At 65.6% G+C, this 42,233-nt stretch carries 37 protein-coding genes and 1 pseudogene; 27 read left to right on the top strand and 11 right to left on the bottom strand.

All coding sequences use genetic code 11. The features are described 5' to 3' along the window. The first annotated feature begins 87 nt into the window (after positions 1-87). The 16 genes and pseudogenes from RBR29_RS01450 (at position 88) to serB (ending at position 16,112) form a co-directional block, all read left to right on the top strand. Entirely contained in the window at positions 88-447 is a 360-nt protein-coding gene (locus RBR29_RS01450; RefSeq protein WP_320346498.1) for an NADH-quinone oxidoreductase subunit A, read from the top strand. A 12-nt stretch (positions 448-459) separates the two neighbouring features. Continuing rightward, a complete protein-coding gene (locus tag RBR29_RS01445) occupies positions 460-936 on the top strand; it encodes an NADH-quinone oxidoreductase subunit B family protein (protein WP_043680684.1) in 477 nt (158 codons plus the stop codon). Between the two features lie 28 nt (positions 937-964). Then, complete coding sequence (locus tag RBR29_RS01440) at positions 965-1,576, top strand: NADH-quinone oxidoreductase subunit C (RefSeq protein ID WP_320346494.1); 612 nt, start codon at positions 965-967, stop codon at positions 1,574-1,576. Position 1,577: 1 nt separating this feature from the next. Further along, on the top strand, positions 1,578-2,831 hold the full coding sequence (locus RBR29_RS01435) for an NADH-quinone oxidoreductase subunit D (protein ID WP_320346492.1): 1,254 nt from the start codon (positions 1,578-1,580) through the stop codon (positions 2,829-2,831). A 28-nt stretch (positions 2,832-2,859) separates the two neighbouring features. Further along, complete coding sequence (gene nuoE, locus RBR29_RS01430) at positions 2,860-3,345, top strand: NADH-quinone oxidoreductase subunit NuoE (RefSeq protein WP_320346490.1); 486 nt, start codon at positions 2,860-2,862, stop codon at positions 3,343-3,345. After that, positions 3,342-4,709, top strand: coding sequence for an NADH-quinone oxidoreductase subunit NuoF (gene nuoF / locus RBR29_RS01425; protein WP_320346488.1), 1,368 nt, complete (start codon positions 3,342-3,344; stop codon positions 4,707-4,709). Before nuoE ends, nuoF begins: the two co-directional genes overlap by 4 nt. 14 nt (positions 4,710-4,723) lie before the next feature. After that, positions 4,724-7,054, top strand: a complete 2,331-nt coding sequence (gene nuoG / locus RBR29_RS01420) for an NADH-quinone oxidoreductase subunit NuoG (protein WP_320346486.1) — start codon at positions 4,724-4,726, stop codon at positions 7,052-7,054. Beyond that, positions 7,054-8,127, top strand: coding sequence for an NADH-quinone oxidoreductase subunit NuoH (nuoH, locus tag RBR29_RS01415; RefSeq protein WP_320346484.1), 1,074 nt, complete (start codon positions 7,054-7,056; stop codon positions 8,125-8,127). Before nuoG ends, nuoH begins: the two co-directional genes overlap by 1 nt. Before the next feature lie 10 nt (positions 8,128-8,137). Continuing rightward, the gene (nuoI, locus tag RBR29_RS01410; protein WP_320346482.1) at positions 8,138-8,626 is read left to right on the top strand and encodes an NADH-quinone oxidoreductase subunit NuoI; all 489 of its coding nucleotides are present in this window, start codon (positions 8,138-8,140) and stop codon (positions 8,624-8,626) included. Between the two features lie 16 nt (positions 8,627-8,642). Beyond that, positions 8,643-9,269, top strand: coding sequence for an NADH-quinone oxidoreductase subunit J (locus RBR29_RS01405; RefSeq protein ID WP_320346480.1), 627 nt, complete (start codon positions 8,643-8,645; stop codon positions 9,267-9,269). After that, entirely contained in the window at positions 9,266-9,574 is a 309-nt protein-coding gene (gene nuoK / locus RBR29_RS01400) for an NADH-quinone oxidoreductase subunit NuoK (RefSeq protein WP_320346478.1), read from the top strand. The genes RBR29_RS01405 and nuoK overlap by 4 nt, the downstream gene beginning before the upstream one ends. 7 nt (positions 9,575-9,581) lie before the next feature. Continuing rightward, positions 9,582-11,639 carry an NADH-quinone oxidoreductase subunit L gene (gene nuoL, locus RBR29_RS01395; RefSeq protein WP_320346476.1) on the top strand — a complete coding sequence of 686 codons (2,058 nt, stop codon included), beginning with the start codon at positions 9,582-9,584 and terminating at the stop codon, positions 11,637-11,639. Beyond that, entirely contained in the window at positions 11,636-13,138 is a 1,503-nt protein-coding gene (locus tag RBR29_RS01390; RefSeq protein ID WP_320346502.1) for an NADH-quinone oxidoreductase subunit M, read from the top strand. Before nuoL ends, RBR29_RS01390 begins: the two co-directional genes overlap by 4 nt. Positions 13,139-13,150: 12 nt before the next feature. Then, positions 13,151-14,635, top strand: a complete 1,485-nt coding sequence (nuoN, locus tag RBR29_RS01385) for an NADH-quinone oxidoreductase subunit NuoN (RefSeq protein WP_320346474.1) — start codon at positions 13,151-13,153, stop codon at positions 14,633-14,635. A 409-nt stretch (positions 14,636-15,044) separates the two neighbouring features. Beyond that, positions 15,045-15,242 (top strand): annotated as a pseudogene (locus RBR29_RS01380) (DUF2818 family protein); the annotation flags it as partial. An 18-nt stretch (positions 15,243-15,260) separates the two neighbouring features. Further along, positions 15,261-16,112 (top strand): phosphoserine phosphatase SerB, encoded by an 852-nt coding sequence (gene serB, locus RBR29_RS01375; protein ID WP_320346472.1) that lies wholly within the window; start codon positions 15,261-15,263, stop codon positions 16,110-16,112. On the opposite strand, the gene RBR29_RS01370 is transcribed toward serB, so the two are convergent. From RBR29_RS01370 to mfd, 3 genes are all read right to left on the bottom strand, one after another. Next, complete coding sequence (locus tag RBR29_RS01370) at positions 16,109-16,297, bottom strand: XRE family transcriptional regulator (protein WP_336623765.1); 189 nt, start codon at positions 16,295-16,297, stop codon at positions 16,109-16,111. The genes serB and RBR29_RS01370 overlap by 4 nt on opposite strands. Positions 16,298-16,372: 75 nt before the next feature. Beyond that, positions 16,373-16,711, bottom strand: a complete 339-nt coding sequence (locus RBR29_RS01365; RefSeq protein WP_320346470.1) for a DUF2442 domain-containing protein — start codon at positions 16,709-16,711, stop codon at positions 16,373-16,375. 32 nt (positions 16,712-16,743) lie between these two features. Beyond that, positions 16,744-20,223: a transcription-repair coupling factor gene (gene mfd, locus RBR29_RS01360; protein WP_320346468.1), complete on the bottom strand. Its 3,480-nt coding sequence runs from the start codon at positions 20,221-20,223 to the stop codon at positions 16,744-16,746. A 53-nt stretch (positions 20,224-20,276) separates the two neighbouring features. On the opposite strand from mfd, the gene RBR29_RS01355 reads away from it, so the two are divergent. Both RBR29_RS01355 and ispF read left to right on the top strand, forming a co-directional pair. Continuing rightward, a complete protein-coding gene (locus RBR29_RS01355) occupies positions 20,277-21,005 on the top strand; it encodes a 2-C-methyl-D-erythritol 4-phosphate cytidylyltransferase (protein WP_320346466.1) in 729 nt (242 codons plus the stop codon). Between the two features lie 27 nt (positions 21,006-21,032). Further along, entirely contained in the window at positions 21,033-21,524 is a 492-nt protein-coding gene (gene ispF / locus RBR29_RS01350; protein ID WP_320346464.1) for a 2-C-methyl-D-erythritol 2,4-cyclodiphosphate synthase, read from the top strand. A gap of 67 nt (positions 21,525-21,591) precedes the next feature. On the opposite strand, the gene RBR29_RS01345 is transcribed toward ispF, so the two are convergent. The 3 genes from RBR29_RS01345 to ompR all read right to left on the bottom strand — a co-directional run bounded on the left by RBR29_RS01345 (position 21,592) and on the right by ompR (position 24,384). Further along, positions 21,592-22,140: a peroxiredoxin gene (locus RBR29_RS01345; RefSeq protein WP_320346462.1), complete on the bottom strand. Its 549-nt coding sequence runs from the start codon at positions 22,138-22,140 to the stop codon at positions 21,592-21,594. An 87-nt stretch (positions 22,141-22,227) separates the two neighbouring features. Next, entirely contained in the window at positions 22,228-23,607 is a 1,380-nt protein-coding gene (locus RBR29_RS01340; RefSeq protein ID WP_320346460.1) for an ATP-binding protein, read from the bottom strand. Positions 23,608-23,649: 42 nt separating this feature from the next. Beyond that, entirely contained in the window at positions 23,650-24,384 is a 735-nt protein-coding gene (ompR, locus tag RBR29_RS01335) for a two-component system response regulator OmpR (RefSeq protein WP_320346458.1), read from the bottom strand. Between the two features lie 132 nt (positions 24,385-24,516). Between ompR and tsaB the strand changes: the two genes are divergently transcribed. Continuing rightward, positions 24,517-25,833 carry a tRNA (adenosine(37)-N6)-threonylcarbamoyltransferase complex dimerization subunit type 1 TsaB gene (gene tsaB, locus RBR29_RS01330; RefSeq protein WP_320346456.1) on the top strand — a complete coding sequence of 439 codons (1,317 nt, stop codon included), beginning with the start codon at positions 24,517-24,519 and terminating at the stop codon, positions 25,831-25,833. Continuing rightward, positions 25,830-26,672 carry a uracil-DNA glycosylase gene (locus RBR29_RS01325; protein ID WP_320346454.1) on the top strand — a complete coding sequence of 281 codons (843 nt, stop codon included), beginning with the start codon at positions 25,830-25,832 and terminating at the stop codon, positions 26,670-26,672. The genes tsaB and RBR29_RS01325 overlap by 4 nt, the downstream gene beginning before the upstream one ends. 26 nt (positions 26,673-26,698) lie before the next feature. On the opposite strand, the gene lplT is transcribed toward RBR29_RS01325, so the two are convergent. Further along, positions 26,699-28,003: a lysophospholipid transporter LplT gene (gene lplT, locus RBR29_RS01320; RefSeq protein WP_320346452.1), complete on the bottom strand. Its 1,305-nt coding sequence runs from the start codon at positions 28,001-28,003 to the stop codon at positions 26,699-26,701. 180 nt (positions 28,004-28,183) lie between these two features. On the opposite strand from lplT, the gene smc reads away from it, so the two are divergent. Genes smc through ligA form a run of 3 tightly spaced genes read left to right on the top strand, consistent with a single transcriptional unit; the run spans position 28,184 to position 34,827 of the window. Then, positions 28,184-31,717 carry a chromosome segregation protein SMC gene (smc, locus tag RBR29_RS01315; RefSeq protein WP_320346450.1) on the top strand — a complete coding sequence of 1,178 codons (3,534 nt, stop codon included), beginning with the start codon at positions 28,184-28,186 and terminating at the stop codon, positions 31,715-31,717. A gap of 9 nt (positions 31,718-31,726) precedes the next feature. After that, on the top strand, positions 31,727-32,716 hold the full coding sequence (locus tag RBR29_RS01310) for a cell division protein ZipA C-terminal FtsZ-binding domain-containing protein (RefSeq protein ID WP_320346448.1): 990 nt from the start codon (positions 31,727-31,729) through the stop codon (positions 32,714-32,716). A 14-nt stretch (positions 32,717-32,730) separates the two neighbouring features. Next, a complete protein-coding gene (gene ligA / locus RBR29_RS01305; protein WP_320346500.1) occupies positions 32,731-34,827 on the top strand; it encodes an NAD-dependent DNA ligase LigA in 2,097 nt (698 codons plus the stop codon). 80 nt (positions 34,828-34,907) lie between these two features. Here ligA and RBR29_RS01300 read toward each other — a convergent pair whose 3' ends face one another. From RBR29_RS01300 to msrB, 4 genes are read right to left on the bottom strand one after another with little or no spacing between them, the layout of a single operon-like run. After that, positions 34,908-35,696: a peptidylprolyl isomerase gene (locus tag RBR29_RS01300; RefSeq protein WP_320346446.1), complete on the bottom strand. Its 789-nt coding sequence runs from the start codon at positions 35,694-35,696 to the stop codon at positions 34,908-34,910. Continuing rightward, positions 35,693-35,980, bottom strand: a complete 288-nt coding sequence (locus RBR29_RS01295; RefSeq protein ID WP_320346445.1) for a BolA family protein — start codon at positions 35,978-35,980, stop codon at positions 35,693-35,695. Before RBR29_RS01295 ends, RBR29_RS01300 begins: the two co-directional genes overlap by 4 nt. 37 nt (positions 35,981-36,017) lie before the next feature. After that, positions 36,018-36,602, bottom strand: coding sequence for a septation protein A (locus tag RBR29_RS01290; RefSeq protein WP_320346444.1), 585 nt, complete (start codon positions 36,600-36,602; stop codon positions 36,018-36,020). Between the two features lie 16 nt (positions 36,603-36,618). Next, a complete protein-coding gene (msrB, locus tag RBR29_RS01285) occupies positions 36,619-37,014 on the bottom strand; it encodes a peptide-methionine (R)-S-oxide reductase MsrB (protein ID WP_320346442.1) in 396 nt (131 codons plus the stop codon). A gap of 232 nt (positions 37,015-37,246) precedes the next feature. Here msrB and RBR29_RS01280 point away from each other — a divergent pair, with 232 nt between their 5' ends. From RBR29_RS01280 to RBR29_RS01265, 4 genes are all read left to right on the top strand, one after another. Continuing rightward, entirely contained in the window at positions 37,247-38,416 is a 1,170-nt protein-coding gene (locus tag RBR29_RS01280) for an ABC transporter substrate-binding protein (protein WP_320346440.1), read from the top strand. A gap of 73 nt (positions 38,417-38,489) precedes the next feature. Next, positions 38,490-39,527, top strand: a complete 1,038-nt coding sequence (locus RBR29_RS01275; RefSeq protein WP_320346438.1) for a branched-chain amino acid ABC transporter permease — start codon at positions 38,490-38,492, stop codon at positions 39,525-39,527. A 42-nt stretch (positions 39,528-39,569) separates the two neighbouring features. Continuing rightward, positions 39,570-41,381 (top strand): branched-chain amino acid ABC transporter ATP-binding protein/permease, encoded by a 1,812-nt coding sequence (locus RBR29_RS01270; protein ID WP_320346437.1) that lies wholly within the window; start codon positions 39,570-39,572, stop codon positions 41,379-41,381. Then, positions 41,378-42,145 (top strand): ABC transporter ATP-binding protein, encoded by a 768-nt coding sequence (locus tag RBR29_RS01265; protein WP_320346435.1) that lies wholly within the window; start codon positions 41,378-41,380, stop codon positions 42,143-42,145. Before RBR29_RS01270 ends, RBR29_RS01265 begins: the two co-directional genes overlap by 4 nt. The last annotated feature ends 88 nt before the right edge of the window (positions 42,146-42,233 follow it).

The raw sequence follows: 42,233 nt of genomic DNA, 5'->3' as shown, positions 1-42,233 counted from the left end.
TATGTTTCCACCCCGGGTTTTCCCGGCAATCGGGCTTGTCGAAATGCTACAATCCCATAGTTTGATCTTCTTTGACAGGGGCCACTCATGAATCTGGCACAGTATTTTCCCGTGCTGCTTTTCATCATCGTCGCCACGCTGATCGGCGCGGCCCTGCTGGGCGCGGGCCGCCTGCTGGGCCGCAACGTGCCGGATCCCGAAAAGCTCTCACCCTACGAATGCGGGTTCGAGGCCTTCGGTGATTCGCGCATGCAGTTCGACGTGCGCTACTACCTGGTGGCCATCCTGTTCATCATGTTCGACCTGGAAATCGCCTTCCTGTTCCCCTGGGCCATGGCCAATGGCGTGGTGGGCATGGTCGGTTTCTGGACGGTCGCCATCTTCCTGGGCGTGCTGACGGTCGGCTTCATCTACGAATGGCGGCGCGGCGCGCTGGACTGGGAATAAAGGGGGTTCATCATGGCTATCGAAGGTGTCATGGACAAAGGCTTCATCACCACCAGCGCGGACAAGTTCCTCAACTGGGCCAAGACGGGTTCGCTGTGGCCCATGACGTTTGGCCTGGCCTGTTGTGCGGTCGAAATGATGCACGCCGGCGCGGCGCGCTACGACCTGGACCAGTTCGGCATCATTTTCCGTCCCAGCCCGCGCCAGTCCGACCTGATGATCGTGGCCGGCACGCTGTGCAACAAGATGGCCCCGGCCCTGCGCAAGGTCTACGACCAGATGCCCGAACCCCGCTGGGTGGTGTCCATGGGGTCCTGTGCCAACGGCGGCGGCTATTACCACTATTCCTATTCCGTGGTGCGTGGCTGTGACCGCATCGTGCCGGTGGACGTCTACGTGCCGGGCTGCCCGCCCACGGCCGAAGCCCTGGTCTACGGCCTGCTGCAGATGCAGAACAAGATCCGCCTGACCAACACCATCGCCCGCTAGGCGCCGTCCAACCGCTGAAACACACGCTATGACACGGCTACAGACTTTAGACACGAACCTGCGCGCGGTCCTGGGGGCCTCGGCCGACCTGACCGAAGATCGCGGCGAACTCACCCTGCGGGTGCCTGCCGACGCCTGGGTGGAAACCTGCCGCGTGCTGCGCGACCACGCCAGCCTGCGTTTCGAGACCTGCATCGATCTGTGCGGGGTCGATTATTCCGCCTGGAAAGCCCCCACCTACGACGCCGGCGATGCGCATCCCCAGCGCTTTGCCGTGGTGATCCACCTGCTGTCGGTGACGCACAACTGGCGCCTGCGGGTCCGGGCCTACACGCCGGATGACGCGTTCCCGATGATCGCCTCGCTGGTGGACATCTGGCCGGTGGTCAACTGGTACGAACGCGAGGCCTTCGACCTGTACGGCATCGTCTTCGAAGGCCACCCCGACCTGCGCCGCATCCTGACGGACTATGGCTTCATCGGCCACCCCTTCCGCAAGGACTTCCCGATTTCCGGGCACGTGGAAATGCGCTACGACCCCGAACAAAAGCGCGTCGTCTACCAGCCCGTCTCGATCGAGCCGCGCGAAATCACGCCGCGCGTCGTGCGCCAAGACCACTACGGCATTGAACGGTACTGACATGGCAGAAATCCAGAACTACAACCTGAACTTCGGCCCCCAGCACCCGGCCGCGCACGGGGTGTTGCGCCTGGTGCTCGAACTGGACGGCGAAGTCGTCCAGCGCGCCGACCCGCATATCGGCCTGCTGCATCGCGCCACCGAAAAACTGGCGGAAAACCGCACGTTCCTGCAGACGCTGCCCTACATGGACCGCCTGGACTACGTGTCCATGATGTCCAATGAGCATGCCTACTGCATGGCCGTCGAAAAGCTGCTGGGCATCGAAATCCCGCTGCGCGCGCAGTACATCCGCGTCATGTTCGATGAAATCACGCGCATCCTGAACCACCTGATGTCGCTGGGTTCGCACGCGCTGGACGTGGGCGCCATGGCGGTGTTCCTGTACGCCTTCCGCGAACGCGAAGACCTGATGGACTGCTACGAGGCGGTCTCGGGCGCGCGCATGCATGCGGCCTACTACCGCCCGGGCGGGGTGTACCGCGACCTGCCCGACACCATGCCGCAGTACCAGGGCTCCAAATACCGGTCCGCCAAAGAACTGCGCGCCATGAACGAAGCGCGTTCGGGTTCGCTGCTGGACTTCATCGAGGACTTCACCAACCGTTTTCCGACCTGTGTGGACGAATACGAGGTCCTGCTGACCGATAACCGCATCTGGAAACAGCGCCTGGTGGACGTCGGCGTGGTGTCGCCCGAACGCGCGCTAGCGCTGGGGTTCACCGGCCCCATGCTGCGCGGTTCCGGCATCGAATGGGACCTGCGCAAGCACCAGCCCTACGAAGTCTACGACCGCCTGGAATTCGACATCCCCGTGGGCAAGAACGGCGACTGCTACGACCGCTACCTGTGCCGCATCGCGGAATTGCGCGAATCCAATCGCATCATCCGCCAGTGCGTCGAATGGCTGCGCAACAACCCCGGCCCAGTCATCACCGGCAACCACAAGGTCGCCCCGCCCAAGCGCGAACGCATGAAGACCGGCATGGAAGACCTGATCCACCACTTCAAGCTGTTCACCGAGGGCATGCACGTCCCCGAAGGCGAGACCTACGCGGCGGTCGAACACCCCAAGGGCGAATTCGGCATCTATCTGGTCTCCGATGGGGCCAACAAGCCCTATCGCATGAAAATCCGCGCGCCGGGCTTCGCCCACCTGCACTCACTGGAAGAAATGTCCAAGGGCCACATGATTTCCGATGTGGTCACCATCATCGGGACCCAGGACATCGTCTTCGGCGAGATCGATCGCTAGCCGTGCGGACATCACAGGGAATCTGATTATGCTGCTTTCCGAACAAGCCTACCGGGAAATCGACCGGGAAATCGCCAAATACCCGGCGGACCAGAAACAGTCCGCCGTGATGGCGGCGCTGACGATCGCCCAGGGCGAACAGGGCTGGGTGTCGCCGGACGTGATCCGCGACGTGGCCGCCTACCTGGGCATGCCGCCGGTCGCCGTCCAGGAAGTCGCCACTTTCTACAACATGTACAACACCAAGCCGGTGGGCCGCTACACGCTGTCCATCTGCACCAACCTGCCCTGTGCGCTCCAGGGCGGCACCCAGGCGGCCGAACACCTCAAGCGCACGCTGGGCATCGATTTTCACGAAACCACCCCGGACGGCCTGTTCACCCTGGTCGAGGGCGAATGCATGGGGGCCTGTGGCGATGCGCCCGTGATGCTGGCCAACGGCACGTACATGTGCTGCCGCATGCAGCCGGAAAAAATCGACGCCCTGATCGGTGAACTGAAGGAATCCGCATGAGCGCTCTGGACGTATTGCAGAAATTTGCCACGGACGCACTCGCGCCCGACCTGGGCGGCGATCCCGCCCGCAGCATGATTTTCCATGGCCGCCACATCCAGCCGCAGATCCTGGCCGATCTGGACGGGCACAACTGGGGCATTCGCGACTACATGGCGCGCGGCGGCTACGAGGCCCTGAAAAAAGTCCTGTCGGGCATGACGCCCGACGACGTGATCGCCGAACTCAAGGCATCGAACCTGCGTGGCCGGGGCGGCGCCGGTTTCCCGACGGGCCTGAAATGGTCCTTCATGCCGCGCAACATGCCCGGCCAGAAATACGTCGTCTGCAATTCCGACGAAGGCGAACCGGGCACCTTCAAGGACCGCGACATCCTGCGCTACAACCCGCACGCCGTGATCGAAGGCATGATCATCGGCGGTTTCGCGATGGGCGCGTCGGTGGGCTACAACTACATCCACGGCGAAATCTTCCAGGTCCACCAGCGTTTCGAACAGGCCCTTGCCGAAGCCCGCGAGGCCGGTTTCCTGGGCGACAATATCCTGGGTTCGGGGTTCAGCTTCCAGCTGCATTCGCACCACGGCTTTGGCGCCTATATCTGCGGCGAAGAAACCGCGCTGCTGGAATCCCTGGAAGGCAAAAAGGGCCAGCCGCGCTTCAAGCCGCCGTTCCCGGCCAGTTTCGGCCTGTACGGTAAGCCGACCACGATCAACAACACGGAAACCTTTGCCGCCGTGCCCTGGGTGATCCGCGCAGGCGCCCAGGCCTACGCGGACCTGGGGGTCGAAAAAGCCGGCGGCACCAAGATCTTCTCGGTTTCCGGCGACGTCGAACGACCCGGCAACTACGAAATCCCCCTGGGCACGCCGTTTGCCACGCTGCTCGAACTGGCGGGCGGGGTGCGCGGCGGGCGCAAGCTCAAAGCCGTGATTCCCGGGGGTTCTTCGGCCCCGGTGCTGCCGGCCGACATCATGATGCAGACCAATATGGACTATGACTCCATCGCCAAGGCCGGCTCCATGCTGGGTTCGGGCGCGGTCATCGTCATGGACGAGACCCGCTGCATGGTGAAATCGCTCATGCGCCTGTCGTATTTCTACTTCGAGGAATCCTGCGGCCAGTGCACGCCCTGCCGCGAGGGCACCGGCTGGCTGTATCGCATGATGTACCGCCTGGAAAACGGCCAGGGCACGATGGAAGACATCGAAACCCTGGATTCCGTGGCGCACAACATGATGGGGCGCACGATCTGTGCCCTGGCCGACGCGGCCGCCATGCCCGTGCGCAGCTTCATCAAGCATTTCCGCGACGAATTCGTGCACCACGTGGACCACAAGGCCTGCGTGGTCGCCAAGTATCTGTAGGGTCAGGACACGCCATGGTAGAACTCACCATCGACGGGCTGAAGGTCGAAGCCGCAGAAGGCAGCATGGTCATCCAGGCTGCCCACGAGGCGGGCCTGTACATCCCCCATTTCTGCTATCACAAAAAACTCAGCATCGCAGCCAATTGCCGCATGTGCCTGGTCGAGGTCGAAAAGGCGCCCAAGGCGTTGCCGGCCTGTGCCACGCCGGTCACCAACGGCATGGTGGTGCACACCCGTTCGCCCAAGGCCATCGAGGCCCAGCGCGCGGTCATGGAATTCCTGCTGATCAATCACCCGCTGGACTGCCCGGTCTGCGACCAGGGCGGCGAATGCCAGTTGCAGGACCTGGCCGTGGGCTATGGTGAATCGGCTTCGCGCTACAAAGAACCCAAGCGGGTCGTGTTCCACAAATCCATGGGGCCGCTGATCTCGGCCGAACAGATGCAGCGCTGCATCCACTGCACCCGCTGCGTGCGCGTGGGCCAGGAAATCAGCGGCTACATGGAAATCGGCATGCTCAACCGGGGCGAATTCTCCGAAATCACCACGTTTGTGGGCGAGGCCGTGGAATCCGAACTGTCCGGCAACATGATCGACGTCTGCCCGGTGGGCGCGCTGCTGTCCAAACCGTTCAGCATGAATGCCCGCACCTGGGAACTGGCCCGGCGCCGGTCGGTCAGCCCGCACGACAGCGTGGGCGCCAACCTGGTGGTGCAGACCAAGATGGACCGCGTCCTGCGCGTGGTGCCATTCGAAAACGAGCCGGTCAACGAATGCTGGATCAGCGACCGCGACCGGTTTTCCTACGCCGGCCTGTATACCGAAGACCGCCTGCAGCACCCGATGGTGCGCGGTTGCGACGGCCAGTGGCACGAATCTTCCTGGTCCGATGCCCTGCAGTCGGTGGTCACCGGCCTGAAACAGGTGCGCGAAGACGGCGGCGGCGCCCAGATCGGCGCGCTGGCCACCGAGACCGCCACTCTCGAAGAACTCGCCCTGCTGGCGCGCCTGACCCGCGCCCTGGGCTCGGACAACATCGACTTCCGCCTGCGCGGCGATGGCGCAGCCTTGGATGCGGTGCGTGCGGGCGTGCCCTGGCTGGGCATGCCGATTGCCGACCTGGACACGCTGGATCGCGCGCTGGTGGTGGGCTCGATCCTGCGCAAGGATCATCCGCTGATGGCGCAGCGCCTGCGCCAGGCGGCCAAGCGCGGCCTGCAGCTGTCCCTGGTGGACAGCGTGGCCGCCGATCCCCTGGTGCCGGTCACCGGCCGCCTGACGGTCAAGCCGTCGGCCCTGGTCCAGGCCCTGGCCGAAATCGCCGTGGCCCTGGCCGAACTCAAATCCCAGCCGGTCCCCGAAGGACTGGCCGGCGTGCAGGCGGGCGAACCGGCCCGCGCCATTGCCGCCAGCCTGGCCTCGGGCGAACAGGTGGCGGTGCTGATGGGCAATCTGGCCCTGGCCGATGACCAGGCGGCGCAACTGGCCGCCAACGCCCAGTGCATCGCCCAACTGGCGGGCGGGCGCTTTGGCTTCCTGACCCCGGGCGGCAATACCGTGGGCGGCTATCTGGCGGGCGCCGTGCCAGCCGATGGCGGCCTGGATGCCCGCCGCATGCTGGGCGGCGAACCGCTCAAGGCCTACCTGGTGCTGCATGCCGAACCGCGCCTGGACAGCGAACTGGGCGAACGCGCCGTGCGCGCGCTGCAGGGTTCGGCCATGGCGGTGGCGTTCACGGCCTTCCGCTCGGCAGCCGAGGACTGGGCCGACGTGATGCTGCCGATCGCGCCCTTCACTGAAACGTCCGGCACCTTCGTCAACGCCGAAGGCCGGGTACAGAGCTTCAAGGGCGTGGCCGCCCCGGTGGGCGATACCCGCCCGGCCTGGAAAGTCCTGCGCGTGCTGGGCAATCTGATGGATCTGCAAGGCTTCGACGACGAGACCTCCGAATCGGTGCGCGATACGGTGATGGTCGGCGGGCTGGATGGCCGCCTGTCCAACGAGATCCGCCTGGCGCCGGCGGCGACCGCGCCGGGCGCCGGCCTGGAACGCGTGGCCGAACTGCCCATCTATCGCACCGATGCGCTGGTGCGCCGTTCGCAGCCGCTGCAGGAACACATCAGTTCTGCGCCGCCGCGTGCGGCGATGAACGCCGCCACCCTGCAAGCGCAAGGGCTGTCGGACGGGGACGCAGTGCGCGTGTCCACGGCCCATGGTTCGGTCGAACTGCAAGCCGCCCTGGACGACACGGTGGCCGACGGGGCCGTGCGCATTGCCGGGGCCTTTGAACAGACTGCCGCCTTGGGCATGGGCTCGGGCGCAATCCAGGTGGAGCGTTGCTAATGGACTGGTTGAACACTCTCAACGCCTTTGGTGCCGGCCTGATCGGCGAGACCCCCTGGCTGGTGGTCTGGACGCTGGTGAAAATCGTCGTCATCGCCGTGCCCATCATCCTGTGCGTGGCCTACCTGACGTACTGGGAACGTAAGATGATCGGCGCCATGCACGTGCGCCTGGGCCCCACCCGGGTGGGTTATCGCGGTCTGCTGCAACCGTTTGCCGACGTGTTCAAGCTGCTGACCAAAGAACTCATCGTGCCGTCCAAGGCCAACCGCGTGCTCTACATCCTGGCCCCGGTGGTCACGTTGATGCCGGCGCTGGCGGCCTGGGCGGTGATCCCGTTCCAGCCCGAAGTCGTCCTGGCCGACATCAACGCCGGGCTGCTGTTCATCCTGGCCATCACGTCGGTCGAAGTCTACGGCGTGATCATGGCCGGCTGGGCCTCGAATTCCAAATATGCCTTGCTGGGCGCGCTGCGCGCTTCGGCGCAGATGCTGTCCTACGAACTGGGCATCGGCTTCGTGATGGTCACGGTGCTGCTGGTCTCGGGCACGCTGAACCTGTCGGGCATCGTCGAAGGCCAGGGCGTCGGCTATTTCGCCGGCATGGGCCTGAATTTCCTGTCCTGGAACTGGCTGCCGCTGCTGCCGCTGTTCGTGATCTACGTCGTGTCCTCGGTGGCCGAAACCAACCGCCACCCCTTCGACGTGGTCGAAGGCGAATCGGAAATCGTCGCCGGCCACATGGTGGAATATTCCGGCATGGGTTTCGCGCTGTTCTTCCTGGGCGAATACGCCAACATGATTCTGCTGTCGGCGATGGCCTCGATCATGTTCCTGGGCGGCTGGGCCGCGCCGCTGGATTTCGCGCCCTTCACCTGGGTGCCGGGCTGGCTGTGGCTGGGGATCAAGACCTTCGTCGTGGTGTCCATGTTCATCTGGTTTCGCGCGACGTTCCCGCGCTACCGCTATGACCAGATCATGCGCCTGGGCTGGAAGGTCTTCATTCCCCTGACGGGGATCTGGCTGGTGGTGGTGGCGATCTGGATGCAGACGCCCTGGAACATCTGGCAGTAAGGGGTACGAGATGGAAGCGATCAAGGATTTCTTTGGCAGCCTGATGCTGAAGGAAATGCTCGAAGGCATGCGCCTGACGGGCAAATATTTCTTCAGGCGCAAGATCACGCTGCACTATCCGCAGGAAAAGACGCCGGCTTCGCCACGGTTTCGCGGCCTGCATGCGCAGCGCCGCTACGCCAACGGCGAAGAACGCTGCATCGCCTGCAAACTGTGCGAAGCCGTGTGCCCGGCCCTGGCCATCAGCATCGAATCGCACCAGCGCGAAGACGGCACGCGCCGCACTACGCGCTATGACATCGATCTGGCCAAGTGCATTTTCTGCGGCTTCTGCGAAGAAGCCTGTCCCACGGACGCCATCGTGGAAACGCACCTGCACGAATACCACGGCGAAAAACGCGGCGACCTGTACTACACCAAGGACATGCTGCTGGCCGTGGGTGATCGCTACGAATCGGAAATCGCAGCCCGTCGCGCCGCCGACGCGCCCTACCGTTGATGCCGGGAACCCGACCATGAGTTTCGATACCGTTCTGTTCTATCTGCTGGCCATCGTGCTGGTCGTGGCGGCGTTTCGCGTCATCACGGCCACCAGTCCCGTGACCGGGGTGCTGCACCTGATCCTGACCTTCTTCACGGCATCCATGATGTGGATGCTGATCCAGGCAGAATTCCTGTCCCTGGTGCTGCTGATCGTCTACGTCGGTGCCGTGATGGTGCTGTTCCTGTTCGTCGTCATGATGCTCGACATGCGCACCGAGGGCCTGAAACAGGGCCTCAAGGTCTACCTGCCGCTGGGCCTGACGATCGGCGGGATCATGGTGCTGGAAATGGCCTTCGTGGTGTGGCGCGCCTGGGGTGACGCCCCCGCGCTGCCGGTGCCCGCCGACGATTTCGACAATACCCTGGCCCTGGGCACGGCGATGTACACCCAGTATGCCTATGCCGTCGAGATCGGTGGGGTGGTGCTGCTGGTGGGCATGATCTGCGCCATCGCCCTGACCATGCGCAAGCGTGCCGACTTCAAGCGCACCCATCCCAGCAAGCAGGTGCGCGTGCGCGCCGCCGACCGGGTGCGCCTGGTGAGCATGCCCGCGCAGGTCGAAACGCCGGCCGCGCAATCCGAAGGAGCCGAAAAATGACCCTGGGCCTGAGCCATTACCTGATCGTCGGAGCGATCCTGTTCGCCATGGGCGTGTTCGGTTTTTTCCTGAACCGCCGCAACCTGATCGTGCTGCTGATGTCGATCGAACTGATCCTGCTCGCAGCCAACATGAATTTCGTCGCCTTTTCCATCGGCTCGGGCAATCCGGCCGGGCAGATCTTCGTGTTCTTCGTGCTGACCGTGGCTGCAGCCGAAGCCGCGATCGGGCTGGCGATCCTGGTGCTGCTGTTCCGCAATCTCAGCACCATCAACGTCGACAAACTCGACCAGCTGAAGGGGTAGTCACGCCATGTCTGCACAGAATCTGTATCTCCTGATTGCCCTGGCGCCGCTGGCCACGGCCGTGGTGGCCGGTTTCTTCGGCACGGGTTTTCTCGGCTCGTGGCTGGGCCGCCGCGGTTCGCACCTGCTGACCATCCTGGGGGTGGCGGTGTCCTTTGTCGGTTCGCTGCTGGTGCTGCAGCAGGTGCTGGACGGCCAGACCTTCGAAGGCACGGTCTACACCTGGTCCATGATCGGTTCGGTCAAATTCGAGATCGGCTTCCTGATCGACTCGTTGACGGCGCTGATGATGGTGGTGGTGACTTCGGTGTCGCTGATGGTGCACATCTACACCATCGGCTACATGTCCGACGATCCGGGCTACCAGCGTTTCTTTTCGTACATTTCGCTGTTCACCTTCTCCATGCTGATGCTGGTGATGTCGAACAACATGCTGCAGCTGTTCTTCGGCTGGGAAGCCGTCGGCCTGGTGTCCTACCTGCTGATCGGTTTCTACTACGGCCGGCCGTCGGCGGTGTTCGCCAACCTGAAGGCATTCATGGTGAACCGCGTGGGGGATTTCGGCTTCGTGTTGGGCATCGGCCTGCTGTATGCCTACACCGGCAGCCTGAACTACGCCGAAGTCTTCGCCCAGGTCGATCGCCTGTCCGACCTGTTGTTCCCGGGCACCGAATGGCACCTGCTGACCGTGGCCTGCCTGGCGCTGTTCGTCGGCGCCATGGGCAAATCCGCCCAGGCCCCGCTGCACGTCTGGCTGCCCGACTCCATGGAAGGCCCGACGCCGATTTCCGCCCTGATCCACGCCGCCACCATGGTGACGGCCGGGATCTTCATGGTGGCCCGTTTTTCGCCCATCTTCGAAATGTCGCCCACGGCGCTGTCGTTCATCATCGTGATCGGCGCCTTCGGTGCGCTGTTCCTGGGCATCCTCGGGGTGGTGCAGAACGACATCAAGCGCGTGGTGGCGTATTCCACGCTGTCGCAGCTGGGCTACATGACCGTGGCGCTGGGCGCGTCGGCCTACCCGGTGGCGATCTTCCACCTGATGACGCACGCCTTCTTCAAGGCGCTGCTGTTCCTGGGCGCGGGCTCGGTGATCCTGGGCATGCACCACGACCAGGACATGCGCCATATGGGCGGCCTGCGCAAATACATGCCGATCACCTGGATCACCATGCTGATCGGCACGCTGGCCCTGGTGGGCACGCCGTTCTTCTCGGGCTTCTATTCCAAGGAACACATCATCGAGGCCGCTGGCGCGGCCAATGTCTGGGGCGCGAATTTTGCCTACTACGCAACGCTGTGCGGCGTGTTCGTGACCTCGCTGTATTCCTTCCGCCTGTATTTCCTGGTCTTCCACGGCAAGGAACGCTTCGATACCGTGCATGGTCCGGCCCACGTCCATCATGACGAAGGCCACACCCTGGCGGTGCAGGGCCACGACGCCCAGGGCGCGCATGACCACGAAGATCACCATGGCGGCGGCCTGCCCAAGGAATCGCCCTGGGTGGTGACGCTGCCGCTGGTGCTGCTGGCGGTGATGTCGGTGGTGGCCGGGGTCTGGTTCATCGACCCGCTGCTGTTCGACGGCTATTTCGGCCAGGCCATCACGATTGCCTCGTACCATCCGGCCATGGCCGAACTGGCCCATGAATGGCACGGCTGGGTGGCCTTTGCGCTGCACGGCTTCACCTCGGTGCCGTTCCTGCTGCTGCTGGCCGGTTTCGTGGTCGCCTGGTACTGCTGGCTGATCAATCCGTCGGTGCCGGCCGCCATCGCGCGCAGCCTGGCGCCGGTCTATCGCTTGCTGAACAACAATTACTACTTTGACTGGTTCAACGAGCACGTCATCGCCCGCTTCGTCCGTGCCCTGGGGCGCGGCCTGTGGCAGGGCGGCGACCGTGGCCTGATCGATGGCCTGATCATCAACGGCAGCGCGCGCCTGGTGGGGGCGGCCGCCGCCGCAGGCCGCCTGCTGCAGTCCGGCTACATCTATCACTACGCCTTCGCCATGATCATCGGCATCATGGTGTTTCTCACTTTCTTCGTCTTGATGGTTCACTGATGGCTAGCGAAATGGCGTCCACTACACTCCCCTGGCTGACCCTCTCGATCTTCGTCCCGATCTTCTTCGGGCTGCTGGTGCTGCTGATCGGCCGGGACGACAATCCGGGACCGGCCCGGGTGCTGTCGCTGGTCGGCTCCATCGCCGGGCTGCTGGTGACCATTCCCCTGTACACCGGCTTCAACCCCGATACAGCCGACATGCAGTTCGTCGAAAAAACGCCCTGGATCGAGGCCTTCAACCTCAATTACCACCTGGGGATCGACGGCATCTCGGTATGGTTCGTGCTGCTGACGGCCTTCATCACCATCATCGTGGTGCTGGCCGGCTGGGAAATCATCAAGTCGCGCGTGGCCCAGTACATGGCCGCGTTCCTGATCCTGTCGGGCCTGATGATCGGGGTGTTCTGCGCCCTGGACGGCATGCTGTTCTACGTGTTCTTCGAGGCCACCCTGATCCCGATGTACATCATCATCGGCGCCTGGGGCGGCCCGAACCGCGTGTATGCCGCTTTCAAGTTCTTCCTCTACACGCTGCTGGGTTCGCTGCTGACCCTGATCGCCTTCATCTATCTGTGGCATGCGGCAGGCGGTTCGTTCGATATCGCCACCTGGCACGCGCTGCCCCTGGGCTACACCGAGCAGATCTTCATCTTCGTGGCGCTGCTGGCGGCCTTTGCGGTCAAGGTGCCGATGTGGCCGGTGCATACCTGGCTGCCGGATGCCCACGTCGAGGCGCCCACGGGCGGTTCCATCGTGCTGGCGGCCATCATGCTCAAGCTGGGGGCCTATGGGTTCCTGCGGTTCTCGCTGCCGATCGCGCCGGATGCCTCGCACAGCCTGGCCGGCCTGATGATCGCGCTGTCGCTGATCGCGGTGATCTACATCGGCCTGGTGGCCATCGTCCAGGACGACATGAAAAAACTCGTGGCGTATTCCTCGGTGGCGCACATGGGCTTCGTGACCCTGGGTTTTTTCCTGTTCAACGTCACCGGCCTGGAAGGCGCCATCGTGCAGATGATCTCGCACGGCTTTGTGTCGGGCGCCATGTTCATGTGCATCGGCGTCATGTACGATCGCCTGCACACGCGCCGCATCGACGCCTATGGCGGGGTGGTGCACCGCATGCCGCGCTTCGTCACTTTCTTCGTGCTGTTTTCCATGGCCAACGCGGGCCTGCCGGGTACCAGCGGCTTCATCGGCGAATTCACGGTGATCCTGGGCGCGGTGCAGTACGATTTCTGGATCGGTCTGCTGACCGCTTCGGCGCTGATCTGGGGCGCGGGCTATTCGCTGTGGATGGTCAAGCGCGTGGCCTTCGGGCCCGTGGCCAATGAACAGGTGGACGGCATGTCCGACCTGTGCAGCCGCGAATTCCTGATCCTGGGCCTGCTGGCCATCCTGACGCTGTTCATGGGCATCTATCCCAAGCCCTTCACGGACCTGATGCATCCTTCGGTGCAAGCCCTGCTGCAGCACGTGTCCATCTCGAAACTGTAGGCCTGAACCACTATGCAAAATCTTTTCGACTTCGCGCTGGCGACTCCCGAGATCGTTCTGCTGGTGCTGACCGGGGCCGTGCTGCTGATCGACGCGTTCGGCAACGAACCCACACGGCGCATGACCTTCATGCTGACCATGGGCACGCTGCTGGTCGCCGTCCTGGTGTCCTGGGGGCAGTGGGGCGAGGCCACGCAGGGCCGGACCTTCAGCGGCCTGTACGTGGCGGATTCCCTGGGGCATTTCCTGAAGATCCTGTCGGTCATCGCCGTCGGCGTGACGCTGATCTACGGCCGTGCCTATGCCGAAAAACGCGACATGGTGGCGCGTGGCGGTGAACTGTATTCCCTGGCGCTGCTGACCCTGCTGGGCGTGTTCGTGATGATCTCGGCCGGCAGCATGCTGACGGTGTACCTGGGCGTGGAACTGATGTCCTTTGCCCTGTACGGCCTGGTGGCGCTGCGCCGCGATCACCTGGCCGCCACCGAGGCCGCGATGAAATACTACGTGCTGGGCTGCCTGGCCTCGGGCGTCCTGCTGTACGGCATGTCCATGATCTACGGCGCCACGGGCCAACTGGGCTTGGCCGAGATCGCCCAGGTCATCCGCGAAGGCGGCGCCGATCGCCTGCCGCTGGTGTTTGGCGTGGTGTTCATCGTCTCGGGCCTGGCCTTCAAGATGACCGCAGCGCCGTTTCACATGTGGACGCCCGACGTCTACCAGGGCGCGCCGACCACGGTCACGCTGCTGGTGGGTTCTGCCCCGAAATTCGCCGCTTTCGTGATCACGCTGCGCTTGCTGATCGAGGCCCTGCACGGTGTCGCGGTGGACTGGCAGCCGATGCTGCTGATCCTGGCCGTGCTGTCGCTGGCCATCGGCAATATCGTCGCCATCGCCCAGACCAACTTCAAGCGTATGCTGGCCTACTCGACCATCGGCCAGATGGGGTTTGTGTTCCTGGGTCTGATGTCCGGCGTCTACGAGGGCCAGGTGGGCGCCAGCGCCGCCGCCTATGGGTCGTCGCTATTCTATGTGGTCATCTATGTGCTGACCACGCTGTCCACCTTCGGCCTGATCCTGCTGCTGTCGCGCCAGGGCTTCGAGTGCGAGGAAATCTCTGACCTCAAGGGCCTGAACCGCCGCAACCCGCTGCTGGCCGGCGTGCTGCTGCTGTCCATGTTCTCGCTGGCGGGCATTCCGCCGCTGTCGGGCTTCTATGCCAAACTGGTCGTGTTGCAGGCCGTGGTCGGCGCTGGCCACATCTGGCTGGCCGTGTTCGCGGTGCTGTGCTCGCTGATTGGCGCTTTCTACTACCTGCGGGTGGTCAAGGTGGCGTATTTCGACGAACCCGAGGACCACATCACGTTGGGTGCCGGCACGCTGGCCACGCGCGGCGTGATGTCCATCAACGGTCTGTTGGTGATCGGCCTGGGGATCCTGCCCGGTGGGCTGATGTCCTTGTGCGTGGACGTCATCCGCCAGTCGCTGACGTTCTGACCGGACGGCCATCTCCATGTCTCTGACGGCAGCGGTCTGGATCGTCATCCTCGGTGCGCTGGTCATGGCCAACCTGCCGTTCCTGCTGGAACGGCGGCTGGCCCCCTGGCCCTGGGGGACGGCCGGCGCATCGTCCATTTGGATGCGCTGGGGTCTGGGTCTGGTCTTTCTGGCAGCGCTGGCCCTGTGGTCCTGGGGCACGCTGAATCTGGTGGGCGGGTCGTTTGCCGGGGGCGGCGCCGCGACGGTGCTGTTGCTGCTGAAACTGCTGGGCAGCCTGCTGATCGCCGGCGTGCTGCTGGCCTTGCCGGGCTGGCGCCGGGCGGCATCGGGTACGGTCGCTGCGGATGCGGTGGTGACCGGCGCTGCGGCTTCAGGGGCCACTGCACCGCGTGCGGTCGGGCGTGCCAAATCCTTTTTTGATCGCTTGCTGGAAGTCCTGGTCGGCTATGTGCTGGTCGGCACCCTGGGCTTTGCCCTGGAACGGACCCTGGGCAATGCGTTTGCCCAGCGTTGGGAATTCTATGCCGTGACCCTATCCCTGTTCCTGGTGCTGGGGTATCCGGGATTCGTCTGGCGCTATATGCTGCGCCGCCACCCGCGCTGAATCCCGAGGACTTTCCACATGGCACATATCATCCTGCAGGCCCCGCGCCTGTTGGCGGCGGACATCGAACGGCTGGCGGCCGTGGCCTGCGCGGGCGGCGTTCAGGAACTGGGGCCCACTGCCGTGCGCCTGCTGGACGTGGACCCGGATTGCCGGGGCGAGGCCCTGGCGCAGGCGGCGGCCGTGCGCATGGACGCGGCCTGGCTGGATACCGTGCATCGCCTGGGCGATTGCCGGGTCCTGGCCATGGACATGGATTCCACCCTGATCAATATCGAGTGCATCGACGAGATCGCCGACGCGGTAGGCCGCAAGGCCGAAGTCGCCGCAATCACCGAGGCATCCATGCGCGGCGAGATCCAGGATTTTTCCGAAAGCCTGCGCCGCCGCGTGGCCCTGCTGCGCGGTGTGCCGGAAACCGCGTTGGATCGGGTGTTCACCGAACGCCTGCGGCTGAATCCCGGCGCCGAGCGCCTGATCGAGACCGCCCGGGCCCATGGCCTGAAGACGATGCTGGTGTCCGGGGGGTTCACCTTTTTCACCGAGCGCCTGCGCCGGGGACTGGCGCTGGACCAGGCCCATGCCAATGTCCTGGAAGTCGTGGACGGCGTGTTGACGGGCCGGGTGCTGGGCGACATCGTCGATGGCGCGGCCAAGGCACGCCATGTGCGCGCGCTGGCCGACTCCGTGGGGGCGACGCCCGAGCAGATCATCGTGCTGGGGGATGGTTCCAACGACCTGCCGATGATGGCCCAGGCGTTCTATTCAGTGGCCTACCGGGCCAAGCCCGTGGTGCGCGCCCAGGCGCGCTTCGCCCTGGACCACAGCCCGCTGGATGCGGTGCTGAACTGGTTTCGGTTGCGCCATTAGACAGACAGCCGCAGTTCCGGGCGCAGGCCGGCACGGGCCGCCAGCGTCAGCAACATGTCCAGGCTGAAGTCCTCGACCTTCCCCTTGATCAACCGGGAGACACGAGGCTGCGTGATGCCGAGCTTGCGGGCTGCTTCTGCTTGCGTCCAGCCTTGTTCTTTCAGCCGCTGGGCCGTGCGGATCATGATGGGTGTTTCTATCCCGTCAGATCGACAGGCCTGGTGGCGATGTGCTTGTGTTCGAGAGGGCGGTGCGTGATCTCAGCCGCCATCCGGCCGCTTGCGTGGTCGCCCGCCTTTGCGGCCATTGAGGCGCGCCGCCCGGGTCTTGGCCTCGGAGCGAGCTCGCCCGCCCGCCTGTCCGAGCAGGCTCGCCATCCAGCGGCGCGTACCGAACAGCCCCTGGATCAGGGCGGGCACATATAAATCCGCGTCCAGATCCGGCCAGTGCAGCCCAGTGCCTTCCGGGCTGATTTCGATCCTGTCCAGGGAGGCCGGCGGCGCGTCCGCCAGCCCTTGCAGCAGATGAACCGGGATGGCCAGCTCGAGGCCGTGGCGCAGCGTGATGACGATCCGCCGTAAGGCGGCATCGTAACGCACAGCCTCGGCGTAGCCGGTGTCCGGGACGCGCCCTAAGCCGCCGCGCCTTCTAGCTTCTGCAGCAAACCCCTTAGCTTCTGCACCCGGCCCGGCACGTCCACCGCGCCGCTGAAGGCGATCTTCAGGCGGTCGGGGCCGTTCAGGCGAATCTGGCGATCCTGCTGCACCAGTTCGATGATGCGGATCGGGTCCACGTTGGGCTGGGCGGCAAACTGGATTGCGGCCTGGGTGTCGCCGGCGTCGATCTTGATCACGCCCAGCGGTTCGGCCAGCAGCCGCAGGCGGTGCAGCGCCAGCAGGGTCTGGCCGGCTTCGGGCAGCTTGCCGTAGCGGTCGATCAGTTCTTCCTGCAGCAGGGTGAGCGCGTCGGCGTCAGCGGCATGCGCCAGGCGCTTGTACAGGCCCAGGCGTGCCTGCACATCGGGGCAGTAGTCCGAGGGCAGCAGCGCGGGGGCGTGCAGATTGACCTCGCATTGGTTGCCGAAAGGCGATTCCAGGTCGGGTTCTTCGCCGGATTTCAGGGCGCGCACGGCAGAGGCCAGCATCTCGTTGTACAGGCTGTAGCCGATTTCCTGGATATTGCCCGATTGCGATTCGCCCAGGATTTCGCCGCTGCCGCGGATTTCCAGATCGTGCATGGCCAGGTAGAATCCGGCGCCCAGTTCTTCCATCGACTGGATGGCCTCCAGGCGTTTCTTGGCATTGGCCGTCATGGCGTCTTCGCCCGGGGTCAGCAGGTAGGCGTAGGCCTGGTGATGGGACCGGCCGACCCGGCCGCGCAACTGGTGCAGCTGGGCCAGGCCGAGCTTGTCGGCGCGGTGGATGATGATGGTGTTGGCCGAGGGCACGTCGATGCCGGTCTCGATGATGGTGGTGCACAGCAACACGTTGCTGCGCTGCTGGTAGAAGCCTTTCATGACTTCTTCCAGTTCGCGTTCGGCCATCTGCCCGTGGGCGACGGCGATGCGGGCTTCGGGGACGAGTTCTTCCAGGCGGGCGCGACGGTTGTGGATGGTCTCGACCTCGTTGTGCAGGAAATAGACCTGGCCGCCGCGCTTGAGTTCGCGCAGGATGGCCTCGCGGATGGTGCTGCCGTCCTCGCGGCGCACGAAGGTCTTGATCGCCAGGCGCTTTTGCGGCGCAGTGGCGATCACGGAAAAATCGCGGATGCCTTCCAGGGACATGCCCAGGGTGCGTGGGATCGGTGTGGCGGTCAGGGTCAGCACATCGACCTCGGCGCGCAGCGCCTTCAGGGCTTCTTTCTGGCGCACGCCGAAACGGTGTTCTTCGTCGATGATGACCAGGCCCAGCTGTTTGTAGCGCACGTCCTTGGACAGCAGCTTGTGTGTGCCGATGACGATGTCCACGGAACCATCCGCCAGGCCCTCGATGGTCCGGGCCGTTTCCTTGCCGGTGCGAAAGCGCGAGAGTTCGGCGATGCGCACCGGCCAGTCGGCGAAACGGGTGGCGAAGTTCTGGGCGTGCTGTTCGGCCAGCAGGGTGGTGGGGCACAGCAGCGCCACCTGGCGTGCGTTCATGACGGCCAGGAAAGCAGCACGCAAGGCGACCTCGGTCTTGCCGAAGCCGACGTCGCCGCAGACCAGGCGGTCCATGGGGCGGCCAGAGGTCATGTCCTGGATCACCGCCGTGATGGCGGCGGCCTGGTCCGGGGTTTCCTCGAAACCGAAGCCTTCGGCAAAGGCCTGGTAGTCGCGTGCGGGGAATTTGAACCGCAGTCCTTCGCGCGCGGCGCGCCGGGCGTACAGGGCCAGCAGTTCGGCAGCCGTGTCGCGTGCCTGGCGCGCGGCCTTGCGGCGGGCTTTTTCCCACTGGCCCGATCCCAGCGGGTGCAGCGGCGCCTGGTCCGGGTCGGCGCCGCTGTAGCGGGCGATCAGGTGCAGTTGCGAGACCGGCACGTACAGGGTGGCGTCGCGGGCGTATTCCAGGTGCAGCAGTTCGATGGGGCCTTCGCCCAGGTCCATGTTGACCAGGCCGCGGTAGCGGCCAATGCCGTGCTGGACGTGGACGACCGGATCGCCCACATGCAGTTCGGCCAGGTCGCGCACCATGGCGTCGATGTTGCTGCTTTGTTCGTGGCGGCGGCGCGCGCGCGGGGGGCGGCCGGCCTGGGCGGGGTAGAGATCGTTTTCCGTCAGCACCGCCAGCCCGGCGGGCGGTGCCTGGAAGCCGCCCGTCAGCGGGGTGACGGTCAGTGCGAATCGCGCTTCGCCTTGCACGCAGTCCTGCCAGGAATCGAACACGGCGTCGGGCGTCAGGCCGTAGTCGGCCAGCAGTTCGGCGATGGTTTCACGCCGACCGGCGGAATCCACGCACAGCACCGTGCGCAGCGGTGTCGTGTCCAGGTGGCGGCGCAGGTCGGCCAGCGGATCATCGGCGCGGCGGTTGACGGCAGCGGGCGGGCAGGCGACGAAGTCCGGGTGCGTGCCCTCGTCGGCCAGCGCCAGGCGGGGCAGGCCGCGCAGCCGTGCGTGGAAGGCTTCGTCGTCCAGGAACAGCGCATCGGGCGGCAGCACCGGGCGTTCCGGGTCGGACTTCAGGAATTGCCAGCGGTTGCGCGCGTCCTGAAAGAATCGTTCGATGGCGGCCGGCACATCGCCCAGGGTCACGGCGAGGGTGTCAGACGGCAGGTAGTCGAACAGGGTGGCGGTCTGTTCAAAGAACAGCGGCAGATAGTATTCGATCCCGGCAAAGGCGATGCCATTGCCGATGTCCTTGTAGGGCAGGGCGCGTGACGGATCGCCTTCGAAGACCTCGCGAAAGCGTGCGCGGAAATGGTTGCGCGCGGCTTCGTCCATGGGGAATTCACGGCCCGGCAACAGTTCGATTTCGCGCACCGGATACAGGCTGCGCTGGGTGTCGCTGTCGAAACTGCGGATGGATTCGATCTCGCGGTCGAACAGGTCGAGGCGATAGGGCAGGGCCGAGCCCATGGGGTACAGGTCGATCAGGCCGCCGCGGATGCAGAATTCGCCCGGCGCGCTGACCTGGGTGACGTGGCTGTAGTTGGCCAGGGTCAGCTGGGTGCGCAGGCGGTCTTCGTCCAGGGCGTCGCCCTGGCGGAACTGGAAGGTGTAGGCGGCCAGGAAGGACGGGGGCGCCAGGCGGACCAGCGCGGTGGTGACCGGCACCACCAGGATGTCTACAGTCCCCTGGCCCAGCGCGTGCAGGGTGCGCAGGCGTTCGGAAATCAGGTCCTGGTGCGGGGAAAAACTGTCGTAGGGCAGGGTTTCCCAGTCGGGCAGGAAGCGCACCCGCAGATCCGGGTCGAACAGGGCGATCTCGTCGGCCAGGCGTCGGGCGGCCAGCGGATCGGCGCAGAAAGCAGCCAGGGGCTGCCGGGCCTGGCGGGCCAGGGCGGTCAGCAGCAGGGCGTCTCCGGAACCAGGGGGGCGAGGCTGGGCGTAGCGTTGGCCAGGTTGCAGGGCGGCCAGGGTGGGGCCGATCGAGGGCAGGGGCAAAAGCAGGGACAAGGGGGGCAGTGAGGCATCCATGAGGGCTCCAGTATAAAGGCGTGCAGGACCCGGAACGGCTAAAATCGCCGCTCATGAACACCGAATCCCTGATCGCCCTGGTGCCGGCTGCGGGCGTTGGCGCGCGCGCCGGCATCCCCGATGGCCGGCCCAAGCAGTACCGCGATCTGGGCGGAGAACCCATGCTGCGCCGTACGGTACGGGCCTTGCTGGCGGATCCGCGCATCCTGCAGGTCCGGGTGGCGGTGGCGGCCGGCGACCCCTGGGTAGAATCGGCCCTGGCCGGTTTGCCGCGCACGGTCTGGCGCCCCTGCGGGGGCCCCACGCGGGCCGAGACGGTACGCGCCGCCTTGCAGGATGCCGGTCTGGCGGACGACGCCTGGGTGCTGGTGCACGATGCAGCCCGGCCCGGCTTGCCGGCCGATGCCCTGGGACGCCTGATCGATGCCTGCCATGCGCATGACCAGGGCGGGCTGCTGGCCTTGCCGGTGGCCGATACGGTCAAGCAGGCGGGCGGCGCGGTTGATGTGCCCTGGGTGGCGCGGACCCTGCCGCGCGATGGCCTGTGGCTGGCGCAGACGCCGCAGATGTTCCGTGCCGGGGAATTGCGGGCGGCGCTGGCTGCTTGCGCCGGCGACCCCCGGGTCACCGACGAGGCTTCGGCGGTGGAATTGGCCGGTGTTTCGGGTCGCGCCCCGCTGCTGGTGCGCGGAGCGCGGGCCAATGACAAGCTGACCTGGCCGGAAGATTTCGCCTGGTTCGAGGGCCGGCTTGCGGCGCGGTGCGAACCGCCCAGGCCCTGAATGGCATTTGACTGGAGCCATCCCATCATGACGTCCTCCTTTCCTTTTCGCATCGGCCAGGGCCACGATCTGCACGTGCTGGCCAAGGGCCGGCCGCTGATCCTTGGCGGCGTGTCGATCCCCCATGATCGAGGGCTGGTCGGCCATTCGGATGCGGATGCCTTGCTGCATGCGATCACCGATGCGGTGCTGGGGGCGGCCGGGCTGGGGGATATTGGCCGCCATTTTTCCGATCGCGATCCGCGTTGGGCCGGGGCCGACAGCCGCCTGTTCCTGCGCGAGGCCGTGCGCCTGGCGCGCGCGGCGGGCTGGGCCGTGGTCAACGTGGATGCCACGGTGCACGCGCAGGCGCCGAAGATCGCGCCGCATGCGCCGGCCATGGCGGCCTGCATCGCCGGTGACCTGGGGATCGATCCGGCGCAGGTCAACATCAAGGCCAAGACCAACGAAGGCCTGGGCTATCTGGGGCGGGGCGAGGGGATCGCGACCAGCGCCGTGGCGCTGCTGGCGCGTATCTGACGCATCCGGATCGCTGGCGGCGAGATGGATGCGACCGGGCCGCAGGCGCGGCCCGGCGTGGAAGGCATTACAGGGTGCTGCCTCCGACTGGGCGGTTGCAGGCGCACAGGCAGTCGGTCAGCAGCGCGTCCAGGACGCGCAGGGTTTCTTCGGGGCTGCGGCCAACATTGAAATTGTTGACCGCCACGTGCTGGATGATGTTGTCCGGATCGACGATGAACGTGGCTCGCAGTGCGACGCCTTCGGATTTTTCGCGAATGCCCAGCGGATCGACCAGCGCGCCTGCGGTGTCGCTGAACTGGTAGTGGTTGAGCTTGCCCAGTTCGGGGCTGGCGCGCCGCCAGGCGAGCTTGACGTATTCGTTGTCGGTCGAACCACCCATGAGGACGGCGCCGCGTGCTTCGAATTCGTCGGCCAGGGCGTTGAAACCGACGATTTCAGTGGGGCAGACCTGGGTGAAGTCCTTGGGGTAGAAGTAGATCACCTTCCATTTGCCGGGGAAGGATGATTCGGTGATGTCCTCGAATGCCGAGACGCCGTTTTCCTCGTGCTGATTGAATCCGGGTTTGACGCCGGTGACGCGGAAGGCCTCGAGCTTGTCGCCTATGGTTTTCATCGGGGCTCCTGAGATGATGGACGACCGTCAGGGTCGTCGTCCCAATTCTACGCCATGGCCGGCCTATGGCATTGCTGCGATGCGGCGTCAGGTTTTTCCCTGGGGCCTGGCCTTGGGGATCTCGATGCGCGCCAGCAGACCGCAGGGCGTATTGGGCGCCAGGGTGAATTTGCCGCCGACCTGTCCCAGCAGGCGCTCGACGATGGACAGGCCCAGGCCCGCGCCGCTGACGCCGGTGCGGGCGGACTCGCCGCGTGCGAAAGGCCGCAGCAGCCGCTGGATGTCGGTCTGGGGGATGCCGGTGCCCCGGTCGCGGACTTCGATGGTCAGCTGATTGCCGCTCTGGTGGGCGGCCAGGTTGATGTGGGCGCGCCCGTCGTCGGCGCTGCGGCCGTAGCGTCGGGCATTTTCGATCAGATTGCTGACGATGCGCTTGAGGTCATTGGCGCTGATCCGCGCCTGCAGGCCGGGCTGGATGGAAGCGGTCAGGTCGCCCCCCTGGGATTCGGTGTGGCTGCGTTCGCGTTCGAACAGATCCTGCAGCACCCGGGACACATCGATGCCGGCCTCGGGCACCTGGCCGGCCGGCCGCGCGTATTCCATCAGCTGACCGATGCTGTGGTTGATCTGGGCCAGATCGTCGTCGATGGCCTGGCGGGCTTCATCGGTCATGTGGCCCATTTCGATTTCCAGGCGGATCCGCGCCAGAGGCGTGCGCAGGTCGTGGGAAATCCCCGCCAGCATGATTTCCCGGTCGGCCTCGTTCTGCCGCAGGTCGCGCGCCATGCGGTTGAAGGCGATATTCATGTCGCGGATTTCACCCGGCCCTTTTTCGGGCAGGGGTGTCGGCGTTTCGCCGCGGGCCAGTTGCTGGGCGACCTTGGCCAGCTGGGCCAGCGGCTGGTTGATGAAGCGCACGCTGATGGCGGCGCCCAGCAGCGCCAGCAGCAGGGACGCAGTGACCCATCCCAGCCATTCACGGCCTGTGGTCAGGCGCAGCTGGTCGCGGTCGAAGACCAGCCAGTACATCTCGTCGTTGATCTGGAAACTGATCCAGATGCCGGGCACCTGGTTCACGGACCACATGATGGCCGTCTGGCTGCCCAGGCGATCGCGGATCTTGCCGGACACATTGGTCCAGTAGGTAGTGTGGGGCAGAGGTTCGAGCACGTCGGTGTGCTCGCGCGGTTGGACGCGCAGGCTTTCCTGGGTGGCCAGGTCCAGCAGCAGGGCGGGACGCATGGCGGGTGGTGCGTACACCAGGGCCGAGCGGGTGATGCTGACCGTGGTGGCGATCCGCTGTGCCAGCTGGGAAGCGCGAGGGCCTTCTTCGATGTTGAAGACGATCTGCAGCCATGCGCCCAGGCTGACCAGCATCAGGAAGGCGATCAGCAGGAATGAACGGCTGAACAGCCCCAGCCGCAGCCGGGGCCGGACATCGTGCCGGATCCGCCTCAGGAAAGTCATTGGATGGCCGTTGCGCGCGGCCTGTGGGCCGCAGCAAGAGAATTACTGGCCGCCGTCGGGCACGAAGACGTAGCCCAGCCCCCAGACGGTCTGGATGAAGACCGGCTTGGAAGGATTGGGTTCGATCAGCTTGCGCAGCCGGGAAATCTGGACGTCCAGGCTGCGGTCGAAGGCCTCGTATTCCCGCCCTCGGGCCAGTTCCATGAGCTTGTCGCGCGACAGGGGGACCTTGGGGTGGCGGGCGAAGACCTTGAGGACGGAGAATTCACCGGTCGTGATGGGCACGGCTTCGCCGTTGCGAGTCAGGGTGCGGGTGGACAGATTCAGCACATAGGGGCCGAATTCGACCGATTCGTTTTCCTGGCTGGGCGCGCCGGGGTGTTCTTCGGTGCCGCGGCGGCGCAGGATGGCGTTGACCCGGGCCAGCAGTTCGCGCGGATTGAAGGGTTTGGTGAGATAGTCGTCCGCGCCCATTTCCAGGCCGACGATGCGGTCGATTTCCTCGGCCTTGGCGGTCAGCATGATGATGGGCGTATTGTCGTGGCTGCCCCGCAGCCGGCGGCAGATGGACAGGCCGTCTTCTCCGGGCAGCATCAGGTCCAGGACCAGGAGGTCGAAATGTTCGCGTTGCCAGAGCTTGGCCATTTCCTTGGCGTCTTCGGCGACGTAGACATTGAAGCCCTGTTCGGACAGATACCGGCGCAGCAGATCGCGCAGCCTGGGATCATCGTCGACGATGAGGATCTTGCGGGTGAGAGTCTGATTTTGCGTGTTCATGCGGAAAATGTAACAGGGTCGAGAAAGGGGTGCCAGCGCTTATCACAACAAATTACACAATAAGCGTTTGGTTGTCGTGATTGAAACGAAATAAGCAGTGTTCTTTGGCCGCTCCTTTAAAATGTCCTGGTTATGGACGATTTTCACATTCTCGCGTTTGAAACATCAAGCACTTTGTGCGGCGTTGCGCTGCTGTCCCGGACGGCGGGCGTGACGCGGCTCAGTGCGGCGGCGCATGCAGGCCGTGGCGAACATGCCGAACGCATCCTGCCCATGGCGCAGGGGCTGTTGGATCAGGCTGGCCTGGCCCGCCGCGATCTGTCTGCGGTGGCCTTCGGCCAGGGGCCGGGCGGGTTCACGGGGCTGCGCGTGGCCTGTGGGGTCGCTCAGGGCCTGGCGGTGGCGCTGGGGATTCCGGTGCTGCCGGTGGATTCCCTGTGCGCGGTGGCGCTGCAGGGGGCTGGCGAGGATCCGGACGGGGTCCACGTGGTGCTGCAGGACGCGCGCATGAACGAAGTCTATGCCGCCGTCTATCGGGCGGCCGGGGCGGATTGGACTGCGTTGCAGGCGCCCGCCTTGCTGGCGCGTGCCGATGTGGCAGATTGGGCCGCCTGTGGCATGGCCGACTGGGGCCTGCAGGCAGGGGGCGGCTGGACGGTGCATGGGGATGCGCTCCAGGTTTTTCCCGGTCTGGGCGATGAACTTGCGGCCCTGGGTGCGCGGTGCGCGTCCACGGCGCCGGACGGCGCGCATGCCCAGGCGGGCACGATTGCCCGGCTGGCGGCACAGGCCTGGCGCCAGGGGCGGGCCGTGGATGCCGCCCTGGCATCGCCTGCCTATGTGCGCGACAAGGTCGCCTACACCACGGCTGAACGTGCCGACGGGTTCGGGGGCAATCCCCAGGTCGGCGCGGCCACCCTGACCCTGCACGACATGATGCCCGCCGACATCGACGAAGTCGCCGCCATCGAGGGGCGGGTGCAGTCCTTTCCCTGGACCCGCAAAAATTTCATCGACGGCCTGGCCGCTGGCTACCACGGCTGGGTCGTGCGCCGCATGGGCGCGATGCTCGGTTTCGCCCTGGTGATGGACGCGCCGGACATGGCGCACCTGCTGGTCATCGGCGTGCGTCCGGATGCTCAGCGTCAGGGGGTGGGCACCCGGTTGTTGCGTCGTTGCGTCGAACATTGCCGGGGCTCGGGCCTGCCGGCGCTCACCCTGGAAGTCCGCCCCAGCAACCAGGGCGCCATCGCTTTTTATCATCGGCACGGTTTCGTCCAGGCCGGGCTGCGCCGGGGCTATTACCCTGCGGCCCAGGGGCGCGAGGACGCCTGGATCATGACGCTGTCCCTGGCGGATGCGGCCCAGGCCAACGCCGGGCAATCCCAGGTTGCCGTGGCGCCCGCAGGGACTGGACCGGGAATGGCGCATTCCAGGGGGCGGTCATGACGGCGCGCGTGCTGTTGCGTCCCGGACAGGCGGCCTGGCTGGCCGAGATCGGGCTGGACACGCATTGGCTGGCCACGCGCCCGGACCCGGCGCCGGCATCGTCTGCCCTGGCGCCGGTGGCCGAGCCACCAGCGCCGGGTTCCGATGCGGTGGCCGCCAGCGCCGGGCTGGTGCGTGTCCGCGCCCCGGCCGGGCTTGTTGCACCGCCCGTTCCAGCGTCTTCTGATCCGGCGGCCGCTGTGGCTGCGCCTGCTGACTGCCTGGACCTGTCAGTGCTGGATGCCGCAGTGGCTGCCTGCGCCCGATGCGGGCGCCAGGCCCAGCGCGTCCGGGCCGTGCCTGGAACCGGCCAGGTGGTCCGGCCACACTACCTGATCGTCGGCGAGCAACCCGGCATCGAGGACGATGCCGATGGCCAGCCGTTCCAGGGCGATCAGGGCCGCCTGCTGGCGGCCATGCTGGCGGCCGCGCGCCTGCCACAGGGCGATTCGACTTATCTGACCTATGTGGTCAAATGCCGCGCCGTGGGTGGACGGGAACCCTCGCCCGAGGACGTTGCGGCCTGCCTGCCCTGGTTGCGCCAGCAGATCGCCTTGCTGCAGCCGCACTGGATCCTGGCGCTGGGCCGGGTGGCGGCGCAGGCGGTGACCGGGGCGAATGGGGATCTGGACGCATTGCGCGGCGGTCCGCACCAGTACGTGCCCGACCAAGGCGAGCCGATCCCGGTCTGGGTCACGCATCAGCCTTCGTCGCTGCTGGTGCGTTCTGCCTGGAAGGCGGAAGCCTGGCGTGATCTGGCGGGCCTGGCGCAGGCCGCCAGGGACAGACAGGGCGCTTAGGAAAGCGCCTCTGAACTTGTGCAGGCTTAGTGCAGCGCCGTGCCGTGGCCGGTCTGCCCGATCATCTGGCTCAGTTCTGGATGGGCGCGGTGATTGAGCCGGTTCCAGTGGATGACGACCAGCATCAGGCAGGCGACCAGGATGCCGAACAGGGCGATGATCAGGTTGATGGACAGGCCCAGCCACAGCATCAGGCTGTACATCGCCAGCATCAGCAGGATGTTCAGCTGTTCATTGAAGTTCTGCACGGCGATCGAATGGCCGGCTGACAGCAGCACGTGGCCGCGGTGCTGCAGCAGCGCGTTCATGGGGACCACGAAAAATCCCGACAGGCCGCCGATCAGCAGCAGCAGGCAGTACACCGTCCAGGTCGTGTAGACGGCCGGCATCAGCAGGACCACCAGGCCCATGGCCACCCCCACCGGCAGGACGGCCAGTGCGCGGCGCAGCGGCACCCGGCCGGCGCAGATCGCCCCGATCACGGTGCCAAAGGCCGCTACACCCATCAGCACGGAGGCCTGATCCAGGCGGTAGCCCAGGTGCTGGGCACCCCATTCGATGACGATGAACTGCAGGGTCGCGCCGGCGCCCCAGAACAGGGTGGTGACGGCCAGCGAGATCTGGCCGAGCTTGTCAGACCACAGAATGCGGACATAGCGGGCAAAATTGCGGATCAGGGCGATCGGATGAGCCTGCTGGCGGGGATAGAAGGCGTGGGTGTCGGGGATCAGCAGATTGCACAGGGCGGCTGCGACGTAGACCAGCCCAATGATCAGGATGGCGCATTGCGCGGCATTGTCGGCCAGGCTGTCCATCCAGCTGAAGGACATCAGCCAGGCCGAGACGGCCGGACTGATGAGCAGGCCACCCAGGACGGTGCCGATGATGACCGACAGCACGGTCAGGCCCTCGATCCAGCTGTTGCCCTTGACCAGCAGGTCGGGGGGCAGCATTTCGGTGACGATGCCGTATTTTGCGGGGGAATAGGCAGCTGCGCCAATGCCGACGACCGTGTAGGCGATGAAGATCAGGATCAGCTGATGTTCGTGGCCCAGCCCGAATGCGCCGTAGCTGAACATCAGCAGGCAGCCGCAGGTCTTGAGCGCATTGGTGGCGAACATGACCCGGCCTTTGGGGAAGGCATCGGCAAAGGCGCCGACAAAGGCGGCCAGCACCACGTAGGCCAGGGCGAACCACCATTTCATCATGGGGGCCATCCATTCCGGGCCGCTGAGGTCGGCGATCAGCCCGATGGCGGCGATGAGCAGGGCATTGTCCGCGACGGACGACAGCGCCTGCGCGGCCATGACCATGTAAAAGCCCTTGTTCACTCGCGGACCCCAGGTGGTTGATGAAGGGGGCGGCTGCCGCAAGGCGCGCCCGTAAAAAAGAGTTGCAGTATAGCGGGTTGCCGCTGGGGTGACGGCGCCGGTGGCGGCGGATTGCCTGCACCCGGTGCGTTATCATACGCTGTCACTCACGCGACTCGAATTTTCGACCGTCCCTGTACCGTGCGCCTCACGCAGATCAAACTTGCCGGATTCAAATCCTTCGTGGATCCGACCGTGATTCCCACGCCCAGCGAGCTGGTCGGCGTGGTGGGCCCCAACGGCTGCGGCAAATCCAACATCATCGATGCCGTGCGTTGGGTGCTGGGCGAAACTAAGGCGTCCGAACTGCGCGGGGCTTCGATGCAGGACGTGATCTTCAATGGGTCTGGCCAGCGCAAGCCGGCTGCGCGCGCTTCGGTCGAACTGGTGTTCGACAACAGCCAGGGTCGGGCGGCGGGGCAGTGGTCCGCTTTTACAGAGATCGCGGTGCGCCGGGTGCTGACCCGCGACGGCACCAGCAGTTATTTCATCAACAACCAGCCGGTGCGCCGCCGCGACATCCACGACATTTTTCTTGGGACCGGCCTGGGTGCGCGTGGATACGCCATCATCGGGCAGGGCATGATCAATCGCCTGATCGAGGCCCGTCCCGAAGAACTGCGCGTCTACCTGGAAGAAGCCGCCGGGGTGTCGCGCTACAAAGAACGCCGTCGAGAAACCGAAAACCGCCTGGGCGACACGCGCGACAACCTGACCCGTCTGGAAGACATCCTGCGCGAACTCGACGGCCAGCTCGAAAAGCTCGAATCCCAGGCCCAGGTGGCGGCAGATTACCGGGCGCTGCAGGCCGAAGGCGAACTCAAGCAGCACGCCCTGTGGCTGCTGCGCGAACGGGCCGCGCGCGAAAGCCGCCAGTCCCTGGCGGTGGAAACCGAGCGGGCCCAGGCCGAACTGGAATCGGCCGTGGCCGGGTTGCGCGCCCTGGAAACTGACCTGGAAACCCGTCGCGCCGCGCACTTCGAGGCCAGCGAGCGCGTCCACCAGGCCCAGGGTCGCCTGTTCGAGGCCGGTGCGCAGGTCAGCCGCCTGGAAGCCGAGATTCGCCATGTGGTCGATTCACGCAACCGCCTGCAGGTCCGGCGCACGCAGTTGCAGGCCCAGCAGCAGGAATGGGGCGATCAGCGCGCCCACAGCCAGTCGGCCATCGAGGACACCCAGGCGCAGATCGAAGAAGCCAGCGCCCGTGCGGAACAACTGGCCGATCAAGCGCAGAGCGCTCAGGACGGCCTGCCCGAACTCGATGCCCGGCTGCGCGATCTGGCGGCCCAGCGCGATGAATGGCGCCGCACGCTGGCGCGCACCGAACAGGATCTGGCGCTGGCCGCGCAGTCCCAGCGGGATGCGGATGGCCAGTGGCGGGCCCTGGAGGACCGCCGCGCACGGCTCGAACAGGAACGCAGCGCCCTGGGCGCGCCCGATCCCGCCGAATTGCAGCGCTGGGCGGGTGAATGCACGGTCGCCCAGGAACGCCTGGAAGAAGCCCAGGCGCGGTTGCTCGAACTCGAATCCCGTCTGCCGGACCTGGAAACCGCCCGGACCGAGGCGCTGCAAGCCAGCCAGGCCGCCCGGCTGGACCTCGAAAAGCTCGATGCGCGGCGCCAGGCCCTGATCGCGCTGCAGGAAAAAATCCAGTCCGAAGATGCGCTGGAACCCTGGCTGCAGCGCCAGGAATTGGGCGGCATGACACGTCTGTGGCAGCGGCTGCAGGTGGATGCGGGCTGGGAAACCGCCCTGGAATCTGTCCTGCATGAACGCATGAATGCCCTGGGGCTGCGCACGCTGGATCTCGTGCGTGCGTTTGCCCAGGATGCGCCGCCTGCGCGCCTGGCCTTCTACCAGGTGCCGGGTGCTGCCAGGCCGCCTGCGGCGGCGGGGCCGGATGCGCCCCGCCTGCTGGATTTCGTGCATGCGCGCGATGCCGCCCTGCAGCCCCTGCTGGCCGAATGGCTGCGCGATGTGTATGTGGCCGACGATCTGGGCGCTGCCATCGCCCGGCGCAGCGAATTGCCTCCGGGCAGTATCTGGGTGCTGCGTGATGGTCATCGGGTCGATGCCTGCAGTGTCCGCTTCTACGCGGCTGACTCCGAACAGGCCGGTTTGCTGGCGCGCAGCCAGCAGATCGATAATCTGGCGCTGGAAATCCGCGCCGCGCAATTGATTGCAGACCAGGCGCTGGATGCCCACGCCCAGGCCGATGCGGCCTGTCGCAATCTGGCCCAGGCATTGCAGCCTGCACGCCAGCAGATCGCCGAACGCATGCGGGCGCAGCACGATGCCCAGATTCGCCACCAGCAGCTCAGCCAGCAGGCGGCGCAGTCCGACGAACAGCTGCGCCGCCTGGACCGCGACCTGCATGAACTGGCCGAACAGCAGGCCGCGCTGGATGTCCGGCGATCCGAATCCGAGGCGCGCTTTGAGTCCCTGGATCAGGTTCTGGCCGAGCAGCAGGAACGCCTGGCAGCACTGGATCTGCAGGCCGAAGACCTGGCCCGTCAGGCAGAGCAGTCCCGTCAGCGGGGCCGCGACCACGAACGCGCCGCCCAGGAAGCCGAATACGCCGTGCGCACGCTGCGCCATCGCCTGGATGAATTGCACCGCACGCTGCAGTTGGCCGAGGACCAGGCCCGGCGCTCGGGGACCGAACTCGAATCCTTGCAGGGTGAATTGTTCGAACTGGATGAATCCGTGGCGCAGGCGGGCCTGCAGGACGCGCTTGAAGCCCGGGCAGCGTGCGAAGAGGCGCTGCGCGAGGCGCGGCTGGAACAGGATCGGGCCGCCGCCGCCCTGCGCGAGGCCGATGAGAGCCGCCTGACGCTGGAACGCGGTCTCGATCCGCTGCGGGCGCGCATCACCGAACTGCAACTGAAAGAACAGGCCGCGCGCCTGTCGGTCGAGCAATTCGCCGAACAGCTCGATGCCCGCCAGGTCGATCGCAATGCCCTGAGCCGTCATCTGGACGAACAGCCGCCCCAGTGGCGGCGGCTCGATTGGCTGCATGCCGAAGTCCAGCGCATCACGCGCGCCATCGAATCCCTGGGCGCCGTCAACCTGGCGGCGCTGGACGAATTGACGGCGGCGCGCGAACGCAAGGGTTTCCTGGATGCCCAGCATGCCGACTTGCTGGCAGCCATCGACACACTGGAAAATGCGATCCGCCGCATCGACCGTGAAACCCGCGAACTGCTGTCGCAGACTTTCGAGACGGTCAATGGCCATTTTGGCGAACTGTTTCCGCGCCTGTTCGGCGGCGGCGAGGCCCGCCTGACCATGACCGGCGACGAAATCCTGGACGCCGGGGTGCAGGTCATGGCCCAGCCGCCAGGCAAGCGCAACAGCACCATCCACCTGTTGTCGGGGGGTGAAAAAGCCCTGACGGCGACGGCGCTGGTGTTCGCCTTGTTCAAACTCAATCCGGCACCGTTCTGCCTGCTCGATGAAGTCGATGCGCCGCTGGACGATGCCAATACCGAGCGGTACGCGAATCTGGTGCGCAGCATGAGCGACCAGACGCAGTTCCTGTTCATTTCGCACAACAAGATCGCCATGCAGATGGCCCGGCAACTGGTCGGGGTGACCATGCAGGAACAGGGTGTGTCGCGGATCGTGGCCGTGGACATGGACTCGGCCTTGCAATGGGCGGCAGAGGCGGCCTGAGAGGACTCTATGAGCGATTTGCAGATCTTGCTGGTTTCGATCGGGGTGGCGCTGATCGTCGCTGTCCTGTTGTACAACGCATGGCAGGACTGGCGGGCGCGGCGCAGCATGCGCCAGACGCTGCCGGAAGCCGGCCAGGACGTGTTGATGCGCGACGCGGGGCCCCGGCGCGAACCCGGGCTGTGGCAGGCTGGCCGGCCAGCGGCTGACGAGAGCCCGGAACCTGATCCCGCCTGCGAGGCCGTCATCGACATCGCGCTGGCCCACCCTGTGGGGGGAGAATCCCTGGTCGAGGCTTTGCGGGCCATCGTCCGGGTTGGCAAAAAGCCTGTGCGTGTGTTTGCGGAACGCGAGGGCGGCGGCCATCGCGCCGAGGCCTTGCCGGGCGAATCCTATGTGTCGCTGCAATTGGCAGTGGTGCTGGCCAATCGCAGTGGCCCGCTCACGGCCATCGAGTGGTCCAATCTTTGGACCCTGGCGCAGAATCTGGCGGAACGCTTCGAGGGTCTGATCGAGGCCCCGGACCAGGATGTGGTGTTGCGCCAGGCGGCTGAGCTCGATGCGCGCTGCGCCGCCATGGATGCCCAGGTCGGTTTGATCCTGCAGTTGGCCCAGCCGCGCCCGGTGGCGGCGATCATCCAGTCGGCCGCCGAGGCGGGGTTCGTCCAGTGGCGCAGGCAGTGGGCCTGGATGGCCGAAAACGGCCTGCCACGCTTTGTCCTGCAAATCGAGGCGCCAGACGGCGAGTCCACACATCGTGTCGATCTGGTGCTGGATGTGCCCAACAGTCTGCCCGATGACCAGGCGTTCAGCCGCATGGTGACCGTGGGCCGGGATCTGGCCGCACGCCTGGATGCCTACGTGCTCGATGACCAGGGGCGGACTTTCCAGGATGATGCCGCACCCGCGATCGACCGGCAGATCAGCGCCCTGTACGATCGGCTGGATCAGGCGGGCTTTTTGGCTGGAACAGACCGCGCGGCGCGGGTGTTTTCGTGACCGGTCGGATTGACATGGATGCCGCTGCGCAGGATGCCGATCGCACGGCAGCCGATCGCTGCCGCCTGGATGCCTTGCGTGCCGATATCGAGGCCCACAATCGCCGGTATTACGTCGAGGATGCGCCGTCCATTTCGGATGCGCAATACGACCGCCTGATGGCCGAACTTCAGGCCCTTGAGCAGGACCATCCCGACTGGGTGACGCCCGATTCCCCCACGCAGCGGGTGGGTGCCGCGCCGCTGGATCATTTTTCCACGGTGCAGCATGCCGTGCGCATGTTGTCCCTGGGCAATGCCTTCGAGGCTGCAGATGTGACGGCGTTCGATGAGCGGATCACGGCCACCTTGATCGAGTCCGGCCTGTTGGCCGATGGGGTGGGCGGCGTGGCCTATGTCGCGGAATACAAGTTCGACGGCCTGGCGGTGACCCTGCGCTACGAACAGGGCCGCCTGATCCAGGCAGCCACGCGGGGCGATGGCGTTCAGGGCGAAGACATCACGGCCAATATGCGTACCCTGCGCTCGGTGCCCTTGCGCCTGGCTGGCGATGCCCCAGCTGTGCTGGAAGTCCGTGGCGAGGTCCTGATGACGCGGGCGGACTTCCAACGGCTGAACGAAGCCCAGGTAGCCCGGGGCGACAAGCCCTTCGTCAACCCGCGCAATGCGGCGGCCGGCAGCCTGCGGCAACTGGATCCGCGCGTGACGGCGACCCGGCCGCTGCGTTTCTATGCCTATGGCTGGGGACAGATTCTGGATGCTGCCGGCGCCGAGGTGCAGCCGAGCGCAACCCATTCAGGGATGCTGGACTGGCTGGCCGGTTTCGGTTTTGCCGTCAGCCCGGGGCGCGCGCCGTGCCGGGGCGCTGCGGCCCTGTTGCGCTTCTACGAGACCGTGGGTGCATCCCGTGCCAGCCTGCCCTATGACATCGACGGTGTGGTCTACAAGGTCGATGAACTGCGCGCCCAGGCTGTGCTGGGTTTCGTGGCGCGCGCACCGCGCTTTGCCATTGCGCACAAATTCCCCGCCCAGGAAGAAACCACCCGCCTGCTCGGCATCGATGTCCAGGTCGGACGCACCGGGGCGTTGACGCCGGTGGCGCGCCTGCAGCCGGTCTTTGTCGGCGGGGTGACCGTGACCAATGCCACGCTGCACAACGAAGACGAGATCCGTCGCAAGGACGTGCGCATCGGCGACACCGTGGTGGTGCGCCGTGCGGGCGATGTCATCCCCGAGGTCGTCGGGCCGGTGCTGGCGCTGCGCCCTGCCGATGCGCAGGTCTTCGACCTGCAGGCCGTCTGCCCGGTCTGCCCGGAATGCGGCTCGGCGGTCGAACGTCCGGAAGGCGAGGCGATCACGCGCTGCACGGGTGGGTTGTTCTGCCCTGCGCAGCGCAAGCAGACTCTGTGGCATGCGGCCAGCCGCAAGGCGCTGGACATCGATGGTCTGGGCGACAAGCTGATCGAGCAACTGGTCGACAGTGGCCGGGTCCGTACCCTGGCGGATCTGTACGCGCTGGCGGACCCGGACGGTCGCGGAGAACTGGAACTGTCCACTTATCCTCGCATGGGCGCGAAATCGGCGCGCAATCTGGTCGAGGCGATCCGGCAGCGCCGCCGTCCGGCCCTGTCCCGCTTGCTGTACGCCCTGGGTATCCGCCATGTGGGCGAGACCACGGCGCGTGACGTGGCGCGGCATTTCGGTTCCATCGAGGCGATCATGGACGCCTCGGAAGAGGCCCTGCTGCAGGTGCCGGATGTCGGTCCGGTCGTGGCGGCCTCGATCCGGCGGTTTTTCGCCGAGGCGCACAACCGCGAAGTCATCGCGGATCTCCGGGCGGCCGGGGTCGAGCCGCAGGCCGAGGTCATTCCCGCTGGCGAGAAACCCCTGGCGGGCAAGACCCTGGTGCTGACGGGCACGCTGCCGACCCTGAGTCGGGACGAGGCCACGCGCTTGATTCTGGCCGCAGGCGGCAAGGTCAGTGGCTCGGTGTCCCGCAAGACCGCCTGGGTGGTGGCTGGCCTGGATGCTGGCAGCAAGCTGGCCAAGGCCAACGAACTGGGTGTGGCCGTGATCGACGAGGCTGGCCTGCAGGCGCTGCTGAATTCTTGATTCAATGAAAACGGCCTTCCATGAGGAAGGCCGTCGAAATGCCCAGCGGCTTGCAAGCCGCGATTGCGATGTGGGGGGCGTTATTCGGCCTTGTCCACGATCTTGGCGTCTTTCATCAGGCTTTTCTGGTAGTCGGCCAGGGCCTGTTGACGCATCATTTCTTCCAGTTGGGGCTTGGCTTCGTCAAAGGACGGGAAGGCGATCGGGCGCACGTCCTCGACCTGGATCACGTGCCAGCCGAATTGCGTCTGTACGGGCTTGGCGCTGAGTTCGCCTTTTTTCATGCTATCGACGGCCTGGGCGAATTCAGGCACGTAGTTGCTGCTGGGGCCCCAGCCCAGTTCGCCGCCGTTCTTGCCGCTGCCGGTGTCGATCGAGTCTTTCTTGGCGGCGGCCTCGAACGAGGTCTTTTTCGCCTTGATTGATTTGATCAGATCCTGAGCCTTGGCTTCGTCCTTGACCAGGATGTGGCGCAGCTTGTATTCCTTGCGCGAGGCTTGCTCGGCCTTGATGGTGTCGTATTCCTTTTTCAGGTCGGCTTCGCTGATGGGGTGGTCCTTCAGGTATTTGGCCATCAGGGCGCGTACCAGAATGCTTTGCGTGGCCAGTTCGGTTTCCTGCTGGACGGCGGGGTCTTTTTGCAGGCCGGCCTTTTCGGCGGCCTGGACGGCCACCAGGCGGTTGATCATTTCCTGTTTGACCTGGTCACGCAGTTGCGGCGTGTCCTGGGCGCCTTGAGCGACCAGCATGCCGACGAACTGGTCGAATTTGGCCTGGGAGATCCCTTGGCCGTTGACGGTGGCAATGTCCTTGGCCCAGACCGGCAGCGACAGGGAGCAGGCCAGGGCGACAGCAGCGATGCGTTTCATGAAAGTCCTTCAGTGGGAGGAAGACCGGCCTCGATGGCCAGGGCGTGGAGCGGATGGGGCATCAGATCCCGCACGCAATCATACACAAGACGATGGCGGGCGAGGGTGCCGAGCCCCTGGAATCGGTTGGACAGGATCCGGACGCGAAAGTGCCTGGCGCCGCCCTGGGCGCCAGCGTGACCGGCGTGCAGGTGGGATTCATCGATGAGATCCAGCTGCGTGGGCTCGAGCGCGGCCAGCCGTTCGGCCAGCAAGGGGTTCAGATCGGTTTCGGTCGAAGTCATGGGCGATTTTCCAGGGCGCTGCCGGCAACCAGCGGATTCATCCGCGTGGATTGCCGTCGGGGCCGTTGATTCGGGGCGCGGCGGATTCGGTCTGGATGTGCCGGCCCAGCCACAGTGACTGCGCCACCACGAACAGCAGCAGCAGAATCATCAGACCGAAGACCTTGAAATTCACCCATTGCGCCTCGGTGAAACGGCCGGAGAAGGCCACATACAGGTTCAGGGCGCCCGAGACGACGAAGAATCCGGCCCAGCTGTCGTTCAGACGGGTCCAGGCGCGGTCCGGCAGGGCGATTTTTTCCCCCATCAGACGGCGCATCAGGTTGCGCCCGGCGAACAGGCGCGCGCCCATCAGGATGGCGGCAAACAGCCAGTACAGGACGGTGGGTTTCCATTTGATGAAGGTGTCGTCGTGAAACAGCAGGGTCGCGCCGCCGAACACCACGATCACTGTCAGGTTGATCCAGTGCGTGGGTTCGATCGCGCGTCCGGTCAGCCGCAGCCACAGGATCTGCAGCACGGCCGCCGCCATGGCGGTTCCGGTGGCGACGTAGATGTCGGCGAACTTGAACGCCAGGAAAAACAGAATCAGCGGGAAGAGGTCGAAGAGGAATTTTTTCATTCGGGCGGTCTTCCAGTCATTCGTGCGGAATAAATTTCAGGGACAGGGAATTGATGCAGTAGCGCAGTCCGGTGGGCGGTGGCCCATCGGGGAATACATGGCCCAGGTGGGCATCGCAGGCGGCGCACAGGATTTCCGTGCGGATCATGCCGTGGCTGGTGTCGCGCAGTTCGCGCACGCGGTCGGGGGCAAGCGGTTCGAAATAGCTGGGCCAGCCGCAGCCGGCGTCGAATTTCGTGTCGGAGGCAAACAGCGGAGCGCCGCAGCATACGCACAGGTAGATGCCCGGCTGGGTGGTGTCCCAGTAGCGTCCAGTGAACGGCCGTTCGGTGTGCTTGAGCCGCGTGACCGCGAATTCTTCGGGGGAAAGCTGCGCGCGCCATTCGGCGTCCGTGCGCTTGATCTTGTCCACGAGGAACCTGTCCAGAATTTCACTCCAATCCTTCATGTTAATCGACTTTGGGATTGGCGGCAGGGACGTCGTGCATGGGCGTGTGGGTGCGATTGCATGGCGATTTGCCAATTCGTGGCAGCAAATTGCGCCAGCCTGAGATAATATGACGCCCGTTCACGTATTCATGCCTTGACCTGTCGGGTTCGTGGTCATGAATTGCACGATCCGTCAAAAACATTCGGAGACAAACATGATATTTCCGCTTTCTCTGCGCCTGACCCTGGGCGCTGCCGCGTTGCTGGCAGCGCTGCCGCTGGCTGCCACGGCTCAGATCAAGGTGGGTGTGACGGTGTCATCGACCGGCCCAGCGGCCTCGCTAGGCATTCCCGAACGCGATACCGTGGCGCTGTTGCCCACTGAAATCGGTGGCCAGGCGGTGCAGTACATCGTGCTGGACGACGCGACCGACACCACCCAGGCGGTCAAGAACATCCGCAAGCTCACGGCCGAGGACCACGTCGATGTGGTGCTGGGCACCTCGGCCGTGCCGGGTTCCCTGGCCATGTCCGACGTTGCCGCCGAGACCGGTACGCCCATGATCAGCGTGGCTGCGGGTGTCAAGCTCGTTGCGCCGGTGGATGGCCCGCGCAAGTGGGTCTACAAGACGCCGCAGAACGATGCGCTGATGGCCGAGGCCCTGGCGAATGCGATGGTCAAGCAGAACGTCAAGACCCTGGGCTTCATTGGTTTCAGCGATGCCTACGGCGAGGGCTGGCTGCAGGAAATGACGGCCAAGGCCGAGGCACAAGGCATCCGGATTGTGGGCGTGGAACGCTATGCGCGGCCCGATACCAGTGTCACCGGCCAGATTCTGAAGCTGCTTGCGGCCAAGCCTGACGGGATCCTGATCGCCGGTGCCGGTACGCCGGCCGCCCTGCCACAGCGCGAACTGGTGGAACGTGGCTACAAGGGGCAGATCTATCAGACCCATGGCGCGGCCAACAATGACGTGCTGCGGGTCTGCGGCAAGGCGTGCGAAGGGATGATCCTGCCCGCCGGCCCGCTGCTGGTCGCGGCCCAGCTGCCTGACAGCAATCCGGTCAAGACCAGCGCCCTGACGTATGTCAATGCCTACGAGGGCCAGCACGGGGCAGGCACGACCAATACGTTCGGCGGCCATATGTGGGATGCCGGCCAGCTGATCAACGATGCCATCCCTCGCGCCTTGAAGACCGGCGCCCAGCCGGGCACGCCGGAATTCCGCGCGGCCCTGCGCGATGCGCTGGAACAGGTCAAGGAACTGCCGGCTTCGCAGGGGGTCTTCACCATGAGCCCGACCGATCATGCGGGCCTGGATGGGCGTGGTCGCGTCATGGTGCAGGTGGTCGACGGCAAGTGGACCTACCGGCCCGACCTGTGATGCGATGCTGCGTCGGCCTTGCCGTGCTCCGGGGTAGCGGCTGGATTGTCTCAGAGGCGGGGGGATCGGCGCCGTGGATCTGACCGTTGCGTTGATCCTGCTGCAGGACGGCATCCTGAACGGCACCATCTATGCGCTGCTGGGCCTGGCGCTGGTCCTGGTGTTCGTGGTCACGCGGGTGATCTTCATCCCCCAGGGGGAATTCGTCACCTTCGGCGCCTTGTCCCTGGCGTTTCTCGCCAATGGCCGGGTGCCGGGGACGGCGTATCTGCTGGTGTTGCTGGGTGTGCTGGTCTGTCTGGCCGAAGCCGTTTCGTGCGTGCGGGCCCGCCAGTGGCGCGGCTATGGCCGTACGCTGGGCTGGGCGCTGGCCCTGCCGTTGGCGCTGCTGGCCCTGGCGCCCCTGGCCGCCGGTCCGGACGTGCCGTTGGCGCTGCGCGTGCTGTTTGCGCTGGCCTTGGTGGTGCCCATGGGGCCGATGATCTATCGCCTGGTCTACCAGCCGGTCGAGCAGGCCAGTGTGCTGGTGCTGCTGATCATTTCGGTTGCCGTGCACTTTGCCCTGACCGGCCTGGGCCTGCTGTTCTTTGGTGCCGAGGGCTGGCGCACGCCGGCCCTGGTCGAAGGTTCGGTGCAGATCGGGCCGGTGGCCTGGACGGCCCAGACCTTTGTCGTGCTGGCAAGCTGCGCCGTGCTGATGGGTGGTCTGTGGCTGTTTTTCAGCCGCACCCTGTACGGCAGCGCCTTGCGGGCCACGGCCGTCAACCGGCGTGGTGCGCGGCTGGTGGGGATCAGCACGCGAGTGGCGGGCAGTCTGACGTTCACTCTGGCGGCCATCATCGGCGCACTGTCGGGGATGTTGATTGCCGCCATGACCACCATTTATTACGACACCGGCTTCCTGATCGGACTGAAGGGTTTCGTGGCCGCGATTTTCGGTGGGCTGGTCAGTTACCCGGTAGCGGCAGTGGGGGCCTTGTTCGTCGGCATCCTGGAAGCCTTTGCTTCTTTCTGGGCCAGTCCGTTCAAGGAAGCCATCGTCTTTACCTTGATCATTCCGATTCTGATGTGGCGCTCGTTTGGCAGCGTCCATCTGGATGAGGAGGATTAGTGTGAACAGGCACTAGGTCTCATGCGCCCACGTCATCTCCTCATGGTACTGCTCCCGATCCTGGCCCTGCTGCCCTGGATTCCGGGCGTGCCTGCCTTCTGGATCACGCAGATGAATTACATCGGGCTCTACAGCCTGGTGGTGCTGGGATTGGTCCTGCTGACGGGCGTCGGCGGGCTGACATCCTTTGGCCAATCGGCCTTTGTCGGCCTGGGGGCGTATTCCACTGCCTGGCTGACGACGGCGGCGGGCCTGTCCCCCTGGCTGGGCCTGGTCGCGGGCCTGCTGCTGACCTGCCTGGCAGCGTACGTGCTGGGGGCCATCACACTGCGCCTGTCCGGCCATTACCTGCCCTTGTGCACCCTGGCCTGGTGTCTGGCGCTGTACTACTTGTACGGCAATCTGGATTTCCTGGGGCGGTACGATGGCATTGCGGGCATTCCGCCCCTGTCGATTGGCGACTGGTCCCTGGGGGCCGGGTCGCGCATGTACCTGCTGATCTGGCTGGTCCTGCTGCTGGCCCTGTGGGCCACGCACAATCTGCTGGATTCCCGCGCAGGCCGCGCGATCCGTGCCTTGCGCAGCGGTTCCATGGCCGAATCCTTTGGTATCGATCTGGCGCACTACAAGGTCGTGATCTTCGTTTACGCGGCGCTGTTGGGTAGTGTGTCGGGCTGGCTGTATGCGCACATGCAGCGGGCCGTCAGCCCCAGCCCCTTCGGCCTGAGTTATGGCATCGAATACCTGTTCATGGCCGTGGTGGGGGGATCGGGCAGCGTCTGGGGCGCAGTAGCGGGCGCCGCCGTCATTTTGATCGTCAAGGATCAATTGCAGAATGTCCTGCCGGGGCTGGTCGGCACCAGCGCGAACCTGGAACTGCTGGCCTTTGGTGTGTTGATGATTCTGGTGCTGCAATTTGCCCGGGACGGCCTGTGGCCCGTTCTGGCCCGGCTGTGGCGGCGGTTGGGCGGCCGCGCGCAATCCGGCGGCCATGATCCGGCGCGCCTGGCGGCTGCGCCCGAACTGCCGCGCCGCACCATGCCCAAGGCTGGCGACCTGGTGCTGGAAGTCGATCGCGTGCGCAAGGAATTCGGCGGCCTGGTGGCGGTCAACGACATCAGCCTGCGGCTGCGGGCAGGTGAAATCATGGGGCTGATCGGTCCCAATGGGGCCGGCAAGAGCACCACCTTCAATCTCATCAGCGGCGTGGCGCCCCTGTCGGGAGGCACCGTGCGTTTCATGGGGGATCGCATCGACGGCTTGCCAGCGCATGAGATCGCCCGTCGGGGGCTGGCGCGCAGTTTCCAGCACGTGCAGTTGCTGCCGGACATGAGCGTGCTGGAAAACGTCGCCTTGGGGGCGCATCTGCGCAGTGGCACCGGCGTGGTGTCGGCTGCGCTGCGCCTGGACCGGACCGCCGAGGCGTCCCTGCTGCGTGAGGCCGCCCGCCAGATCGAGCGGGTGGGTCTGGGCGATGTGATCGATCAGCCGGCCGGCAGCCTGCCCCTGGGCCGCCAGCGCATCGTGGAAATTGCCCGGGCGCTGTGCTGCGACCCGATTGCGCTGCTGCTCGATGAACCCGCTGCCGGCCTGCGCTATCAGGAAAAGCAGGCGCTGGCGGCGGTGCTCGATCAGTTGCGCCGCGAGGGCATGAGCCTGCTGCTGGTCGAGCACGACATGGAATTCGTGATGAATCTCACCGACCACCTGCTGGTCATGGATTTCGGCACGATGCTGGCCGAGGGCGTTCCGGCGGACATTCAGCGCGATCCGGCCGTGCTGGAAGCCTATCTGGGCGGCCTGGATGAGACCTGGAACGTGCCCGATGCCGTGCCTCAGGGGGTGGCGTCATGAGCGCGGAAAATCTACATGTGCCGGTGCTGTCGGTGCGCGGACTGTCGGCGCACTATGGCAAGGTCGCCGCTCTGGATCCCATAGACCTGACCGTCGGGCGAGGTGAGATCGTGACGGTCATCGGCGCCAATGGCGCCGGCAAATCGACACTGTTGGGCGCCATCATGGGGGCGCTGCCCTTGCAGGGGCACAGCCAGGGATCGATCCTGTTCCAGGGTGCCGAAGTGCAGGGCTGGGACATCGAGCGCCGCGTCGGCCAGGGGATGTCGCTGGTGCCGGAACGCCGGGAACTGTTCGCCAGCATGACCGTGCGCGACAACCTGTTGCTGGGGGGCTTTCGCCTGTACCGTGCGGGCGTGCGGGGCTGGCGCGACACGCTGGACGAGGTCTACGCCCTGTTCCCGCGCCTGCAGGAACGTGCCGGCCAGGCGGCAGGCACCCTGTCGGGGGGAGAACGCCAGATGCTGGCGCTGGGCCGCGCCCTGATGGCCCGGCCCGCGCTGCTGCTGCTGGACGAGCCCAGCCTGGGCCTGGCGCCCCGGGTGGTCCGCGAGATCTTCCAGACGATTGCCCGGCTGCGCAGCACCGGCGTGTCCATCCTGCTGGTCGAGCAGAATGCCCGCGCGGCCCTGCACGTGGCCGACCGGGGCTACGTGCTGGAGACCGGCGCCGTCGTCCTGGAAGGCGAATCCCGCATGCTCGCCGACCACCCCCGAATAGCAGAAAGTTATTTGGGACTCGCCGGGACACACAAGAGTCCTTGAGGACTCTTGTGTGCCAGGCGAGTCCGAGCGGCATGCAGGCCGCGAGGTGGGGCGGGCTGGTTCTATGGGCAAGAGTCCTTGAGGACTC

This window comes from Castellaniella sp., assembly GCF_034007085.1.
In the GTDB taxonomy this organism is placed as follows: domain Bacteria; phylum Pseudomonadota; class Gammaproteobacteria; order Burkholderiales; family Burkholderiaceae_B; genus Castellaniella.
Note: the sequence above shows the minus strand (reverse complement) of the source record. Positions and strands in the feature narration are given on the sequence as shown.

Coding starts and splice junctions, on each gene's coding strand:
- RBR29_RS01450 (WP_320346498.1), top strand. CDS start 88: ATGAATCTGGCACAGTATTTTCCCGTGCTGCTTTTCATCATCGTCGCC.
- RBR29_RS01445 (WP_043680684.1), top strand. CDS start 460: ATGGCTATCGAAGGTGTCATGGACAAAGGCTTCATCACCACCAGCGCG.
- RBR29_RS01440 (WP_320346494.1), top strand. CDS start 965: ATGACACGGCTACAGACTTTAGACACGAACCTGCGCGCGGTCCTGGGG.
- RBR29_RS01435 (WP_320346492.1), top strand. CDS start 1,578: ATGGCAGAAATCCAGAACTACAACCTGAACTTCGGCCCCCAGCACCCG.
- nuoE (WP_320346490.1), top strand. CDS start 2,860: ATGCTGCTTTCCGAACAAGCCTACCGGGAAATCGACCGGGAAATCGCC.
- nuoF (WP_320346488.1), top strand. CDS start 3,342: ATGAGCGCTCTGGACGTATTGCAGAAATTTGCCACGGACGCACTCGCG.
- nuoG (WP_320346486.1), top strand. CDS start 4,724: ATGGTAGAACTCACCATCGACGGGCTGAAGGTCGAAGCCGCAGAAGGC.
- nuoH (WP_320346484.1), top strand. CDS start 7,054: ATGGACTGGTTGAACACTCTCAACGCCTTTGGTGCCGGCCTGATCGGC.
- nuoI (WP_320346482.1), top strand. CDS start 8,138: ATGGAAGCGATCAAGGATTTCTTTGGCAGCCTGATGCTGAAGGAAATG.
- RBR29_RS01405 (WP_320346480.1), top strand. CDS start 8,643: ATGAGTTTCGATACCGTTCTGTTCTATCTGCTGGCCATCGTGCTGGTC.
- nuoK (WP_320346478.1), top strand. CDS start 9,266: ATGACCCTGGGCCTGAGCCATTACCTGATCGTCGGAGCGATCCTGTTC.
- nuoL (WP_320346476.1), top strand. CDS start 9,582: ATGTCTGCACAGAATCTGTATCTCCTGATTGCCCTGGCGCCGCTGGCC.
- nuoN (WP_320346474.1), top strand. CDS start 13,151: ATGCAAAATCTTTTCGACTTCGCGCTGGCGACTCCCGAGATCGTTCTG.
- serB (WP_320346472.1), top strand. CDS start 15,261: ATGGCACATATCATCCTGCAGGCCCCGCGCCTGTTGGCGGCGGACATC.
- RBR29_RS01370 (WP_336623765.1), bottom strand. CDS start 16,297: ATGATCCGCACGGCCCAGCGGCTGAAAGAACAAGGCTGGACGCAAGCA.
- mfd (WP_320346468.1), bottom strand. CDS start 20,223: ATGGATGCCTCACTGCCCCCCTTGTCCCTGCTTTTGCCCCTGCCCTCG.
- RBR29_RS01355 (WP_320346466.1), top strand. CDS start 20,277: ATGAACACCGAATCCCTGATCGCCCTGGTGCCGGCTGCGGGCGTTGGC.
- ispF (WP_320346464.1), top strand. CDS start 21,033: ATGACGTCCTCCTTTCCTTTTCGCATCGGCCAGGGCCACGATCTGCAC.
- RBR29_RS01345 (WP_320346462.1), bottom strand. CDS start 22,140: ATGAAAACCATAGGCGACAAGCTCGAGGCCTTCCGCGTCACCGGCGTC.
- RBR29_RS01340 (WP_320346460.1), bottom strand. CDS start 23,607: ATGACTTTCCTGAGGCGGATCCGGCACGATGTCCGGCCCCGGCTGCGG.
- ompR (WP_320346458.1), bottom strand. CDS start 24,384: ATGAACACGCAAAATCAGACTCTCACCCGCAAGATCCTCATCGTCGAC.
- tsaB (WP_320346456.1), top strand. CDS start 24,517: ATGGACGATTTTCACATTCTCGCGTTTGAAACATCAAGCACTTTGTGC.
- RBR29_RS01325 (WP_320346454.1), top strand. CDS start 25,830: ATGACGGCGCGCGTGCTGTTGCGTCCCGGACAGGCGGCCTGGCTGGCC.
- RBR29_RS01310 (WP_320346448.1), top strand. CDS start 31,727: ATGAGCGATTTGCAGATCTTGCTGGTTTCGATCGGGGTGGCGCTGATC.
- ligA (WP_320346500.1), top strand. CDS start 32,731: ATGGATGCCGCTGCGCAGGATGCCGATCGCACGGCAGCCGATCGCTGC.
- RBR29_RS01300 (WP_320346446.1), bottom strand. CDS start 35,696: ATGAAACGCATCGCTGCTGTCGCCCTGGCCTGCTCCCTGTCGCTGCCG.
- RBR29_RS01295 (WP_320346445.1), bottom strand. CDS start 35,980: ATGACTTCGACCGAAACCGATCTGAACCCCTTGCTGGCCGAACGGCTG.
- RBR29_RS01290 (WP_320346444.1), bottom strand. CDS start 36,602: ATGAAAAAATTCCTCTTCGACCTCTTCCCGCTGATTCTGTTTTTCCTG.
- RBR29_RS01280 (WP_320346440.1), top strand. CDS start 37,247: ATGATATTTCCGCTTTCTCTGCGCCTGACCCTGGGCGCTGCCGCGTTG.
- RBR29_RS01270 (WP_320346437.1), top strand. CDS start 39,570: ATGGTACTGCTCCCGATCCTGGCCCTGCTGCCCTGGATTCCGGGCGTG.
- RBR29_RS01265 (WP_320346435.1), top strand. CDS start 41,378: ATGAGCGCGGAAAATCTACATGTGCCGGTGCTGTCGGTGCGCGGACTG.